38 protein-coding genes are annotated in these 40,617 nt (G+C 35.8%); 12 read left to right on the top strand and 26 right to left on the bottom strand.

What is annotated here, in order from left to right; translation table 11 throughout:
- Positions 1-195 precede the first annotated feature (195 nt).
- The 20 genes from hisIE to ACU1LP_RS13885 all read right to left on the bottom strand — a co-directional run bounded on the left by hisIE (position 196) and on the right by ACU1LP_RS13885 (position 20,081).
- Positions 196-822 carry a bifunctional phosphoribosyl-AMP cyclohydrolase/phosphoribosyl-ATP diphosphatase HisIE gene (hisIE, locus tag ACU1LP_RS13980; RefSeq protein ID WP_445736574.1) on the bottom strand — a complete coding sequence of 209 codons (627 nt, stop codon included), beginning with the start codon at positions 820-822 and terminating at the stop codon, positions 196-198.
- 47 nt (positions 823-869) lie between these two features.
- Positions 870-1,625 (bottom strand): imidazole glycerol phosphate synthase subunit HisF, encoded by a 756-nt coding sequence (gene hisF / locus ACU1LP_RS13975; RefSeq protein ID WP_445736573.1) that lies wholly within the window; start codon positions 1,623-1,625, stop codon positions 870-872.
- A 113-nt stretch (positions 1,626-1,738) separates the two neighbouring features.
- Positions 1,739-2,473: a 1-(5-phosphoribosyl)-5-[(5-phosphoribosylamino)methylideneamino]imidazole-4-carboxamide isomerase gene (gene hisA, locus ACU1LP_RS13970; RefSeq protein WP_445736572.1), complete on the bottom strand. Its 735-nt coding sequence runs from the start codon at positions 2,471-2,473 to the stop codon at positions 1,739-1,741.
- Between the two features lie 44 nt (positions 2,474-2,517).
- On the bottom strand, positions 2,518-2,793 hold the full coding sequence (locus tag ACU1LP_RS13965; RefSeq protein ID WP_445736571.1) for a GIY-YIG nuclease family protein: 276 nt from the start codon (positions 2,791-2,793) through the stop codon (positions 2,518-2,520).
- Positions 2,794-2,842: 49 nt separating this feature from the next.
- Positions 2,843-3,424: an imidazole glycerol phosphate synthase subunit HisH gene (gene hisH, locus ACU1LP_RS13960; protein WP_445736570.1), complete on the bottom strand. Its 582-nt coding sequence runs from the start codon at positions 3,422-3,424 to the stop codon at positions 2,843-2,845.
- 68 nt (positions 3,425-3,492) lie between these two features.
- On the bottom strand, positions 3,493-4,626 hold the full coding sequence (hisB, locus tag ACU1LP_RS13955) for a bifunctional histidinol-phosphatase/imidazoleglycerol-phosphate dehydratase HisB (protein WP_445736569.1): 1,134 nt from the start codon (positions 4,624-4,626) through the stop codon (positions 3,493-3,495).
- Positions 4,627-4,654: 28 nt separating this feature from the next.
- Complete coding sequence (gene hisC, locus ACU1LP_RS13950) at positions 4,655-5,710, bottom strand: histidinol-phosphate transaminase (protein WP_445736568.1); 1,056 nt, start codon at positions 5,708-5,710, stop codon at positions 4,655-4,657.
- Positions 5,711-5,762: 52 nt separating this feature from the next.
- Positions 5,763-7,046 carry a histidinol dehydrogenase gene (gene hisD / locus ACU1LP_RS13945; protein WP_445736567.1) on the bottom strand — a complete coding sequence of 428 codons (1,284 nt, stop codon included), beginning with the start codon at positions 7,044-7,046 and terminating at the stop codon, positions 5,763-5,765.
- Between the two features lie 56 nt (positions 7,047-7,102).
- Entirely contained in the window at positions 7,103-7,531 is a 429-nt protein-coding gene (locus tag ACU1LP_RS13940; protein WP_445736566.1) for a GNAT family N-acetyltransferase, read from the bottom strand.
- 88 nt (positions 7,532-7,619) lie between these two features.
- Positions 7,620-8,477 carry an ATP phosphoribosyltransferase gene (hisG, locus tag ACU1LP_RS13935; protein WP_445736565.1) on the bottom strand — a complete coding sequence of 286 codons (858 nt, stop codon included), beginning with the start codon at positions 8,475-8,477 and terminating at the stop codon, positions 7,620-7,622.
- Positions 8,478-8,809: 332 nt separating this feature from the next.
- Complete coding sequence (locus tag ACU1LP_RS13930) at positions 8,810-9,625, bottom strand: prohibitin family protein (protein WP_445733116.1); 816 nt, start codon at positions 9,623-9,625, stop codon at positions 8,810-8,812.
- Between the two features lie 13 nt (positions 9,626-9,638).
- The gene (locus ACU1LP_RS13925) at positions 9,639-11,576 is read right to left on the bottom strand and encodes a VWA domain-containing protein (RefSeq protein ID WP_445736564.1); all 1,938 of its coding nucleotides are present in this window, start codon (positions 11,574-11,576) and stop codon (positions 9,639-9,641) included.
- A gap of 145 nt (positions 11,577-11,721) precedes the next feature.
- Complete coding sequence (gene fabG / locus ACU1LP_RS13920) at positions 11,722-12,468, bottom strand: 3-oxoacyl-[acyl-carrier-protein] reductase (RefSeq protein WP_445736563.1); 747 nt, start codon at positions 12,466-12,468, stop codon at positions 11,722-11,724.
- Between the two features lie 160 nt (positions 12,469-12,628).
- Complete coding sequence (gene sucD, locus ACU1LP_RS13915; RefSeq protein WP_445733216.1) at positions 12,629-13,501, bottom strand: succinate--CoA ligase subunit alpha; 873 nt, start codon at positions 13,499-13,501, stop codon at positions 12,629-12,631.
- Between the two features lie 86 nt (positions 13,502-13,587).
- A complete protein-coding gene (locus ACU1LP_RS13910) occupies positions 13,588-14,526 on the bottom strand; it encodes a UDP-3-O-(3-hydroxymyristoyl)glucosamine N-acyltransferase (RefSeq protein ID WP_445736562.1) in 939 nt (312 codons plus the stop codon).
- Positions 14,527-14,617: 91 nt separating this feature from the next.
- Positions 14,618-15,184, bottom strand: coding sequence for an elongation factor P (gene efp / locus ACU1LP_RS13905; protein WP_445733314.1), 567 nt, complete (start codon positions 15,182-15,184; stop codon positions 14,618-14,620).
- An 84-nt stretch (positions 15,185-15,268) separates the two neighbouring features.
- Positions 15,269-16,054, bottom strand: coding sequence for an acyl-ACP--UDP-N-acetylglucosamine O-acyltransferase (lpxA, locus tag ACU1LP_RS13900; RefSeq protein ID WP_445736561.1), 786 nt, complete (start codon positions 16,052-16,054; stop codon positions 15,269-15,271).
- 297 nt (positions 16,055-16,351) lie between these two features.
- Positions 16,352-17,758 carry a bifunctional UDP-3-O-[3-hydroxymyristoyl] N-acetylglucosamine deacetylase/3-hydroxyacyl-ACP dehydratase gene (locus ACU1LP_RS13895; protein WP_445736560.1) on the bottom strand — a complete coding sequence of 469 codons (1,407 nt, stop codon included), beginning with the start codon at positions 17,756-17,758 and terminating at the stop codon, positions 16,352-16,354.
- A complete protein-coding gene (gene lpxD, locus ACU1LP_RS13890) occupies positions 17,749-18,771 on the bottom strand; it encodes a UDP-3-O-(3-hydroxymyristoyl)glucosamine N-acyltransferase (protein ID WP_445736559.1) in 1,023 nt (340 codons plus the stop codon). The genes ACU1LP_RS13895 and lpxD overlap by 10 nt, the downstream gene beginning before the upstream one ends.
- A gap of 89 nt (positions 18,772-18,860) precedes the next feature.
- Positions 18,861-20,081 carry an HD domain-containing protein gene (locus tag ACU1LP_RS13885; RefSeq protein ID WP_445736558.1) on the bottom strand — a complete coding sequence of 407 codons (1,221 nt, stop codon included), beginning with the start codon at positions 20,079-20,081 and terminating at the stop codon, positions 18,861-18,863.
- Positions 20,082-20,341: 260 nt separating this feature from the next.
- Between ACU1LP_RS13885 and porX the strand changes: the two genes are divergently transcribed.
- The 4 genes from porX to ACU1LP_RS13865 all read left to right on the top strand — a co-directional run bounded on the left by porX (position 20,342) and on the right by ACU1LP_RS13865 (position 23,219).
- A complete protein-coding gene (gene porX / locus ACU1LP_RS13880) occupies positions 20,342-21,895 on the top strand; it encodes a T9SS response regulator signal transducer PorX (RefSeq protein ID WP_445736557.1) in 1,554 nt (517 codons plus the stop codon).
- 90 nt (positions 21,896-21,985) lie between these two features.
- The gene (tsaE, locus tag ACU1LP_RS13875) at positions 21,986-22,390 is read left to right on the top strand and encodes a tRNA (adenosine(37)-N6)-threonylcarbamoyltransferase complex ATPase subunit type 1 TsaE (protein WP_445736556.1); all 405 of its coding nucleotides are present in this window, start codon (positions 21,986-21,988) and stop codon (positions 22,388-22,390) included.
- A gap of 198 nt (positions 22,391-22,588) precedes the next feature.
- On the top strand, positions 22,589-22,726 hold the full coding sequence (locus ACU1LP_RS13870; RefSeq protein ID WP_445736555.1) for a hypothetical protein: 138 nt from the start codon (positions 22,589-22,591) through the stop codon (positions 22,724-22,726).
- Entirely contained in the window at positions 22,695-23,219 is a 525-nt protein-coding gene (locus ACU1LP_RS13865) for a hypothetical protein (RefSeq protein ID WP_445736554.1), read from the top strand. Before ACU1LP_RS13870 ends, ACU1LP_RS13865 begins: the two co-directional genes overlap by 32 nt.
- Here ACU1LP_RS13865 and ACU1LP_RS13860 read toward each other — a convergent pair.
- Positions 23,216-25,648: an outer membrane beta-barrel protein gene (locus ACU1LP_RS13860; protein ID WP_445736553.1), complete on the bottom strand. Its 2,433-nt coding sequence runs from the start codon at positions 25,646-25,648 to the stop codon at positions 23,216-23,218. The genes ACU1LP_RS13865 and ACU1LP_RS13860 overlap by 4 nt on opposite strands.
- Before the next feature lie 207 nt (positions 25,649-25,855).
- Between ACU1LP_RS13860 and ACU1LP_RS13855 the strand changes: the two genes are divergently transcribed.
- From ACU1LP_RS13855 to ACU1LP_RS13830, 6 genes are all read left to right on the top strand, one after another.
- A complete protein-coding gene (locus tag ACU1LP_RS13855; RefSeq protein ID WP_445732871.1) occupies positions 25,856-27,055 on the top strand; it encodes an alanine dehydrogenase in 1,200 nt (399 codons plus the stop codon).
- 846 nt (positions 27,056-27,901) lie between these two features.
- Entirely contained in the window at positions 27,902-28,276 is a 375-nt protein-coding gene (locus ACU1LP_RS13850) for a hypothetical protein (protein WP_445736552.1), read from the top strand.
- Positions 28,276-28,872, top strand: coding sequence for a sugar transferase (locus ACU1LP_RS13845; RefSeq protein WP_445736551.1), 597 nt, complete (start codon positions 28,276-28,278; stop codon positions 28,870-28,872). Before ACU1LP_RS13850 ends, ACU1LP_RS13845 begins: the two co-directional genes overlap by 1 nt.
- 99 nt (positions 28,873-28,971) lie before the next feature.
- The gene (locus ACU1LP_RS13840) at positions 28,972-29,460 is read left to right on the top strand and encodes an SDR family NAD(P)-dependent oxidoreductase (RefSeq protein WP_445736550.1); all 489 of its coding nucleotides are present in this window, start codon (positions 28,972-28,974) and stop codon (positions 29,458-29,460) included.
- 224 nt (positions 29,461-29,684) lie between these two features.
- A complete protein-coding gene (locus tag ACU1LP_RS13835) occupies positions 29,685-29,843 on the top strand; it encodes a polysaccharide biosynthesis protein (protein ID WP_445736549.1) in 159 nt (52 codons plus the stop codon).
- Positions 29,834-30,283 carry a polysaccharide biosynthesis protein gene (locus ACU1LP_RS13830; RefSeq protein ID WP_445736548.1) on the top strand — a complete coding sequence of 150 codons (450 nt, stop codon included), beginning with the start codon at positions 29,834-29,836 and terminating at the stop codon, positions 30,281-30,283. The genes ACU1LP_RS13835 and ACU1LP_RS13830 overlap by 10 nt, the downstream gene beginning before the upstream one ends.
- Positions 30,284-30,616: 333 nt before the next feature.
- Here ACU1LP_RS13830 and ACU1LP_RS13825 read toward each other — a convergent pair whose 3' ends face one another.
- A complete protein-coding gene (locus ACU1LP_RS13825; protein WP_445736547.1) occupies positions 30,617-31,795 on the bottom strand; it encodes a proline dehydrogenase family protein in 1,179 nt (392 codons plus the stop codon).
- Positions 31,796-31,888: 93 nt separating this feature from the next.
- On the opposite strand from ACU1LP_RS13825, the gene aroB reads away from it, so the two are divergent.
- Both aroB and ACU1LP_RS13815 read left to right on the top strand, forming a co-directional pair.
- A complete protein-coding gene (gene aroB / locus ACU1LP_RS13820; protein WP_445736546.1) occupies positions 31,889-32,956 on the top strand; it encodes a 3-dehydroquinate synthase in 1,068 nt (355 codons plus the stop codon).
- A 41-nt stretch (positions 32,957-32,997) separates the two neighbouring features.
- On the top strand, positions 32,998-33,744 hold the full coding sequence (locus ACU1LP_RS13815; protein ID WP_445736545.1) for a tyrosine-protein phosphatase: 747 nt from the start codon (positions 32,998-33,000) through the stop codon (positions 33,742-33,744).
- Here ACU1LP_RS13815 and ACU1LP_RS13810 read toward each other — a convergent pair.
- The 4 genes from ACU1LP_RS13810 to ACU1LP_RS13795 are packed head-to-tail and all read right to left on the bottom strand — an operon-like array spanning position 33,741 to position 40,021.
- Positions 33,741-36,131 (bottom strand): GumC family protein, encoded by a 2,391-nt coding sequence (locus ACU1LP_RS13810; protein ID WP_445736544.1) that lies wholly within the window; start codon positions 36,129-36,131, stop codon positions 33,741-33,743. The two genes, ACU1LP_RS13815 and ACU1LP_RS13810, sit on opposite strands and share 4 nt — an antisense overlap.
- An 11-nt stretch (positions 36,132-36,142) precedes the next feature.
- Complete coding sequence (locus ACU1LP_RS13805) at positions 36,143-36,910, bottom strand: polysaccharide biosynthesis/export family protein (protein ID WP_445736543.1); 768 nt, start codon at positions 36,908-36,910, stop codon at positions 36,143-36,145.
- 43 nt (positions 36,911-36,953) lie between these two features.
- Positions 36,954-38,894, bottom strand: coding sequence for a polysaccharide biosynthesis protein (locus ACU1LP_RS13800; RefSeq protein ID WP_445736542.1), 1,941 nt, complete (start codon positions 38,892-38,894; stop codon positions 36,954-36,956).
- The gene (locus ACU1LP_RS13795) at positions 38,891-40,021 is read right to left on the bottom strand and encodes a DegT/DnrJ/EryC1/StrS family aminotransferase (protein ID WP_445736541.1); all 1,131 of its coding nucleotides are present in this window, start codon (positions 40,019-40,021) and stop codon (positions 38,891-38,893) included. Before ACU1LP_RS13795 ends, ACU1LP_RS13800 begins: the two co-directional genes overlap by 4 nt.
- Between the last annotated feature and the right edge of the window lie 596 nt (positions 40,022-40,617).

Genomic DNA, 40,617 nt, shown 5'->3' with positions numbered 1-40,617 from the left:
TCTGAAATATAGGGAGGTGGGTTTTTTGTTTCTCAAAACAACCCTTGTGTTTGCAAGGGATAAAGGAGATTTATTGTTGGAATTTCAGTTTTGTCGGTTAGTAGTGATAGTTTTATTTGTTTTCCGCAAATTTCACGAAGCAGACTTTCAGTCTGCTAAACAAACCTATAGACTTCTAATCCATAGTGGTTTATGTTATTTATGCCTACTTTTTAATTCGTTTTCAATATCCTTTAAAGTAAACCCTTTAGCTTGCAAGAGCATTAAATAATGAAACAATAAATCCGCGGACTCATATAAAAATAGCTCGTCGTTATTGTCCATGGCTTCGATGACGGTTTCAACGGCCTCCTCGCCTACTTTTTGGGCAATTTTATTAATGCCTTTTGAAAATAAACTGGCTACATACGATTTGTTGGTGTCTTTATTTGCAACACGTTCCGAAATCACATTTTCTAAAGTCGAGAAAAAACCAAAATTTGAATGGTTTTCTTCACCCCAACACGTATCCGTTCCTGTATGGCAAGTGTGTCCAACAGGGTTTACCTGGATTAACAATGTATCATTGTCACAATCATTTTTAATGTCAACCAAATTCAAAAAATGGCCACTTTCTTCCCCTTTGGTCCACAAACGTTTTTTGCTTCTGCTGTAAAAAGCAACTTGTTTTGTGCTGATGGTTTTTTGAAAGGCTTCTTCATTCATATAACCCAACATCAATACGTTTTTTGTTGTGGCGTCTTGAATGATGGCGGGAACTAAAGCCCCTTCTAACTCACCCCAATTGGGCGAAATAATATTTGTATTTTTTTTGTTTTCCATAGCTAATTTAATTGAGCATAAATTCCCCCTTTGGGGGTTAGGGGGCTTTATAATCGCACTTCAATATGATGTTTTTTTAATTCTTTTTTCAAAAACGGAATTGGGATTTCCCCGTAATGAAACACACTTGCCGCCAAAGCTGCATCTGCTTTTCCTTCTTTAAAGGTATCGACAAAATGTTGCACATTTCCAGCACCACCAGAAGCAATTATCGGAATATTCAATGTTTCTGATAATCGAGCCAAAGCTTCATTTGCAAAACCGTTTTTAGTGCCATCATGGTTCATGGACGTAAATAAAATTTCTCCGGCACCGCGTTGTTCAACTTCCTTTGCCCATTCAAACAAATCAATATCCGTGGGGATGCTTCCACCTGCTAAATGTACTTTCCATTCACCATCAATTTCTTTAGCATCAATGGCTACAACTACGCATTGACTGCCAAATTTCTCCGATAATTCATTTACCAATTCCGGTCGTTTTACAGCGGAAGAATTAATAGACACTTTATCGGCACCGCATTTTAACAACGCATCGACATGTTCAATTGACGATATGCCGCCGCCAACAGTAAAAGGGATATTGACTTGCTCTGCAACATGTAAAACCATATCCAAAGTGGTGGCTCTTCCTTCCAAAGTGGCTGAAATATCCAAAAACACTAATTCATCTGCGCCAAAATCGGCGTATTGCTTAGCAAGTTCCACAGGGTCGCCAGCATCACGTAAATCGACAAAGTTTATGCCTTTTACGGTGCGTCCATCTTTAATGTCCAAGCATGGTATGATTCGTTTTGTTAACATATTTTTTGTCATTCCTGCGAAAGCAGGAATCTGTTTATTATTTTTTATTATTCAAATGAGACACTTCGACAAGCTCAGTGTGACATTTCGATTCAATTTGGCTTAGCAATAAATTAAACAAACTTTTCCAATTGTTTTAATGTAATCCTGTTTTCATAAATCGCTTTTCCGATGATGACACCTTCGCACCCCATGTCTTTTAAAATGGGGAGCTCGTCAATACACGATATGCCTCCTGATGCTATTAATTTGATTGATTGGTCGTTGCTACTGTTGCTACATTCCGAAATAATTTGTTTATACAGTTCCACAGAAGGGCCTTCGAGCATCCCATCTTTTGAAATATCGGTACAAATAACGTATTGAATGCTCTTTTTTTGATAGGATTTTATAAAAGGAATCACGTCTTCTTTACTTTGTTCCATCCAACCACTGATGGATATTTTTCCATGGTCACTATCAGCACCCAAAATAATTTTAGCAGCACCATATTTAGCAATCCAGCCTTCAAAAGTGTTTGGGTCTTTAACCGCAATGCTGCCGCCTGTAACCTGTTTTGCACCCGAATTAAAGGCGATGTGTAAATCTTCATTCGTTTTTAAACCACCTCCAAAGTCAATTTTCAGATTGGTTTTTGATGAAATCTGTTCCAATACTCTATAATTGACAATATGCTTTGCTTTCGCACCATCTAAATCGACTAAATGTAAATATTCAATACCCGACCCTTCAAATGCTTTTGCAATTTCGAGAGGGCTTTCACTGTATATTTTTTTGGTTCCGTAATCACCTTTGGTTAAACGTACACATTTGCCGTCAATGATATCTATGGCTGGAATTATTCTCATTGATTAACTTGTTAATCAACCCTGAATTTATTTCAGGGTCTTTGTTATATTTCTAATATGTTTAATTGGGGATTTGACTTTTTTATCAAATTCCATTTCCATTCTTTGTGCCAATTTTTTAATTGCTTCTCTCTTTTTCGTGCTAAGTTACTATTATTAAATATTTCAAAATAAATCAAATCAAAAACAAAATATTTTTTTGTGAAATTTGCACCGGTTCCAGATTTATGTTGGGTAATTCTTTTTTTTAAATCATTAGAATAACCAACATAAAGAAATTCTCTATTTTTGTCAGATAATATGTAACAATAATAACTCAATATAAAGACAATTTAAATTCAAAGATTCTGAAACAAGTTCAGAATGGCACTAAAGGCGCAAAAAATTCCCTAAAATTTTTGCGCCTTCAGTACCACTCTTTTCAGGGTGAAACTGAACTCCATAAAAGTTATTATGTTGCAATGCCGAAGCGTAATTGATCCCGTAATCGGTTGTGGCAATGGTTTCATTACAATGTTCAGCATAATAACTGTGTATCAAATACATGTATTCATTTTCTTTAATACCGTTAAATAATTCCGATTTTAATTCTTTGATGACGTTCCAGCCCATTTGTGGGACTTTTACATGATTATCAAAGCGTTTAACCTGTGTTTTAAAAACACCCAATCCTTGTGTGTCGCCTTCTTCGGTATGTTCGCAAAGAAGTTGCATTCCTAAACAAATACCCAAAACGGGTTGTCTTAACTGCGGAATTAAAGCATCTAATCCTGTTTCTTTTAACATCTTCATGGCACTATTTGCCTCACCTACTCCTGGAAAAATAATTTTATCGGCCGCTAAAATTTCCTCAGGATTTTTTGATAAAACGGCATCAACCCCCAAGCGTTTAAAAGCAAATTGAATGCTTTTTATATTTCCTGCACCGTAATTTATTATTATTAATTTCAATTTATTTTTGATTTACGATTTACGATTTACGATTTAATTCGTAATTCTAAAATCTGAATTTGTAAATTTTAAAGTACTCCTTTCGTACTTGGTAAAATCATTTTCTCCACATCGCGTTTAACGGCCATTTTTATGGCTTTTGCAAAAGCTTTAAAAATAGCTTCTATTTTATGATGCTCATTGGTGCCTTCCGCTTTAATATTCAAATTGCACTTAGCACCGTCGGTAAATGATTTAAAAAAGTGAAAGAACATTTCCGTTGGCATTTTTCCGACCATTTCGCGTTTAAAATCGGCTTCCCAAACCAACCAATTTCTACCTCCAAAATCAATCGCTGCTTGTGCGTAACAATCGTCCATTGGCAAGCAGAACCCGTAGCGCTCAATGCCCAATTTATTACCTAACGTGGTGTTGAATAGTTCGCCCAAGGCGATTGCGGTATCTTCAATAGTGTGGTGTTCGTCCACTTCCAAATCGCCATCCACTTTAATATCCAAATCCAATTGGCCGTGGCGTGCAATCTGGTCCAACATGTGGTCAAAAAACGCAAGCCCCGTATCAATATTACTTTTTCCAGTGCCATCTAAATTAAGTGCAATGGCTATCTTGGTCTCATTGGTATTTCTAACAATTTTCCCAGTGCGCTCATCAGCTTTTAAAAAGGTATATATTTTTTCCCAATCATTGGTTTCTAAGGCAATAAAAGCATCCAATTCCTCACGTTTCACGGTAATCTCATGAGTTCCTAAATGCGTTTCATCATTAATAAAAATACCTTTTGCGCCTAAATTTTTGGCTAATTGAATATCAGTCAATCGATCGCCGATCACAAACGAATTTTCTAAATCGTAATCCTCAGAAAAATATTTGGTCAATAATCCAGTGTTTGGTTTTCGTGTTGGGGCATTATCAATGGCAAAAGTTCTATCAATAAATTGCTCTTCAAATATAATACCTTGGTGTTCAAAGGTTTTAATGATAAAATTTTGAACGGGCCAAAACGTGTCTTCTGGAAACGCATCCGTTCCCAATCCATCTTGATTGGTAATCATCACGATTTCAAAATTAAGCTCTTGGGCTATTTTGCCTAAGTATTGAAATACTTTTGGATAGAATTCCAGCTTCACGAAAGAATCTATTTGTTCGTCGGCAGTTTCTTTTATAATGGTGCCGTCTCTATCTATAAATAAAACTTTTTTCATTAATTCCTGTTTTAGACCTGTCAGGTTTTTAAAAACCTGACAGGTCTGTTAATGCGTTTATTAATATGCGATTTTCTTCGGAAGTACCAACGGTTAGCCGCAAGGTGTTTTCACAACCAGGTTGGGTGGTTCTGTTTCTTATAACAATTCCTTTTTTAATCAGTTGATTGTAACGTTTATTGGCATCGTCCACTTTTACCAATACAAAATTAGCATCCGATGGGTATATTTTTGAAACATAATCAATGGTAGCCAATTCAGAAACCATGATCTCACGTTCTTTTAAAATGTCTTTAATTTGGTTACTTGCTAAATCCTTAATCTCCAATAACTCAATCGCTTTTTTCTGTGTCAGTTCGTTGATATTGTAAGGTGGTTTAATGGTGTTTAAAACGCTAATAATTTCCGCGGAAGCGTAACAAATTCCTAAACGTATTCCTGCCATGGCATAAGCTTTTGATAAGGTTTGCGTGACTATTAAGTTTGGATAATTCCCCAATTTTGAAATCCAACTTACCGCCTTTGAAAAATCGATGTAAGCTTCATCAATCACAACAATGCCTTTAAATTTACTCACCAATTCCTCAATGGATTTAGAAGAAAAACTATTTCCAGACGGGTTATTTGGCGAACAAATAAAAAGTAATTTACTGTTGCTATCGGCACTTTCAAGTATAGTTTCCACTTTTGGCTGAAAATCAGCATCTAAATTAACTTTCTTAATAGCAATGGCATTCAAATTGGCGAGCACCTCGTACATGCCGTAAGTTGGTGGTAAAATGATGGCGTTATCCTGATTTGGCTCACAAAACGCTCTGTAAATAAGGTCTAAAACTTCGTCGCTACCATTTCCTAAAAGAATATTTTTTGTCGGAATGCTTTTGATTTCCGATAAAACAGACTTTAATTTCCCCTGTTGCGGGTCTGGATAACGGTTTACACCATTTTCAAAAGGATTTTCGTTGGCATCCAAAAACACCATATTATCGGTCACACCTTGAAATTCATCGCGTGCGGATGAATACGGCTTTAAAGCCTTAATGGTGGGGCGGATTATATTTTTTAAATTGAAATCTGTATTCATAATAAGCTTAGAACTGGGTTCATGAGATTTGCACCTTCGTGGAAATGACAAATTACTTTATATCCTTTAATCGAATGGAAACCGCATTTTTATGTGCGTACAACCCTTCGGCTTCTGCCATCAATTCGATGGTTTCCCCAATATTCAACAAGCCTTCTTTAGTTATTTTCTGAAACGTCATATTCTTTAAAAAGCTATCTAAATTAACTCCCGAATAGGCTTTAGAAAAACCATTGGTTGGTAGCGTGTGATTAGTTCCTGATGCGTAATCGCCCGCACTTTCGGGGGTGTAATTACCAATAAAAACCGAACCTGCATTGGTAATGCCATCTACATAAAAATCCTCGTTTTTTGTACAGATTATAAAATGCTCGGGACCGTATTCATTTATTAATTGTAGTGCCAAATCGTGGTTTTCAACATAAATAAGCTTTGAATTTGCTATCGCTTTTTCTGCTATCGCTTTACGCGGAAGTACACGTATTTGCTTTTCAATTTCTTTTGAAACCAATTGCGTTAATTCCTTTGATGTTGACACCAAAATAACCTGACTGTCCGTACCATGTTCTGCCTGACTTAACAAATCGGATGCAATATAGGAAACGTTTGCCATTTCATCTGCAACCACCAACAATTCACTAGGGCCTGCGGGCATATCAATGGCAACACCATGTTTGGTGGCCAACTGTTTTGCAACCGTTACAAACTGATTTCCCGGTCCGAAAATTTTATAAACCTGCGGAATCGTTTTAGTGCCAAAAGTTAAACCGGCAATGGCTTGAATACCACCCACTTTAATAATTTTTGTAACGCCACATAATTGGGCAGCAAACAAAATTTCGGGTGCTAATTCCCCATTGTTATTTGGTGGAGAACATAATACAATGTCTTTACAACCCGCAATTTGTGCAGGAACTGCTAACATTAAAACTGTTGAAAACAAAGGTGCCGTGCCTCCTGGAATATACAATCCTACTTTTTGAATCGGTCGTTTTTCTTGCCAGCATTTTACGCCTTTGGTGGTTTCAACTTCTATTTTACTCGTTTTTTGTGCAGCGTGAAATAACTCGATATTTTTTTTTGCGGATTTTATGGCCTTTTGAAGTTTTTCGGGGACATTTTTAATGGCATTCTGAATGTCTTCTTTGGTAACAACACTTGATTTTAAAGTAATTCCATCAAAATACGACGTGTATTTCGCAATGGCATCATCACCTTTTTGACGAACTTCATCAAAAATTTGATTGACCGTGGCTTCAATATCGTCCACCGTTTGCGTGGGGCGTTTTAAGATCCCCGACCAATCACTTTTATTTGGGTTATTTATTATTTGCATCTTAACTTTTTTTATTCCCGCAAAAGCGGGAATCTTTTAAATAGAAAATATTAGCTTTAAGCATCTAATTTTTTTCGATAATAATATTTTTCAAATCCTTTTGGGAAATCAGTTTCGGTTCCAATTTTTTTAAATCCGAGTTTTTCATAAAACTCAGGTGCTTGGAATGAAAAAGTGTCCAAACTAATAAATCTACAATTCCGGTTTTTAGCTTTTTTTTCCGCATCATTAATTAATTTACGACCAATTCCTTCGTTTCTGTTTTCGGTTTTCACAACGAAAGTTTTTATTTCTAATGTTCCCCAAAGCGAACGCCCATAAAGTCCACCAACAATTTCATTCATTTCATTTCGGGCAATTATTTCAATCGGTTTGTTAATTTCATTTCCAAACTGTTGTGTTTTACTTGAATTATATTCAACGAGTAATTGGACAATTTTGTCATAAGATTCTTGGTCAATTTTGTCAGTTACTTTTACGGTCATTTTAAATTAATACCATTTTTTGAATAAAACCACTTAATTAAAAGCTTTAAGTATTTCGATGATGGGATTCCTGCCTTCGCAGGAATGATTAAAGTACCATTTTCTCAATAGGACAAACCAAAATACCTTGAGCGCCATTTTTTTTTAATTCATCAATCACATCCCAAAACTCGTTTTTACTGATTACGGAATGTACCGAACTCCACCCCGCTTCCGCCAAAGGTAAAACCGTTGGGCTCTTCATCCCGGGCAGCACATTAATAATGGCCTGTATTCTATCGTTGGGTGCGTTCAATAAAACATATTTAGAACCTCTACCTTTTAAAACCGATTGGATCCTAAACTGGATCGTGTTTAAAATAGCTTGCTTTCCATCATCCAAAATAGGCGAAACCGCTAAAACCGCTTCCGATTTTAAAATCATTTCCACTTCTTTCAAATTGTTTTTAAACAGCGTGCTTCCGCTGGAAACAATATCAACAATCGCATCGGCCAAACCTATATTGGGCGCTATTTCTACCGATCCGTTAATAATGTGAAGGTTTGCCTTGATGCCGTTTTCATCCAAATAATTTTGAACCGTGTTTGGATATGATGTTGCTATGCGTTTACCCTCTAAATCTGAAATACTGTTGTAATCCATGGTTTTTGGCACGGCGATGCAAACACGACAGCTAGAAAAACCTAATTTTTCGGCTATAATGATGCCGCTACCTTTTTCAATCAATACATTTTCGCCAATAATGGCGGCATCAACCACGCCATCTTTCAAATATTGGGGAATATCGCCATTTCTAAGATAGAAAACCTCCACAGGAAAGTTTCTTGCCGAAGCTTTTAATTGATCGATGCCGTTATCAATGGAAATACCGATATCTTTTAGTAATTCCATGGATTCGTCGTGTAAACGACCTGCTTTTTGCACTGCAATTCTTAACGTACTCATTTTTAATTATTTTAATGGTTATCCGTTTTCGGGATAAAAGATTCCCGTTTTCACGGGAATTAAAAAACCCGCTTGATGGTCTCAAACGGGTTTAAAAAATATGTTGATTTTATTCAATACATCTTCACTTCGCTTGAGGGCAAATTTGAAAATGGTGATGATGTGATTGTATAAAGCTCATTTTTTGTTTTAACTGGTGCAAATATCAGTAATTATAGTCAATAAATCCAAATAATTTTAACAAAACTTAATCGTATTGAATATTATGTATTTTTAATTGAAAATAATTGACTAGTTTTTAAAATATATTTAAAATTTCTGAATTATTTTATTTAATTATTCCCTAAGATTAACGGCAAGCCACTATCTCCCGAACCAATTACAATGACTTTGGTATTTGGTGATTCTGATAATTTAATGGTTGCATCAATACCTTTGTCTTGTAAGATTTTATCGGTTAATGAGGCACTTAATATTCTGTTGGACTCCGCTTTACCTTCTGCCTCAATAATTACTTTTTCAGCTTCTTTTGCTGCTGTAACCAATCTAAACTCATATTCCAACGATTCCTGTTCTTGCTTCAATTTACGCTCAATGGCATCCTTTATAGTTCCCGGTAAGGTAACATCGCGCACTAAAATCTCGTTTAATTGCACGTATTGTTTTTCTAAAATCTTTTTGGTTTCCAAAAATATTTCATCTTGGATAGCATCCCTCTTGCTAGAGTACAACTGTTCTGGCGTATAGCGCCCAACAACACTACGCGCGGCACTACGGATGGCTGGTTGTATAACGCGCTGTAAGTAGTCTTCACCTAAAGTCTGGTGCAAATTCCCTAAATCTTTATACACAGGCAGGTACCAAGCTGAGGCATCAATTTGTATTTCCAATCCGTTTGAGGACAGTACTTTCATTTTCTCAAAAAGTTCCTGTTGACGTACTGAGTAAATAATCACTTTATTCCAAGGCGCCACAATATGAAAGCCTTCGCCTAAAGGTGGTTTATCTGTTACAACCCCGTTGTCAAAAGTTTTATAAAGTACCCCAGCTTCACCAGAGCCTATGGTTACGGCCGATTTGGCGAATACTACAATTAAAATGATTGCAATAATTATTGCTGGCAATGCTATTTTTGGTAATTTTTCCATTTATTTGTTTTGTTTAAATTAATCCGTTATATTTTCTTAAAAACCACTCTAAAGACAGACTTAAAGCGATAATGATGAGTAGATAATTCCAATCTATCAAAGGTAAGCTATTTTTATTGTTTTTTTGAATAGTTACATACCGATTATCGCTTAAAAAATCATTTACCATATTTTCGGTACTGTCAATAAAATAACTTTTGCCGTTACTGCTAGTAGCCAATTGTTGCAATTTTGTAACATCGGCATTCAAAAATTGTTGTTCCACATTGTATTCCAGTAGTTTAAAACTTCCAGAAGAAGCTATTTTTTCTTTGGAAGTGCTTACCGTGAATTGATATTCAGAAGGTGGCAAACTACTTAGGTCTACTTGATAATTCGTGTTTTTTAAAATAAGCGGAAAGGTTTTAGTTTCGTTTGAAACTATGTCTTTTACCACTATATTAAGGGTTTCACGAGCATCGAAAACATAATTTTTATCGAAATATTCCGCTCTAATGATCACATTGCCATTGCCATAATAAAATGAATCGTATTCAATATTCAACCTGCTTTTTAATTTGTTTGTTGCTAAATACTGAACGAGTTTCCCTATAAAATCGTCAAATGCGTTGAACGATTTGTTGTTTAAATAACTCTGGGCGCGCCATTGCCAAATATTCTCGCCAAACAATACCGCTTCCCGCCTACCGTTCGTTTCAAAAGTTGCCAATAAGGGATTGTTTTTAGAAACCCTATTCACGGTTTTGTTTAAAATAGTTTCAAACGGAACAGTAAAAGTTGCCAATCCATAATGTGAATTCAGCGGTGGAAAAGATTCAAAATCCATATCATCTATTAAGAATGCCCCATAGTTTTTGTTCAATGCCGCTTGATAGGATTCTAATTGATTTGTTATTTCATACGAATAACTTGGGTTGATTTTATTTAGGAAGTTTATATCGGATTTAGTCCCGATAACAGTAAATCTATTTTTATTTTCTGAATTTAACGATTCGTATAATTTATTAAACTTATTGTTTGGTTGATACAATATAACCAATTGAAAATCATTAATTTGATTTAAAACTTCGTTTGGATTCAAAATAGATACAAAGCGCTGTTCATTACTTTCTATACTCTTTTTGATAGCACCCAAATCCGGATGGATAAAATCTGTTACCAATGCTATTTTGGTTTTTTGATCCATAACCTCTACAGCGAAGTTCTTGGAATTATTAATGGTGTTCTTTTCGCTTTTTAAAGGTTCCAAAGTCGCTTTATATACATGCACACCAACACTACTTGCCGGCAAATTGAAGTTTATTATTTTTGAATTATTTTCTCTGGAAAAACTTATATTTTCTGAATAGACCACAGTACTCCCATTGGCTACAATAAAACGAGAGCTTACAGAAGAGTCGCCATTATAATTTAAAATAGCCTCAATAGGAAATAGGTTCTTTAAATACGCATACCTGTTTACGTTAAGCTGTTCTATTTTTAAGTCCGTATATTGTATGGTATCGCCACAAATTACGGGATAAATAGGCTGTTTATAATTAGTATATGAATAGTCGCTTCCATACGTTTGGTTGCCATCGGTAATTAAAATAGTTGGAGAAATGGATTGCCTATATATTTGTGCCAGCTGGTTGAAAGCATTATTTATATTGGTTTGTTTTTCGGTAAACGTGATGCTGTCCGATGCCTTTAATTGTTCGCCAAAGGTGTAAAATTGAATATTGAATTTTTCCTTTAGTTTTTTGTCATTGGCTAATCTATCGACCAAAGAAGTAACTTTTGCCTCTTGGCCGAGATGGAGTATAGAATTGGAATTATCGACCGCAACAATCAAATTGGGTTTTTCAATGGATAGACTAATTTGTTCAAACTTAGGGTTTATGAGCAATATTAAAATTGAGAAAATGGTTATAAATCTTAAAAACAAAAAAAGCATGTTTAGTGCGGACATGCTTTTTTTATTCTTAAAATACTGGAAAAGCGCTAGTGATAAGGCTAATATTCCGGCTAGTATGATGTACAATGGATTTACGATTTTTGATTTTTGATTTACGATTTACAATCTAAAATCGTAAATCATAATTCGTAAATCTTAATTAGGTAAGCATGCCGCCATCAACGTTCAGTGTTTGCCCAGTTACATAGGCACTCATATCGCTCGCTAAAAAAACACACACATTGGCAACATCTTCTGGGGTGCCACCTCGTTTTAAAGGAATGCCTGCGCGCCATCCTTTTACAACTTCTTCGTCTAATTTAGCGGTCATTTCAGTCTCAATAAAACCGGGCGCCACCACGTTGCTTCTTATGTTTCTGGAACCTAGTTCCAAGGCAACCGATTTAGAAAAACCAATAATCCCAGCTTTGGAAGCGGCGTAATTGGTCTGGCCTGCATTGCCTTTTACACCGACCACCGAACCCATATTGATGATAGAGCCTTTACGCTGCTTGAGCATGGTTCTTTGCACCGCTTTGGTCATATTGAAAACCGATTTTAAATTCACTTCAATAACCGTGTCAAAATCCGCTTCGTTCATGCGCATTAGCAAATTATCTTTTGTAATGCCTGCATTGTTAACTAAAATATCGATACCGCCAAATTCGGCAACTACGTCGTCCGCCAATTTTTGTGCTTCATCAAAACTAGCTGCGTTACTTTTGTAGCCTTTTGCTTTGATACCTTGGGCATTTAACTCTTTTTCTAATTCATTCGCAGCTTCCACAGAACTGCTATAAGTAAATGCAATATTAGCACCTTGTTCAGCAAATACTTGCGCAATACCTTTACCTATACCTCTACTGGCACCTGTAATGATAGCCGTTTTTCCTTCTAATAATTTCATCTGATATGTTTTAATGGTCACGAATGCATAAATTATCGATAATATAGATTCGTTCCTTTAGTTGGTTAATCGTTGTAAATCCAAATATACTAATTACAAGTTGTTTCAAATAAAAAAACCTCACAAATTCTTGCGAGGTTTTTACAAATATATTTAGATTTTATCCTAAAACCTCTTTAACTTTTTTACCTATTTCTGCGGGTGAATCCACGACGTGAATACCACATGCCCTCATAATTTTCTTTTTAGCCTGTGCCGTATCATCACTTCCGCCAACAATCGCGCCAGCATGCCCCATAGTACGGCCAGCAGGAGCTGTTTCGCCAGCTATAAAACCTACAATGGGCTTTTTGCTGCCGCTTGCTTTGTACCAATTGGCCGCATCTGCTTCCAATTGCCCTCCAATTTCTCCAATCATCACAACAGCTTCAGTTTCGGGGTCATTGATCAACAGCTCAACAGCTTCTTTAGTAGTCGTCCCAATAATGGGGTCGCCACCAATACCTATGGCGGTTGTAATTCCCAAGCCTTGTTTAACAACTTGGTCTGCAGCTTCATAAGTTAATGTTCCAGACTTGGAAACGATGCCCACTTTTCCTTTTTTAAACACAAACCCTGGCATGATGCCCACTTTAGCTTCCCCAGGCGTTATAACACCAGGGCAGTTTGGACCGATCAATCGGCAATCCTTATTTTTAATATAACTTGCTGCCGTAATCATATCAGAAACGGGAATACCTTCTGTAATGGTAATAATCACTTTAATGCCCGCATCGGCGGCTTCCATAATGGCATCGGCAGCAAAAGCCGGTGGCACAAAAATAATGGTGGTGTCTGCTCCCACTTTTTCAACGGCGTCTTTCACGGTATCGAACACCGGTCTGTCCAAATGGGTTTGACCGCCTTTACCGGGTGTAACACCGCCAACCACATTGGTGCCATATTCAATCATTTGGGTGGCGTGAAAAGTGCCTTCACTTCCTGTAAAGCCTTGGACTATTATTTTTGAATTTTTATTTACTAAAACGCTCATTATTTATATTTTTTATTTAAAACTCATCTTAGGTAAAGCTGTGCAAAAGTAATTTTTTTGAAACTATTTTAAACGGCATTTTATATTTATTTTTTAGATTTCAGCAATTCCAATACTTCTGGAATCTGACGGATGGAAGCCAGTTCCTTATATTTTAATCGAATGTCTTCGGCAGGAACGCCAAAATAACTCTTGCCACCTTCCAATGATTTACTGATTCCGGATTTTGCCAATAGAACCGCTTTTTTTCCAATGGTAACACCACTTGTGCACCCTACTTGTCCCCAAAACGTCACTTCATCCTCTACCACCACACAACCTGCAATACCAACCTGAGAAGCGATCAAGCATTTTTTACCGATAACAGTATCATGCCCAATTTGTATTTGATTATCCAATTTGGAGCCTTCCCTTATGGTGGTATCGCCCGTTACGCCCCTATCTATGGTACAATTGGCACCAATATCCACATGGTCTTCAATAACCACGCGTCCACAAGATTTTAATCTATCAAAGCCTTCGGGCCTATTTTTATAATAAAAAGCGTTGGCTCCTAAAACAGTGCCTGCGTGAATCGTCACATTATTTCCAATAACGGTATCATCATAAATGCTCACATTGGAATGAATGGTGCAGTTTTCGCCAATAACAACATGGTGACCAATAAAGCAATTAGGTTGTATGACTGAGTTGGCACCGATTATCGCAGAATCTGAAATACTACTGGTAGCCGCTTTAAATGGCTTAAAATGATTGGTTAGTTTATTGAAATCCCTAAACGGGTCGTCGCTGATGAGCAACCCTTTTCCTTCCGGACAGTCCACTTCCTTATTAATCAATATGATGGTTGCTGCGGAATTCAAAGCTTTATCGTAATACTTAGGATGGTCCACAAAAACAATGTCGCCTGCTTCAACAACATGGATTTCGTTCATTCCCAATACTGGAAAATTATCGTCGCCTATAAACTGGCAATTGATCAATTCTGCTATTTGTAATAAGGTATATGGGTTTGGGAATTTCATTTCAATTAAGTATTAAGTAATAAGTATCAAGTATTAAGACTATCGTTTAATTGAGTCTTTGTACTCAGTACTTTATACTATTATCTTTTTATTATTCTTTAACGCGCTCTTTATACGTGCCTTTCTCGGTTTCTACCTTAATTTTATCGCCTTCATTGATAAAAAGAGGCACATTTACAATAGCACCCGTTTCAACGGTGGCAGGTTTTGTTGCATTGGTAGCGGTATTTCCTTTTATACCAGGCTCGGTAGCCGTAACTTCTAAAATAACGCTTGCAGGCATTTCTACTGAAAGTGGCATGTTGTCTTCGGTATTAATAATTACCGTAACTATCTCACCTTCTTTCATTAAGCCTGGGTTATCCAAAGCGGCTTCCAGTAAACGAATTTGTGTATAATCCTCCGTATTCATAAAATGATAAAACTCACCATCATTGTATAAAAACTGAAATTTGTGGGTTTCAACACGCACATCCTCTAATTTATGTCCAGCAGAAAACGTATTGTCCAACACTTTTCCGTTGGATACACTTCTCATTTTCGTTCTAACAAACGCAGGCCCTTTCCCTGGTTTTACGTGTAAAAATTCTATAATTTTATAAATATCATTATTATATCTAATACATAATCCGTTTCTAATATCACTTGTAGTTGCCATTTTTTTTGTTTGATGTTTGTTGTTAAGTTGTAGAGTTTTAAGATTAAGTCTATTTTCTATCCTCTATTTTCTTTTATCTTTTAATTAATTTGCTTTAAAATACCCTTTCATAATACCTCTTTGGGAATCTTTTATAAACTGAAGTATTTCGTCACGCTCTGGAGTAGCTTCCATTTCAGCTTCAATAATTTCTGTAGCCTGCGTGTTATTATAATTTTTTTGATAAAGAATTCTATAGATATTTTGTATTTCCCTGATTTTTTCGGTTGAATATCCGCGTCTTCTTAATCCAACAGAATTAATTCCTACATAAGACAATGGTTCACGAGCTGCTTTTACAAATGGCGGCACATCCTTACGGACCAAAGACCCGCCCGTTACAAACGCATGACTTCCAACAGAAACAAATTGATGTACCGCTGTCATACCCGCTAAAACCACGTAATCGCCAATAGTAATGTGCCCTGCAAGCGTACTGTTGTTCGAAAAAATACAGTTATTACCGATGATACAATCGTGTGCCACGTGGCAATACGCCATAATCAAACAATTGTTTCCAATAACTGTTTTCATTCTATCTGCCGTACCTCGGTTTATGGTAACACACTCTCTGATGGTTACATTATCGCCTATTTCAACTGTGGTTTCCTCATCATTATATTTTAAATCCTGTGGCACTGCGGAAATTACAGAACCTGGAAAAATACTGCAGTTTTTGCCTATTCGGGCACCTTCCATAATGGTAACGTTGCTCCCAATCCAAGTACCTTCGCCAATCGTTACATTGTTATAAATGGTTGTAAACGGCTCAATTACAACGTTTTTTGCAATTTTGGCACCTGGGTGAACATAAGCTAGCGGTTGGTTCATTTTTATGATTTTAATTTTGATAAAGTGGTAAAAACGTGTTCGCAATATACTGTTTTCGTTTCACAGAAAATTTTAGTTATTGCTCGGTTCATTTATTTTTTATTGATATAAAAAAGGTTTAGTACATGACAAAAATAATCTTATATCATAAAAATAACTATTAAAGTTGACCCCTCCGCCTATCGGCACCTCCCCTTGAAGAAAGGGGAGGAATTATTTAAGGAGCTTTTTTTAATAATTTGATGTTAATAAATTTTTGTCATGTACTTAATAAAACAGGTTAAAAGGGTACTATATTTATTTCACTTTAGAAATTTGAGCCATCAGTTCCGCCTCCGCACACAGTTTCCCATTGGCATAGGCATAGCCTTGCATGTGGCAAATACCACGACGGATGGGTGTGATTAACGAACATTTGAATATGAGCGTATCGCCCGGAACCACTTTTTGTTTAAACTTCACATTATCCATTTTCATGAAAAATGTTAGGTAGTTCTCTGGATCTGGAACGGTGTTTAAAACTAAGATCCCACCCGTTTGTGCCATTGCTTCCACTATCAAAACGCCCGGCATTACAGGTGCGCCCGGAAAATGACCAGCAAAAAATGACTCGTTCATGGTTACGTTTTTCATGGCCGTAACATGGTCATCAGAAAGTTCAAAAACCTTATCTATCAATAAAAACGGCTGTCTATGCGGTAACATCGCCATGATTTGGTTCACATCCATAAGCGGTGTTTGGCTCAAATCTATATTGGGCACGTTGTTACGCCTGTCGTTCTTAATAAGCTTAGAAAGCTTTTTTGCAAATTGTGTGTTTACAAAATGGCCCGGTTTGTTTGCAATTACTTTACCACGGATCCTTGTACCAATAAGTGCTAAATCTCCTAAAACATCCAACAATTTATGTCGTGCGGCCTCATTTGGGTAATGCAACGTCAGATTGTCTAAAATACCGTTGGGTTTTACCGCAATGGAATCTTTTTTAAAGGCTACCCGCAGTTTTTCCATGGTTTCTGCCGATAAAGGTTTGTCCACATACACAATGGCATTGTTTAAATCACCTCCTTTAATCAATCCATTTTGCAACAGCATTTCAATTTCATGCAAAAAACTAAAGGTTCTGGCATTGGAGATTTGATCTTTAAAATCGGATATCTGGTTTAATGTGGCGTTCTGTGTTCCTAAAACTTTGGTGCCAAAATCGACCATCGTGGTGATTTGGTATTCCTTAGCGGGCATCACTAAAATTTCACTGCCAGTTTCTTCATCTGTATAAGAAATCACATCTGTAATAACGTACTCTTCCCTAAAATCCTCAAGCTCAATAACGCCTGCTTTTTCAATGGCCTCAACAAAAAACTTGGAAGACCCATCCATTATTGGCGGTTCTGATGCATTCAGTTCAATAATGGCGTTATCAACATCCAACCCAACTAAAGCAGCCAGTACATGCTCTGAGGTTTGAATAATGACCCCATTTTTTTCCAAACAAGTACCACGTTGCGTATTGGTTACATAATTGGCATCGGCCTCTATAATGGGCATGCCTTCTAAATCCATACGCCTAAACGCTAGTCCGCTATTGGCTTCAGCAGGCTTAAATGTTAAGGTAACATTTTTTCCTGTGTGTAAACCCACGCCTGTTAAAGAAACCTCTTTCCCAATAGTTTTTTGCTTTATTTCAGTATTTACTATTCCCATTTATTTTTTTCTAAATCAGTTATATTTTTAACAATTTTGGGTAAGTTCTTAAAATGAACGTAAGATTTATTATAATCGGATAATGCTATGGCTGGTGAACCTTGAAGCACTTCAAAATCTTTTACATTTCGAGCAATCCCAGACTGCGCCTGGATTTTCACATTGTTACCAATAGTGATATGCCCCGCTATACCTACTTGACCTCCAATTTGGCAATTGCTGCCAATTTTTGAGGAACCTGCTATTCCCGTTTGAGCTGCAATTACCGTATTTTTACCAATGATGACATTGTGTGCAATTTGTATGTGGTTATCCAACTTAACGCCTGAGTGTATAATGGTAGAGCCCAGTGTTGCCCTATCTATGGTAGTGGCTGCCCCAATATCTACATTATCTTCTATAATAACATTCCCTATTTGTGCAATTTTATTGTAACCCCCATTTTCATTTGGGGCAAAACCAAACCCATCGGCGCCTATAATAACGCCGGAATTTATAACACAATCATTGCCAATAATGGTTTCTGAATATATTCTTGCTCCAGAATAAATAATCGTATTGTTTCCAATAACGCAGTTATCACCTATATAGGTATTAGGGAAAATCTTGACATTATCGCCCATTTTAACCTGATCTCCAATATATGTAAAAGCACCTATGTAAACATGGTCTCCATATTGGGAACTTTCTGAAACAAAGGAAGGTTGCTCTATACCGGATTTATTGAGTTTAATGGAATTGTAATATTCAAGTATTTTTGAAAAGGCCAAATAAGCATCTTCCACTTTTATAAGCGTGGTTTTAATATCATCATCATGCAGAAAAGATTTATTTACAATAGTAACAGATGCTTTGGTGCTATATATATAAGGTGTGTATTTTGGGTTTGCCAAAAAAGTTAAAGAACCATCAAAGCCCTCTTCTATTTTAGAAAGTTTCCATACTTCAGCATTTGGGTCTCCAACTACATCGCCTTCCAGTATCCCTGCTATTTGTTCGGCTGTAAATTTCACACTTTAATGTTTGTTGTTTTTTTATCTAATGAACTGGTTTAAACTTTTTGGATTGAACCAGTTCAATGTGCAAAAATAGAAAAAATGTCTTAAAGTTTTTCTTTTGGGTAACATATATAATATTTAGTGACCGTTTTTGATAGTGCTTTTAAATTAAGTTGGTCCGATGCCTTTACAATATCCTCAATCTTTCCCGACTTATGCAAAATGTTTATGGTCTTGGTTTTTTCTTGATAGGCTTGGTTTGAAATACTACCGGAAAACACAAAATATTGCGCTTCGCTTCTGCTGATATTGTACTTGTGCATTAGCGTCAAAATATGTTTTTCCAAGGCTTGGTCCTGAATGGCTTTTTTCCTCAACTTGATTGTCAATAAATTTCTATTGATAATCATGTCGCTTAAATTGCTGAGCACAAAGTCTGAATCATGCTGCCAGTGTTTCATGGCCGAGATAATATCAAAATCGTCCAATTCGGCAAAAACATCCAAAGTATCATCATTAAACTCTTTTAATGAAATTTTGTTTTCCAAAAAATACAGCAAAGGCTTGCTTGCCTGTAGTTTGTGCCCCTTATCGTGCAGTTCCTTTGCGCGCTGTAAAACCCTGATCAGTAATTGTTCAGCGGCCAGTCCTGTTTTATGCAAATACACTTGCCAATACATTAAGCGTCTGGCAATAATAAACTTTTCAACACTGTAAATGCCCTTTTCCTCAACCACTAAACCATCATCAACCACATGCAGCATCGTTATTAAACGTTCGCTATTTATATTGCCTTCTGCCACACCTGTATAAAAACTATCGCGCTTTAAATAATCGGCCCTATCCATGTCCAGTTGCCCAGAAATAAGTTCGCACATAAACTTTCGCGGGTATTGGCCTTTGAAAATTTGGATGGCAAGCGTTAAACTTCCGTTAAATTCTTTGTTCAAACGCTCCATAAAAAGCAATGAAATATGCTCGTGCGACACCCCATCCGCTATGCTATGTTCCATGGCATGGGAAAAAGGCCCATGGCCAATATCGTGCAATAAAATGGCAACATACAGTCCCGTTTCTTCATCATCAGAAATCGCAACCCCTTTAAAACGAAGCACATTCACTGCTTTTTGCATTAAATGCACACAACCAATGGCATGGTGGAACCTGGTATGGTGCGCCCCCGGATATACCAAATAAGACATCCCCATTTGGGTAATTCTCCGTAATCGCTGAAAGTATTTGTGCTGTATCAAATCGAAGATGAGCGAATTTGGAATGGTAATAAATCCGTAAATTGGGTCGTTTAATATTTTAAGTTTGTTCAAAGTTTATTTTTTACAAACACAAATATAATTATATGATGTCTATATAATAGACAATGAACTGTTTTAAACTTTTTCCATTTGCTAAAAAATTGACCTTTTTCACCCACTTCTCGCCTTTTTTTCCTTCCATAGCTCTGCTATGTAACTCAAAAAAGTCTTCAATTGGTTAAAGAATGACTAATTTTCGCTTAAATGTGAAAAGTTTAAACCAGTTCAATATAAAAAACAAATTACCTTTAACGATTATTAAATATATTTTAATGAATACCATACAAATACTTTGGGTCGATGATGAAATTGACTTGCTAAAACCACATATACTTTTTTTAGAACAGCGTAATTATAGCGTAACCACCTGTAAAAGTGGCACGGAGGCCCTTGAAGTTTTAGATGCCCAAAATTTCGATATTGTTTTTTTGGATGAAAATATGCCGGGACTTACGGGTCTTGAAACTTTAAATGAAATAAAGGAAAAGCAAGATAACCTTCCCGTGGTCATGATTACCAAAAGTGAGGAGGAATACATTATGGAAGAAGCCATTGGCAATAAAATAGCCGATTACCTTATAAAACCCGTAAACCCCAACCAGATTCTATTAAGCTTAAAAAAGAATTTGGACCACTCCCGATTGGTTTCAGAAAAAACAACCTCAAACTACCAGCAGGAATTTAGAAAAATAGCCATGGATCTGTCTATGGTAAATTCGTATGAAGAATGGATCAGTTTGTACCAAAAATTGATCTATTGGGAAATCCAGTTGGAAGATATTGAAGATGCCGGTATGTTTGAGATTTTGGAATCCCAAAAAACGGAAGCCAACATCCAGTTTGGGAAGTTTATTGAAAAAAACTATGCGAAATGGTTTGAGCATAAAACGGATGCCCCCATCATGTCGCACACCCTTTTTAAAGAAAAAATTGCACCAGAACTTAGTAAAGAGCAGCCTACCCTACTGATTGTTGTTGATAATTTGCGCTACGACCAATGGAAAGTTTTTGAGCCCATAATAAACAACCATTATAAAAAAGAAAAAGAAGAGGCCTTTTACAGTATTTTACCAACGGCGACCCAATATGCCAGAAATGCCATTTTTTCTGGATTGATGCCCAGTGATATGGAAAAACTTTTTCCGCAATATTGGAAAAATGATACAGACGAAGGGGGTAAAAATTTGCATGAAGCCGATTTTTTAGAAACCCAAATGAAACGTCTTGGGATAAACAATTTTAGCTATGAATTTCATAAAATAACCAATCTAAAAGCTGGAAAAAAGCTTGTTGAGAACTTTAAGACACTAAAAAACAACGATTTATCGGTTATAGTCTATAATTTTGTCGATATGCTTTCGCATGCAAAAACCGAAATGGAAGTTGTTAAGGAATTGGCATCCAATGATAAAGCGTACCGATCCTTAACTTTGAGTTGGTTTAAAAACTCCCCCTTGTTGGAAATGATACAACAGGCACAACAACTAGGTTTTAAACTTATTCTGACCACCGACCATGGGACCATCAATGTGAAAAACCCATCAAAAGTTATAGGTGACAGAGATACCAGTTTAAATCTGCGTTATAAAACTGGCCGTAGCTTAACCTATGAAAGCAAGGAAGTTTTGGTTTTTAAAGACCCCAAGGAAGTGCACTTGCCTTCTATTAATATGAGCAGCTCTTATATTTTTGCAAAAAGCGACCTGTTTTTTGCCTATCCAAATAACTATAACCATTACGTGGGTTATTTTAGGAACACCTACCAACATGGAGGGGTTTCGCTTGAAGAAATGATCATTCCGTTTGTGGTTTTTAATCCAAAATAATCTACATAATACCAAAAACATCGGTAAAATACACTTTTTATTAGTTTTTATCATATTTTATTAGTAATATTGTCCATTAATTGCTGTCGGTTGGAAATAAATTATCAGTTAAAAAACGTGGAAGTGGTTGCAAACCAACTCATAGGGCAACTCAGCACTAAAACAATTTTGCTCTATGGAAACATGGGTGTTGGTAAAACCACTTTAGTTAAGGCCTTGGTAAAAGCACTGGGGTGTAAAGACGAAGTGAGCAGCCCAACCTTTTCAATAGTAAACGAATATGGGTTAGGGAATGATAAGATTTACCATTTTGATCTGTATCGGATCAAGAACATGGAGGAAGCCTATAACTTTGGGATCGAGGATTATCTGGATTCCGGCCATTGGATCTTGATTGAATGGCCGGAGGTAATTGAGAGCATTTTAATGGATCCTTTTAACGTGGTACATTTGGAATTGGATTCTAAAAAAAACAGAATTTTGACACTGAAATAAATAAAAAAATCATCAGTAAAAACATAAAAACAAGTAAGATAGACAACAAAAAAGCTCTAAACATTGAAGTATTACGGGAAACCCACAGCAGGAAATTTTAAAAAACGGGTTTTTAACATTATTTTAACATTTAAGCACTTCCTTCAGTATAGTCTTTAGTTACATTTGAGGTAATTAATTAATTAAATCCCTTATAAAATGAAAACTAAAAAGTATTTAATCGCAATGGCGATTTTCGGAGGCATGTTGTTTACGGCTCAAGCAGTAAATGCATATAACCTAGATGGAACCACAACAATCAAAGTTGACAAAACAAAAGTCAAAATTTCAGACTAAAAAAATAAGTCGGAATATAGTTTTTGGTAGTATTATTGCTACATTAATCGCTATTACCCCTTATTTGTTTTATCTATATGAAAGTGTTCCAGAAACAAGAGTTTGGAACACTTTTTTATTTACATATGATAGTGGTTATTTTGATGGTGCAAATGTTGCTATGTGGGTTTTGACTGGTAAGTTAATCCCTTTATATCTATTATTTATTTGGTTTTTTACCTGCCGCCATTGGTGGTATCATGTACTTTTAGTTCCAATTGCCATGTACTCCTATCAAACGTTCGATTCCATAAATAAGGATATACAGTTTTTTGATTCAAATCAATTGATGTATTTGATCCCTATAATGGCTGTTATAATACCTTCTATATATTTAATAAGGGCCCGAATATTCAATAAAATAAATACAGTAGATAAATCTTTGGAAGAGTTGGAAGAAGAATTTAAATTATCTCCAAAATCATTTTGGGATAAAATAAAGCAATATTTTTAATTGTTTTTTGGGTTCAATCGGTCACGCTCTTCCAAATCAATTTGTTTCTGGTTGTTTTTTAAATTGGAATTTCCAAATTTATAGGTAAAACCAAATACAAACAATCTGTTTTCCCTTTTTAAATTCGAATAAATATCCTGATTTAAATATCTGGTAACCGTATTATAATTTTGAGTATTAAAAATATCCGTTACCCCTATACTGATGGCACCGTTATTGTTCCAAAGTGATTTTCTTAAATTAATATCCAACCCAGATCTCGTGCTCGAATCTGTAGGCCCATTGTTTATGGGTGATATATAGGTATATGAAACATCAGATGTTAGGCTCTTGTCTTTTAAAAAATAGAAATAATTTATTATCTCAGCGTATGCCGACCATTTGTCCGCACTATATAATTTACCATTATTTTCAACCGTGAAAAAATCATTTTTATAGTAGAAAAAAGATGTTAACGCATACAAGCTCCAACGTGTCAGTAATTTGGTATAGGTTGTAAAATCCAAACCGTACGAAATAGACACATCGGTATTGGTGTTTTTTTGTATCAAGAGGTTGTTAACGTTATCTTGGTAGGTAAACTGAAGCGTTGGGTCATTTTCATATCTATAATAAAATTCAAATGTGTAATTTTTATTGAATGTATAGCCCAAAGTAAACAAATCATCAATTTGCGGTTTCAAATTGGGGTCGCCTGTTATATAAGCTTTATCGGTCAGAAAATATTTAAATGGGTTCAATTCACTGTAACGGGGGCGGTAAATACGTTTATTGTAGTTAAAATAAATTTCGTTATTGGCGTTCAGCCTATTTAACAGATAAAAAGACGGGAAAAACTTAACATAATCGTTGTTACTGTCGGTATTTGTTGATAAGGAGTTTCCCTTAATATCGGTGTATTCCGTTCTTAGTCCTAATTTAAAACTCCAATGTTCCCAATCTTTTGAATAACTGGAATAGGCGGCATAATTGATTTCATCATATAAAAAAACATCTGAATTTTCTAAGTCTTCAGTTTTTATACCATTTTCAAATATAAATTGATCAAGAACGCTTTCAGAATTTATATGGGACACTTTCAATCCCGTTTCAAAATGAGCAGATGCACTAATTGGCAATTCATAATCCAATTGTCCAGTGTATAGCTTTATTTTTTGACCTGAAAATGTTTGAAAGTTATTGTTTCTAAATGCTGTATTTTCGTTGGGCAAAAAATAACCGGTGTTTACATCTTGAAAACTTGAAAAAGCATAATTGGTATGATGTGCACTCAGCAATAGTTTTTCGCCTTCTTTCTTAAACTTATGGATATAATCTAAAGTAAAAGCTACATTGAAAGTCTCGTCAACCGAACTATTATTGGTATTAAATGTAGAATCCAAAACACTACTGGCATTAAAAACCTCGGTCAAAGAGTTTGCAACTGTTTTGGTGTTTTCTCTGGGAGAAATCAACATGCTTGTAGAAAACCCAATGCTATTATTAGTATTTAGTTGGTAATCAATATTGGCATTGATGTTTTGGTTTGAAGTTTCCCGGGTCCTTTTAAAATCTGTTTCCCAACTGGATCTTGTTTGATTGTTTTCAATAAAATTTATAAACTCGTTATTGTGCCTGTAATCCTTTCTTGGGTTGATGCTATAATTTAAATACGTATTTAATTTATCGGTTTTAAAAAAATGACTGGTTCCAAGGGAATATTTTGGGTATGCACTCCCCTGTTTGTAATTCCCAAAAACACTTCCGTTATAACCTGCTATGATGTTTTTGCTGGTAACAATATTAAGCACCGCGCCCCCTTCGGCTTCATATTTAGCAGGTGGGTTTGTTATAACCTCTATGGATTTTATATTGGTAGCCGATGTTCCTTCCAAAAGTTGTTGTATGTCGTTGGCCGATAATTGTACTTTTTTGTCGTTTATATAAACGGTTGGCACTTTGCTTTTTACGGTAATAGCACCGTCTTGGACCAACACCCCGGGCGTATGCTTTAAAACATCCAGTACATTGTTGTTTGAAAGCGTTGAATTTTCCACATTAAAAACCAATCGGTCCACCATACGTGTTACCGTAGGCCGTTTTGCTACAATGGTAACACCATCTAAATCTTGTAATTTTTCTTTAAGAACAATAAGCCCCATGTTTGTATTTTTCAAAATGGAGACGTTCATGCTGCTTTCCCCAAAGCCCAAATAGCTTATTTTTAAAATATAGTTATTGGCTTTTAACTTTTCGAATTTAAAAACACCTTCATCGTTTGTCGTGGTGCCATCAGCAATAATCAAACCATCTGCGTGGTACAAAACCACATTCGAAAAAGCTATGGGACGATTGTTTTCGTCAACCACCAAACCATCTAAAACAAAACTTTGCGCTACCGCTGATACCGAAACAAGAAATAAAAAAAAAGAGGATATGAATCTAAACATATATGTGTTTATATATACAAACTTAAAGAATTAATTTAAATCTTTATATGCTTATTCCTTATTTGTTTTAAAGTTATTTCGCTCAATTTTAAAATATCCGATTAAAAGCTTAATTAAGCATATTTAAAACTAAAATAACTATTTTTGGAATGTTCCAAAGGAATAAAAAATTTATTTGTAATTTGATTTTTGTAAACTGAATGACCCATGGCAAAATCACTATCTCCCTTTACCAAGCAACAACTCTTGCCACAAGAAGAAACTCTTGAAATATTTAAGCGTAAAGGAGAATTATTTATCGGTATTCCAAAAGAAACCGCTTTTCAAGAAAAACGTGTTTGCTTAACACCCGATGCTGTTTTTGCCCTGGTAAGTAACGGCCATAGGGTTTTGCTTGAATCTGGTGCTGGCGATGGTGCTAATTTTAGCGATAAGGACTATAGTGAAGCCGGGGCGGAAATAACTAACGATACCGCCAAAGTTTTTGCTTGCCCCATGATACTAAAAGTAGAACCGCCAAGTTTAGAGCAGGTAAAATTAATGAACCCTCAAACTATATTGATTTCTGCCTTACAGATAAAAACACAGACTAAAAAATACTTTGAGGCACTCGCATCCAAACGGATTACTGCCTTGGCATTTGAGTTTATTAGAGATTCTGACGGTACTTATCCGGCAGTAAAAACCTTGAGCGAAATTGCGGGTACGGCCTCCGTTTTGATTGCTTCGGAATTGTTATCAGACACCAAAGGAGGCAATGGCTTGATGTTTGGAAATATTAGTGGGGTGCCCCCTTTAGAAGTTGTTATTCTGGGTGCGGGAACGGTGGGCGAATTTGCGGCCAGAAGTTCTATAGGCTTAGGGGCCAACGTAAAGATTTTTGATAATTCGATTACTAAATTAAGGCGCATCCAAACGCATCTGGGCAGGCCTTTGTTTACTTCTACCCTGCAACCAAAAAATCTGACCAAAGCCTTAAAACGCTGTGATGTGGTTATTGGAGCGGTAAGAGGCAACAACCGCTCACCAATAATTGTATCGGAAACCATGGTGCAATCCATGAAAAAAGGGGCCATTATCATTGATGTCAGTATCGATATGGGTGGCTGTTTTGAAACCAGCGAGGTAACATCCCACAAACAACCAACCTTTGTTAAACACGGGGTGGTCCATTATTGCGTGCCCAACATTCCTGCCAGATATTCCCGTACGGCCTCTGTGTCCATCAGTAATATTTTTACACCCTACTTATTGAAAATCGCTGAAGATGGCGGTTTGGAAAATTCCCTTCGATTTGATAGAGGTTTAAAAAATGGATTGTATTTTTACCACGGAATTTTAACCAGCAAGCCCGTTGGTGAGTGGTTCGATTTGAATTACAGCGATATTAATTTGATTATTTTTTAAAAGAAATGCCCAAAATAGGGCAAACGCTTTTAAAAGCCCAAGTATCTTTGTGATTCCGATAGTTATCGGGACGTGTAATTCTTCGTGTATCTTTGTATTACAGTTATTGCACAGAGATGTACAAAGCTAACACAGAGGCACACAAAGCAAAAAAAACTAAATGGGGTTACCCATTTAGATCACTTAACAAATGGAGTTTGATAATAACATTATACAACCACCCCGCCAATCGGCACCCCTCCTTGAAAAAAGGAGGTTACTTTAACGAGAACAATTTTAGTTTAAGTTGAAAAAAGTAGTTTGTAAAGTCCTCCCCTTAATTTCAAGGGGAGGTGCCAAAAGATAAAGATCAAGATTAGTAAAATGGTCATGGGCGGAGGGGTTAAATTATGTTTATGAAAAATAATTTGGTTAACGTTTTTAAAGATAATTTAACAAATATTGAAAAATTTTTATTACATGACAAAAAAAGATGTTTCATTAAAAAAATTATTTAAGTCGACCCCTCCGCCTATCGGTATACCAAAAAATCGGTACAGGCTCTACCCCTTGAAAAAAGGGGAGGAATTATTTAAGGAGTTTTTTTTAATAATTTGATGTTAATAAATTGTTGTCATGTACTTAAGAGAAATTTATAAGCCACAATAAAAACAAGAGATTGCTGCATAAATTTGAATTTACATTTTCATTTATTTGGTGCCTGATAATCAAACTCTTGATTTTTAAGTGGATAACCCTAAAACTAAAATAAATAAAAGAGTTCATTATGAGTTGTTTAGACCTTTTTTTAAAAGCGTTTGATCTGCTGCCCAAAAGAACCTGTTGTACTACACCTAAAGAAATTTAATGAAACTTATTCAACGTATTGGTTATTATCTTGGAGGATTTTCCCTTGGATTAATAATTTTGGCTTTCTTTTTAAATGGAAAAAAAACCTCTTGTAGCTATGGTCCTGACGCCCGCGTCTTAAAAAACATTCGATTAAAGAAAATTGTATATTCCAATAACATCCACACGCAATTAACTACCTACCATGTAGATTCCGTAGCCATAAATTATGTACTAAAAAAGGGAAATATTAATTTTCCGGAAAGCAATGCGAGACAAAAACCTTGCGGAATGTATCAAGTGGAAGGATCATACAATAAAAAAGACATTGTTTTAACTGTTGAAAACTGCGATAGCATCGCCACGATAACCAATTTCAGAATAGCACAGTAATGATTGCAAAACGTTGTTTTGATATCGTATTTTCTATAGCTGGATCCATGCTCCTTGCTCCTATTCTTATATTGATTGCCATTATAATAAAATTAGATTCCAAAGGGCCTATTTTATTCATTCAAGGCCGTGTTGGAAAAGGCAATAAAGATTTCAATATCTATAAATTCAGGACCATGCGCACCCAATCCGAAACAAAAGGATTGCTTACTTTAGGAAACCATGATGCTCGAATTACCAAGGTCGGTTATTTTTTACGGCGCTATAAAATGGATGAATTACCGCAACTCATAAATATTCTGAAAGGCGATATGAGCTTTGTGGGTCCCCGACCGGAATTGCGCTATTATGTCAATTTTTATAGTGAAGACGATATGAAGATATTTGTGGTTCGTCCGGGCATTACGGGGCTTGCTTCATTAAAATACCGAAACGAGGTAGAACTTTTAAAAGCCGCCGAAAATCCAGAAGAATTCTTTATAAAAACCATCATTCCAGATAAACTTAAATACAACAAAACGTATATTGAAAAACGGAATTTTTTCTTCGATTTAAAACTTATCTTTATTACAATCATACAAGTTGTAACTAAGTAAAACTTGTTGCGTATTCTGGTTTGCATAAGCCCCATATTATTCCTACTTTGGAAATGTTTTGCACCCCTTGAAAACAGCACTTAACCGAATGTGCATCAAATGAACCAAACCACCTATAATAATATAAAATTACTCATTGAAGATTCTGGGTTATTTCATCCGAACGGAAAAACTAAAAAAACATTTCAAAACTTTGATTTTGCCAATGAAACCATTTTAATAACGGGAGCTGCCGGCTCCATTGGTAGCGAACTTGACAAACATCTTCTGGCATGTAATTACAAAAAACTTATTCTTGTCGATATAGCCGAATCCCCGCTCTATAATTTAATTGAGGAATTTGAAAATGAAGATTCAAATAAAATAGAATGTTTGCTTTTAAATATTACTGAAAAGGATTCTGTTGAATATCTTTTCAAGACCCACAAGCCCACACTGATTTTTCATGCGGCGGCTTATAAACATGTGCCTTTAATGGAAGCGCATCCGTATGAAGCTGTTAAAACAAATATTTTGGCCACCAAACTATGGGCAGATTTGGCAGTAAAGCACGCTGTTAAAAAATTCGTTTTTATTGGTCTCAAATAGAGTTAAAACTATGTACTTTAGTGCATCTCGCTTTAGCTTCTAAAAATTTTGCCACGAATCGCACTAATTTTCACGAATTCTCTCGTTTCCTGAAAAGGTGGGCGTAAATAATTTACTATCTATTTCACGAATGCAACAGACTTTCAGTCTGTTTTAAAAACCTATGGCACTTTAGTCCATAGTGGTTTAGTTCTACCGATAAAGCGGTAAGCCCCACAAGCGTTATGGGAATGTCAAAACTCATTGCGGAAAATTATATCGTACAGCTATCACAAAAAAGCGGTACCCAGTTTTCAATAACGCGTTTTGGGAATATCATGGGGGGTCCAATGGTTCCGTACTGCCTCTTTTTAAAAAGCAATTGGACTCTGGCTTGCCTTTAACACTAACCAGTGAAACCGCATCGCGCTATTTTATAGACAAATACAAAGCTTGCAATTTAATTTTAAAAATTGCCACTTTTAATAAATTGGAAGGACAAATATTCACTTTCAATATGGGAGACCCTATAAAATTAATGGATTTGGCAAATTGTGTTATAGATTGTTTTCCAGAAAAAAAGGAAGCGGTAGAAATAAAAATTACGGGCTTACGTACCGGAGAAAAGCATCATGAAGAAATTATTTCGAAAAACGAATTATTGTCAGCTACTACAGATAAAGATATTTTTAGGGTAACACGAAAGGATGAAAAAATAGTTGAAAATATAGATTGGAATAAACTACTCAACATTATTCCTTACCAATCTCCTCAAGAAATAAAGAAGATATTATTGAACTGGTTTAAACTTTTTCCATTTGCTAAAAAATTGCCCCCAAACTAAATTTGGGGCAGGCTCTTTTTTACCCACTTTTCGCCTTTTTTTCCTTCCATAGCTCTGCTATGTAACTCAAAAAAGTCTTCAATTGGTCAAAAAATGACTAATTTTCGCTTAAATGTAAAAAGTTTAAATCAGTTTATTGAGTTGTATCTAAGTACATCGCAAAAATTGATTTTTAGAAATAAACTACTAGTACTTTTTAGGATAATCAAGACCTCACAGTTTTGAAAACCTGTGAGGTCTGCGATACAAACAAACCTTAATACACTAAATGTATTTTTGGTTTATATTTCTATTCTAAAATTTTTGTCATGTGCTAAAAGTTGTATGTAGAAACTACAAAGTTTTACGTCTGTTTTTTTCTTTTGTTAAAAGCGCCAGTTCTCTACCTGTTTGTCCTGCTACCGATGTATTTTCTTCTGCACGCCGTATCAAATAAGGCATCACATCCTTTACAGGCCCAAAGGGTACATATTTGGCCACATTATATCCTTTGTTTGCCAAATTAAAACTTATATGGTCGCTCATACCGTACAGTTGGCCAAACCAAACCCTGGGGTCGTTATTCTCCAAACCCTTTTCTTCCATTAAATCCATCAATAAATAGGAGCTTTCTTCATTATGGGTCCCTGCAAATACCGACATATCTTCTAGGTTATCAATCATATATTTTAAACCTGAATTAAAGTTTTCATCTGCAGCCGCTTTATTTTTACAAATTGGTGATTCATATCCTTTTTCTTGGGCCCTTTCGTTTTCTTTTTCCATATAGGCACCGCGCACTAGCTTGTAACCAACAAAATAACCCGCTTCCTTCGCTTTTTTATGCTCATTATTTAAAAACGCCAACCGATCGTGCCTGTACATTTGCAGGGTATTGAAAACAATGGGTTTTTCGGTATTGTATTTTTCCATCATTTGTGTTACCAAGGCATCAACGGCATCTTGCATCCAACTTTCTTCTGCATCAATTAAAATGGCGACATTGCTTGCTTTGGCCTTTTTGCAAACCATATCATACCGTTTTACAACCTGGTGCCATTCTTCTTGTTCTTTATCGGTTAAAGTGCCGCCTTTACTTACTTTTTTATATAAGTACAAGCGGCCAAAGCCCGAGGGCTTAAACACCGCTATAGGAATGGCTTTAATTTCTTTACAAAACTCAATGATTTTAAGGGTAACATCTCTGGCATGATCAAACTCTTTTTCACTTTCTTTGCCTTCCACCGAAAAATCCAAAACCGAACTTACCCCTTTTTCATACATTTTATTAATAACGGGCAAGCAATCTTCTTCATTCACGCCTCCACAAAAATGATCAAAAACAGTCGACCTTATAAGTCCCTCAATGGGCAAGTGCGCTTTAAGCGCAAAATTTGTGGCTGCTGCACCTATTCTTACTAATGGTTCAATGGAGATCATTTTGAACAAAAAGTAGGCACGTTCCATTTCCGAGTCGTTTTTTAAAGCAAAAGCGATTTCGGTATTATCAAAAATAGGGTTGTTTCTTTGCATTATACTCAATATTTAGTGCAAATATAATTATCCGCAAGTTATCATTTTATATAAAATCTCCTTAATTTCGTGTTTTCAAAAAAAAACTTTTTCATGGATTCTATTGCAACACATAATTGTACCATTCATTTTCAAAACAACTGTTATCCTTCTATAAACGAACACCTCAATAAACGTAATTTTTCTAAAATTTTTATTTTGGTAGATGAAAATACCCACCAACATTGTTTACCATATTTTTTAGAAAAAATTGAAACAGATGTTAGCATCGAAATCATTGAAATAGAATCTGGAGAACTGAACAAAACCATAGATACCTGTGTGGGTGTTTGGAATACGCTATCGGAATTGGATGCCGATAGAAAAAGTTTGCTCATTAATATAGGCGGAGGCGTTATTACCGATTTAGGTGGTTTTGTAGCCTGTACTTTTAAGCGTGGCATTGCTTATATAAATGTGCCCACCACATTATTGTCCATGGTTGATGCCTCGGTTGGCGGAAAAACAGGTGTTGACCTGGGGCATTTGAAAAACCAAATAGGTGTGATAAGCAACCCTGACCTGGTGCTTATAGATACCTACTATTTACATACATTACCACAAAACCACATGCGCTCTGGTTTGGCGGAAATGCTGAAACACGGCTTGATAAACGATGAAAACTATTGGAACAAGTTTCAAGATCTATCAAAGCTTTCTTTACATAATTTAGATGCATTGATTTATGAATCTGTCATCATTAAAAAGAATGTCGTTGAAAAAGATCCTTTTGAAAATAACTTAAGGAAGACTTTAAATTTTGGGCATACCCTTGGGCATGCCATTGAATCCTACTTTTTAAGCAGTCCGGACAAAACAACCTTGTTACATGGTGAAGCCATTGTAATAGGTATGATTTTGGCAACTTATATCTCAACCGAACTAGCTGGCTTTCCAAAGCAAGTTGCACATCATATTAAAACCCTTTTTATAGATTATTATGGAAAAGTAACCATCGAAAAATCTGAATATGCAGCCATCATGCAATTGCTTAAATACGACAAGAAAAACAACCATGGCAATATCAATTTTGTATTGTTGGAGGCCATAGGGAAACCACGAATGGATTGTTTGGTTGATGATGATATTATAATGGACGCCTTTGAATTTTATGCGTCGTAATTATCGCATTTTTGTACCTTGATAATTTTACCATGTACCACATGCTGAATCTTTTTACCAAAAAAATATTTTTAAAGGACTTACTGGAAGATTTTGTGGATATCCACAATCACATCCTCCCAGGTATCGATGATGGTGCAAAAAACGTCAAGGAATCTTTATTGTTAATCAACAAGCTAAAGGAATTAGGCGTAAAGCAATTTATACCGACCCCGCACATCATGCAGGATTTTTATCCCAATACTGATGAAACCATTGGGGATGCTTATCAATTATTATTGGAAAACCTAGATAAAAAACTTATTGGCAAAATCACCATCAATCCTGCAGCAGAATACATGCTTGACAGTCATTTTGAAAAGTTATTGGGTAAAGGCAATCTGTTCACTTTAAAAAAAAATCACGTGCTGGTTGAAATGTCCTATTTACAGCCTCCAATAAATTTAGAGACCCTTATATTTAAAATCAGAACGAAGGGATATACACCCGTTTTAGCCCATCCTGAAAGATATTCCTATTACCATAATAACTTACACTATTATAAAAAACTAAAGGATTTAGGATGTTTATTTCAGCTCAATTTGCTCTCATTGAGTGATCATTATGGTAAAAGTGTGCAGAAAACGGCACTGCATTTAATAGAAGAAGAATTCATGGATTTTGTGGGTACCGATGCCCACAACCTTGTACAAATAGAAAAACTGTTCCAAATAGCTATCGATAAAAAAATGGAGGAAAAAATTTTGTATTTAATTAAAAACACGAATGCTACTTTTTCAGTTATTTAAGATTTCCTTCTAAAAAAACCTTTCTTTTTTTGCGCTCCATAATAACCATATTGGGCACCATATCCAAAATTCCCTTGACTTACATCGTTAACTACCAGCATCATGCCGTTAAGTTTATGGTTCTCATGAAGTTCCTTAGCAAAGTTCAGTATTTGTTTTTCGGTATAACCTGCCCTTGTTATATAAATGGTATGTCCGGCATACTGGCTTATTAATAAGGTATCAGTAACCAACATGGCAGGCGCGGTGTCCACAATAACATAATCATATTGCCCTGAAACCGTATCGAACAATTCCTTTACCCGGTCGGTCATCAATAATTCCGCAGGATTTGGTGGCACCTTGCCGGAAAGTAAAATATCTATTTTTATATCGTTAATGGTGTACGTGTTAATTACTTCTCCCAACAAAATTGAATTATCCACCAAATATTCCGTAAAACCAACTTCGGAGGCACCTGCTTTGACTTGTTTTTTTATTGCCGAGTGTATTTGAGGATTTCTAATATCGGCACCAATCAACAAAACCCTTTTATTGGTATTGGCAATAGTGAGTGCGGTATTGATACTAAAAAAGGATTTTCCTTCGCCAGAAATAGTCGATGTAACAAAGATGACGTTATCATAATTTTCAATTTTTCTACCCCGTCTCACATAATCAAAATTCGTTCTGATAATTCTAAATGATTCAGATAATATGGACCTGTCATGTTTTTCAACCAATAAACTTCCTTGTTTTTTGGAACCCTCATTCACTTTTGGGATTTCTCCCAAAATGGTTATGTGATTGATTTCTTTTTGCAAATCTTCTTTGTTATGGATCTTGGTGTCCAATAGATCTGAGACATAAATCGCTCCAAAAGGGATTAAAAAACCAATGAAAAGCGCCCCAATGTATAGCATCTTGCCATTTGGGGATATAGGATTACCGGAATCATAAGCCTCATCCAATATTTTAAGATTTGGTGCCGTGGAGGTCAAAGATATGGCAGCCTCTTCCCTTTTTTGCAATAAATACAAGTATAAAGATTCCTTAATCCCTTGTTTACGCTCGATACCTCTTAATTTACTTTCTTGGCCCGGTACAGAAAATATTTTAGAACTAATTCTGCTGGATTGGTTTTCAAGGCTGTTTATCTGAATGTTTAAGGTCTTCTTTGCATTATTTATGCTTTGGCTTAAACTTTGCCTAATGTTATTTAATGTTTGGTCCAATTGAACCACCACAATATTCTTTTCCCCGGCACTTTGCAAAAGTTTTTCCCTGCTGGCCAACAGCTCATTATATCGAGCAGAAAGCCCACTTAAAGCAGGGTCTCCCATACCTAAATTAGAAGGTATGGCTTTTAAGGAACTGTCTGGACCCACCGATTCGTCCATATAATTCAACAACCGCAATTGTGTTTTACTTTCCGTCAATGCTTGTTCATTTTGGGCGCTTGAACTTAAAAATTGTCCAGCTTCCGAACTCACATCTGTTAATTTATTTCCTGTTTTAAACCGTACGATGCTATCATCCACACTAACAAGATCGGAGGCAATCAATTGCACACGCGAATCAATAAAATCAGCCGTATTTTTTGATCGAATGTTCTTTAATTCAGAGGTGTATTGGTCGTACTCATAAATCAAGGCGTTTAAAATATCCTTTGCTTTTTGGGGAATGGGATCCACTAAATAAAGATTCAGGGCCTTTGATTCACTTGCCGCTTGATAGACCTCTATTCGTTTTCTTAAAAAATCGGTCACGGCATTCAAAGGCGTTACTTCAACCCGTATGCTATTTCCAATTAACGAATTCGCATTTTTATATTTAGGCGTTACCACCATACTACCAAAATAAGTAGGAATGTTTTCTCCAAACGATATGGTTTTGGGAGTATCAGTTTCCGATATTTTATATTCAAAAGCCGTTTCGGAAGTAATATCTATAAAAAAATTAAAATCGACTTTATTCAATATGGAGTCGGAAGCTATAAAATTGACCGCAATGGGTGCGCTATTATAAAGTTCGAATTCCAGTATGCGGCCCTTTGTAAAATATTGTACATTTAAATTTAGTTTTTTTGCAACATTTTTGATAACGCCCCTTGATTTAAAAACCAATATTTCATCTTCAATTTCAGCATTCGTACTATTTGTGTAAGGAGACAGATCACTAAGTGCGGCACCCGGAGAAGACTTATCATTTTCACTTACCAGCATGATGTTGGCCATGGCCGAATATTGCGGTGTTGTATATCTTAAATATAAATAAACCAGCCCAAAACAAACAAGCAGACTTAAAACAAACCACTTCCATTGTTTTACGTACAATAAAATAGTTTTCTTTAAATTAAAGCTATTGGAGGCTCCAGAAGGTATTATTATATTTTGATTTGATTCCATTTTTAAATTTATTAGAAACGAGTAGCCAAAAGAATGGCAGTCATTACAAATGATGCATATCCCAAAAACTGTCCTATTCTCAGATCGCCACCTGAACCACTAATGGCTGATGTATTGGGCTGAACATAGACCACGTCATTTTGTGTTAAAAAATAAACAGGCGAGTTAAACACTTCTTTATTTGTGATATCTATCCTCGTGTATGTTTTGGCACCATTAAAGTCTCTTATAACCAATATATTATCCCTTCTTCCTTTAAGGTCTAGATCACCCGCGTTGGCTATAGCCTCCAATATGTTGATGCGCTCTCCAGAAATTGGATACACCCCAGGGGAAGTTACGGCGCCAAGCACTGAAATTCTGAAATTTAAGATACGAATGTTGATAACAGGGTCTTTTAGATAGCCATTTGAAAGCTTTTCCTTAAAAAGTTGTTTAGCTTCTTCCACAGTCAGCCCTAGCAGTTTTATCTTTCCCAAAACAGGGAAATCTATATTGCCTTCAGTATCTATCAAGTAATCTATTGGGGTGCTATTTTGTCCACTTTCAACAATTAAATTGAATGGTTTTGCAGCAGTTAGATCATAAGCAGATACATTGATGCTTACAATGTCATTAATTTTGAATCTTGAGGTAAAAGTGTCGGTATTTACTATAGTCTCAAAATCTTTGGCATTTTGAAAGTAAACAACATCTTTTTTGGTTGTACATGATGTTAGGAATAAACTAACTGCACATAATACTATAACCAATTTTCTTGTTAAAATGGATTTATTCATCAATGATATTATTTGGGGAGCAATTTAATGAAAAATAATAGATTTAAACGGTGTTGGATAATTTATCCGATTTATCATTCAATATACCTTTCACTTTTTTATAGATTTGGACTTTTTTGTCAAACCGTTCATAGTCTGAATTGTTGGATTTGTATTCGGGTATCAACTGTTTCATTTTCATAACAATATTATTGTTTTGAAAGCGGTTGGTAATACAAAGCTCTTCAATCTCAGATTTTATGGCCGCATAATCAAGTTCTCTGGTCTTACTGATCAATATTTTTTTATGGTATGTGGTCAAGGTGTTTTCTCCATTCGCCAATAGCTCTTCATAAAGTTTTTCACCGGGGCGCAATCCCGTGATTTTGATATCGATATCTTCCGGAAAACGAAGTCCGGAAAGCTTGATCATATTTTTGGCAAGGTCATATATCTTAACAGACTCGCCCATATCAAAAATAAATATTTCGCCTCCCTTGCCCATAGTGCCTGCCTCCAAAACCAATTGGGAGGCTTCTGGAATGGTCATAAAAAACCGTGTAATGTCTTCGTGTGTTAAGGTTAAGGGCCCTCCATTTTCAATTTGTTTTTTAAACAATGGAATTACCGAACCATTGGAACCCAACACATTACCAAAACGGGTGGTAATAAATTTGGTTTTGCTCTCTTTTTGCAAGCAGCTAATGTACATTTCTGCCATACGCTTGGTAGCCCCCATAACACTGGTTGGGTTTACGGCTTTATCTGTAGAAATAAACACAAATTTCTTAACATTATAGCGCGATGATGTATCTGCTAAAAGTTTGGTGCCATTAACATTTATTTTTATGGACTCATAAGGAGACTTTTCCATTAATGGTACATGCTTATAGGCCGCAGCATGGAAAACCATGGTTGGTATAAACTCTTGAAATACACTGTCAATCCTTAAACCATCTCTTATATCGGCTACAATCGCTGTAAAATTATGTTTGCCATCACGCATCAAATCCTGTTGCACATCATAAAGTGGTGACTCTGCCTGATCTACCAATACAAGGTGCTTCACATCAAAAATTGAAAGCTGTTTAACCAGCTCGCTACCTATGGATCCCGCAGCCCCTGTGATTAAAACAGTTTCTCCGCTAAACTCATTTAATAAATTTGGATTATCGATTTTTATGGGTGCCCTACCTAATAAATCTTCAATCTGTACTTGTTTAATTTGGCGAACATTCAGTTCCCCATTAATCCATTTTTCAATAGGCGGCACCTTGGTTATCTTAACATTTAAACCCACTAAATTCAGTAAGGTGTCTTTGTTAATATTCTCTGCTGTTACAATGATTTCATCAATATGGTGTAAATCAATATATTCCTGGTCTATTTTGCTTTTAGGGTATATAGAGATCCCATTGATGGATTTTCCGTTTTTTCTGGAGTTGTCATCTATAAAACCCACAACATCAAACCGTTCTTTTACGTTACTTATCAAGGCATTATAAGTTACAATACCAGAATCGCCGGCCCCATAAATTATAACTCTTTTTGAAGATACATATTTACATTTTAAATGGTTGTAAGCCATTTTGAAAACCAGCCTACTGGCACTCAACAAAACAAAACTTAGCAACGTGTGCATGATTATTATGGAACGCGGTATGGTAAAATTTGAAATGACACCCACCTCTTTATTGATAATTACAAACAGGGCACTCATAATGGCCATAAAGGATACTGCTTTAAATAAGGTTACTACGTCTGTAAATCCGGTATGACGGATGACACTTTTAAAGGAACCGAAAATAAAAAAGCTGATGGTAGCCACTACCAATACAAACGGCAGTTGGAATAAAAATTGATTGAATTCAAAATTGAACGTACAATTGAACCGGATAAAGTACGCCATGCAAAAGGTCACTAAAACGATGGCTAAGTCTATTGCCAAAACAAGCCACTTGGAAGCGTACTTTTGTGAGAGATAGGTAAAGTAATTATTTATCATAGGTTTGGGATTTTTGATATTGCATTAAGGATCCTATCCAAATCATCGGGACTTAAATTGGATCCGCTTGGTAAACAAAGCCCTTTATCAAAAAGTGCTTCGGATGTACCATTGGAAAAATGGAGGCAATCTTTAAAAACCGGTTGCATGTGCATGGGTTTCCATAAAGGTCTGGATTCAATATCGTCTTTCAGCAATTCGAGCCTCATGCGCTCTCTTTGCTTGTACGAATCCGTTTTTATACAGGTAATCCATCTGTTGGAAAAGAATCCTGTGGGTTCTTCCAAAAATGATATGGAATTATATTTTGATAGATTTTGTTTGTAAAAATCAAAGTTTCGCCGTCTTGCCTTTACGCGTTCATCAAGCACTTCCATTTGCCCTCTTCCAATGCCCGCTACCACATTGCTCATTCTGTAATTAAACCCAATATGCGAATGTTCATAATGGGGTGCTTGGTCTCTAGCTTGCGTAGCTAAAAACACCGCTTTGTTTTTTAAATCCAAATTATGGGCAATCAATGCACCTCCACCCGAGGTTGTTATTATTTTATTGCCGTTAAATGATAAGATGCCAATATCAGAAAGCGTTCCACAAGCTTTGTTATGGTAGGTACTTCCTAATGCTTCGGCGCTATCTTCCACAACGGGAATATCATATTTTTTTGCAATAGCGTTGATCTCATCGGCTTTATAGGGCATGCCATACAAATGGACCGCTATAATGGCTTTTGGTTTTTTATATTTTTCAATGCGGTCTATAATGGCTATCTCCAGCAATTCTGGAGACATGTTCCAAGTATCAGGTTCACTGTCAATAAATACAGGAGTGGCCCCTTGGTAAACAATGGGATTTGCCGAAGCCGAAAACGTAAAGCTTTGGCATAATACTTCGTCGCCTTGTGAAACATGTAATAATTGAAGTGCTAAATGTATGGCGGCAGTACCAGAACTCAATACAGAAACGTGTGAATTACCTCCTAAGTACTGCTGTATATCGTTTTCAAAACCATCTACATTCGGACCCAATGGAGCGATCCAATTGGTATCAAAGGCTTCATTGACAAATCGTTGCTCCGATCCGCCCATGTGTGGTGATGATAAGTAAATTTTAGTTTTGGTCAACATTAAAAATGATGTTTTTTATTCAAAAATGGCACATGGCAATCTACCACAGAAATAAACTGTGTTAATTTTAATAGAAACAAGATTTTCGGATGGTCCCCTTTTATGCACATACAAAAAAATTATACTAATTAATAGCTTACATTAAATGCTTTAAAATATTCAATCTAGATGTTTATAGATTAATTTGAGAGTTTGAAATATGTTATAAAACACTTAATACAATTAAATTAATGATGCTATTAATCAATTCAATTTTGTGTTTGATGCTGTAAATTTAGTGATTGTTTTTAATGAAAAAGACAACTATTTGGTTATTTCGCCAAAAGAGTTGTTATAATCGGTTAACTACATCCTCCTTTTTTGTTCATAGCAAAATCTTTGTAGATGGTCGATTCATATCGTGCATCGGGTGCACGACAAATTTCCCTAAACTGGAATCTTGACCTGTAAGTCCCGAGTTCTACATAAGAATTAGTGCATACTATTAATAATCAGAAGTTTAATGATTTTGTCATTGCCAGGCAACAGATAAAAAAAATTATCAAGCGATATTGTTGACAATTAAATTGAATTTGAAACTGAAAATTTGAAAATAT

The sequence above is a fragment of the Mariniflexile sp. genome (assembly GCF_052728615.1).
The sequence above is the reverse complement of the archived record's forward strand: the minus strand, read 5'-3'. Positions and strand labels throughout refer to the sequence as shown.

What these genes read in the sequence shown, in the direction of transcription:
- hisD (WP_445736567.1), bottom strand. Translation starts at nt 7,046, where the DNA reads ATGCAAATAATAAATAACCCAAATAAAAGTGATTGGTCGGGGATCTTA.
- ACU1LP_RS13925 (WP_445736564.1), bottom strand. Translation starts at nt 11,576, where the DNA reads ATGTCCGCACTAAACATGCTTTTTTTGTTTTTAAGATTTATAACCATT.
- ACU1LP_RS13940 (WP_445736566.1), bottom strand. Translation starts at nt 7,531, where the DNA reads ATGACCGTAAAAGTAACTGACAAAATTGACCAAGAATCTTATGACAAA.
- hisB (WP_445736569.1), bottom strand. Translation starts at nt 4,626, where the DNA reads ATGAAAAAAGTTTTATTTATAGATAGAGACGGCACCATTATAAAAGAA.
- hisA (WP_445736572.1), bottom strand. Translation starts at nt 2,473, where the DNA reads ATGAGAATAATTCCAGCCATAGATATCATTGACGGCAAATGTGTACGT.
- ACU1LP_RS13845 (WP_445736551.1), top strand. Translation starts at nt 28,276, where the DNA reads ATGATTGCAAAACGTTGTTTTGATATCGTATTTTCTATAGCTGGATCC.
- efp (WP_445733314.1), bottom strand. Translation starts at nt 15,184, where the DNA reads ATGGCAACTACAAGTGATATTAGAAACGGATTATGTATTAGATATAAT.
- ACU1LP_RS13860 (WP_445736553.1), bottom strand. Translation starts at nt 25,648, where the DNA reads ATGTTTAGATTCATATCCTCTTTTTTTTTATTTCTTGTTTCGGTATCA.
- porX (WP_445736557.1), top strand. Translation starts at nt 20,342, where the DNA reads ATGAATACCATACAAATACTTTGGGTCGATGATGAAATTGACTTGCTA.
- ACU1LP_RS13805 (WP_445736543.1), bottom strand. Translation starts at nt 36,910, where the DNA reads ATGAATAAATCCATTTTAACAAGAAAATTGGTTATAGTATTATGTGCA.
- hisF (WP_445736573.1), bottom strand. Translation starts at nt 1,625, where the DNA reads ATGTTAACAAAACGAATCATACCATGCTTGGACATTAAAGATGGACGC.
- hisIE (WP_445736574.1), bottom strand. Translation starts at nt 822, where the DNA reads ATGGAAAACAAAAAAAATACAAATATTATTTCGCCCAATTGGGGTGAG.
- lpxA (WP_445736561.1), bottom strand. Translation starts at nt 16,054, where the DNA reads ATGAACCAACCGCTAGCTTATGTTCACCCAGGTGCCAAAATTGCAAAA.
- ACU1LP_RS13840 (WP_445736550.1), top strand. Translation starts at nt 28,972, where the DNA reads ATGAACCAAACCACCTATAATAATATAAAATTACTCATTGAAGATTCT.
- hisG (WP_445736565.1), bottom strand. Translation starts at nt 8,477, where the DNA reads ATGAGTACGTTAAGAATTGCAGTGCAAAAAGCAGGTCGTTTACACGAC.
- ACU1LP_RS13895 (WP_445736560.1), bottom strand. Translation starts at nt 17,758, where the DNA reads ATGGGAATAGTAAATACTGAAATAAAGCAAAAAACTATTGGGAAAGAG.
- ACU1LP_RS13910 (WP_445736562.1), bottom strand. Translation starts at nt 14,526, where the DNA reads ATGAAATTCCCAAACCCATATACCTTATTACAAATAGCAGAATTGATC.
- ACU1LP_RS13795 (WP_445736541.1), bottom strand. Translation starts at nt 40,021, where the DNA reads ATGTTGACCAAAACTAAAATTTACTTATCATCACCACACATGGGCGGA.
- ACU1LP_RS13825 (WP_445736547.1), bottom strand. Translation starts at nt 31,795, where the DNA reads ATGCAAAGAAACAACCCTATTTTTGATAATACCGAAATCGCTTTTGCT.
- ACU1LP_RS13850 (WP_445736552.1), top strand. Translation starts at nt 27,902, where the DNA reads ATGAAACTTATTCAACGTATTGGTTATTATCTTGGAGGATTTTCCCTT.
- ACU1LP_RS13800 (WP_445736542.1), bottom strand. Translation starts at nt 38,894, where the DNA reads ATGATAAATAATTACTTTACCTATCTCTCACAAAAGTACGCTTCCAAG.
- ACU1LP_RS13810 (WP_445736544.1), bottom strand. Translation starts at nt 36,131, where the DNA reads ATGGAATCAAATCAAAATATAATAATACCTTCTGGAGCCTCCAATAGC.
- sucD (WP_445733216.1), bottom strand. Translation starts at nt 13,501, where the DNA reads ATGAGCGTTTTAGTAAATAAAAATTCAAAAATAATAGTCCAAGGCTTT.
- ACU1LP_RS13835 (WP_445736549.1), top strand. Translation starts at nt 29,685, where the DNA reads ATGGGAATGTCAAAACTCATTGCGGAAAATTATATCGTACAGCTATCA.
- ACU1LP_RS13855 (WP_445732871.1), top strand. Translation starts at nt 25,856, where the DNA reads ATGGCAAAATCACTATCTCCCTTTACCAAGCAACAACTCTTGCCACAA.
- fabG (WP_445736563.1), bottom strand. Translation starts at nt 12,468, where the DNA reads ATGAAATTATTAGAAGGAAAAACGGCTATCATTACAGGTGCCAGTAGA.
- aroB (WP_445736546.1), top strand. Translation starts at nt 31,889, where the DNA reads ATGGATTCTATTGCAACACATAATTGTACCATTCATTTTCAAAACAAC.
- ACU1LP_RS13815 (WP_445736545.1), top strand. Translation starts at nt 32,998, where the DNA reads ATGCTGAATCTTTTTACCAAAAAAATATTTTTAAAGGACTTACTGGAA.
- ACU1LP_RS13930 (WP_445733116.1), bottom strand. Translation starts at nt 9,625, where the DNA reads ATGGAAAAATTACCAAAAATAGCATTGCCAGCAATAATTATTGCAATC.
- ACU1LP_RS13870 (WP_445736555.1), top strand. Translation starts at nt 22,589, where the DNA reads ATGAAAACTAAAAAGTATTTAATCGCAATGGCGATTTTCGGAGGCATG.
- hisC (WP_445736568.1), bottom strand. Translation starts at nt 5,710, where the DNA reads ATGAATACAGATTTCAATTTAAAAAATATAATCCGCCCCACCATTAAG.